50 protein-coding genes and 4 pseudogenes (1 of these 54 cut by a window edge) are annotated in these 57,202 nt (G+C 60.8%); 20 read left to right on the forward strand and 34 right to left on the reverse strand.

The window, feature by feature from the left end:
• Positions 1-323: 323 nt before the first annotated feature.
• Together AC1DOX_RS15735 and AC1DOX_RS15740 are read right to left on the reverse strand one after the other, a co-directional pair.
• Positions 324-1,459, reverse strand: a pseudogene (locus AC1DOX_RS15735) (IS3 family transposase); the annotation flags it as partial.
• A gap of 120 nt (positions 1,460-1,579) precedes the next feature.
• Positions 1,580-2,416 (reverse strand): universal stress protein, encoded by an 837-nt coding sequence (locus AC1DOX_RS15740; RefSeq protein WP_441618308.1) that lies wholly within the window; start codon positions 2,414-2,416, stop codon positions 1,580-1,582.
• 898 nt (positions 2,417-3,314) lie between these two features.
• Here AC1DOX_RS15740 and AC1DOX_RS15745 point away from each other — a divergent pair.
• On the forward strand, positions 3,315-3,662 hold the full coding sequence (locus tag AC1DOX_RS15745) for a BON domain-containing protein (RefSeq protein WP_441618310.1): 348 nt from the start codon (positions 3,315-3,317) through the stop codon (positions 3,660-3,662).
• An 82-nt stretch (positions 3,663-3,744) separates the two neighbouring features.
• Here AC1DOX_RS15745 and acs read toward each other — a convergent pair whose 3' ends face one another.
• The 8 genes and pseudogenes from acs to AC1DOX_RS15785 all read right to left on the reverse strand — a co-directional run bounded on the left by acs (position 3,745) and on the right by AC1DOX_RS15785 (position 14,270).
• Positions 3,745-5,718, reverse strand: coding sequence for an acetate--CoA ligase (gene acs / locus AC1DOX_RS15750; protein WP_441618312.1), 1,974 nt, complete (start codon positions 5,716-5,718; stop codon positions 3,745-3,747).
• Between the two features lie 153 nt (positions 5,719-5,871).
• Complete coding sequence (locus tag AC1DOX_RS15755; protein WP_441618314.1) at positions 5,872-7,023, reverse strand: DUF294 nucleotidyltransferase-like domain-containing protein; 1,152 nt, start codon at positions 7,021-7,023, stop codon at positions 5,872-5,874.
• The gene (locus AC1DOX_RS15760; protein ID WP_441618558.1) at positions 6,983-9,109 is read right to left on the reverse strand and encodes a 3'-5' exonuclease; all 2,127 of its coding nucleotides are present in this window, start codon (positions 9,107-9,109) and stop codon (positions 6,983-6,985) included. The genes AC1DOX_RS15755 and AC1DOX_RS15760 overlap by 41 nt, the downstream gene beginning before the upstream one ends.
• A 177-nt stretch (positions 9,110-9,286) precedes the next feature.
• The gene (locus AC1DOX_RS15765; protein ID WP_441618316.1) at positions 9,287-10,951 is read right to left on the reverse strand and encodes a cation acetate symporter; all 1,665 of its coding nucleotides are present in this window, start codon (positions 10,949-10,951) and stop codon (positions 9,287-9,289) included.
• Positions 10,951-11,256, reverse strand: coding sequence for a DUF485 domain-containing protein (locus tag AC1DOX_RS15770; protein ID WP_441618318.1), 306 nt, complete (start codon positions 11,254-11,256; stop codon positions 10,951-10,953). Before AC1DOX_RS15770 ends, AC1DOX_RS15765 begins: the two co-directional genes overlap by 1 nt.
• 595 nt (positions 11,257-11,851) lie before the next feature.
• Positions 11,852-11,935, reverse strand: a pseudogene (locus AC1DOX_RS15775) (hypothetical protein); the annotation flags it as partial.
• Between the two features lie 703 nt (positions 11,936-12,638).
• Positions 12,639-13,088, reverse strand: a complete 450-nt coding sequence (locus AC1DOX_RS15780) for a group I truncated hemoglobin (RefSeq protein WP_441618320.1) — start codon at positions 13,086-13,088, stop codon at positions 12,639-12,641.
• A 123-nt stretch (positions 13,089-13,211) separates the two neighbouring features.
• The gene (locus AC1DOX_RS15785; RefSeq protein WP_441618322.1) at positions 13,212-14,270 is read right to left on the reverse strand and encodes an SGNH/GDSL hydrolase family protein; all 1,059 of its coding nucleotides are present in this window, start codon (positions 14,268-14,270) and stop codon (positions 13,212-13,214) included.
• Positions 14,271-14,993: 723 nt separating this feature from the next.
• Here AC1DOX_RS15785 and AC1DOX_RS15790 point away from each other — a divergent pair.
• The 4 genes from AC1DOX_RS15790 to AC1DOX_RS15805 all read left to right on the forward strand — a co-directional run bounded on the left by AC1DOX_RS15790 (position 14,994) and on the right by AC1DOX_RS15805 (position 18,680).
• Positions 14,994-15,158 (forward strand): FmdB family zinc ribbon protein, encoded by a 165-nt coding sequence (locus AC1DOX_RS15790; RefSeq protein WP_441618324.1) that lies wholly within the window; start codon positions 14,994-14,996, stop codon positions 15,156-15,158.
• Positions 15,159-15,510: 352 nt separating this feature from the next.
• A complete protein-coding gene (locus tag AC1DOX_RS15795; RefSeq protein ID WP_441618326.1) occupies positions 15,511-18,171 on the forward strand; it encodes an intermembrane phospholipid transport YdbH family protein in 2,661 nt (886 codons plus the stop codon).
• Positions 18,168-18,347: a YnbE family lipoprotein gene (locus AC1DOX_RS15800; protein WP_441618328.1), complete on the forward strand. Its 180-nt coding sequence runs from the start codon at positions 18,168-18,170 to the stop codon at positions 18,345-18,347. The genes AC1DOX_RS15795 and AC1DOX_RS15800 overlap by 4 nt, the downstream gene beginning before the upstream one ends.
• Positions 18,348-18,356: 9 nt before the next feature.
• Complete coding sequence (locus tag AC1DOX_RS15805; protein WP_441618330.1) at positions 18,357-18,680, forward strand: YdbL family probable chaperone protein; 324 nt, start codon at positions 18,357-18,359, stop codon at positions 18,678-18,680.
• 179 nt (positions 18,681-18,859) lie between these two features.
• Here the strand turns inward: AC1DOX_RS15805 and AC1DOX_RS15810 are convergent, their stop codons facing one another.
• Together AC1DOX_RS15810 and AC1DOX_RS15815 are read right to left on the reverse strand one after the other, a co-directional pair.
• Positions 18,860-19,015, reverse strand: a complete 156-nt coding sequence (locus AC1DOX_RS15810) for a DUF2141 domain-containing protein (RefSeq protein WP_441618332.1) — start codon at positions 19,013-19,015, stop codon at positions 18,860-18,862.
• 570 nt (positions 19,016-19,585) lie between these two features.
• Positions 19,586-19,831, reverse strand: a complete 246-nt coding sequence (locus tag AC1DOX_RS15815; protein WP_441618334.1) for a hypothetical protein — start codon at positions 19,829-19,831, stop codon at positions 19,586-19,588.
• Between the two features lie 445 nt (positions 19,832-20,276).
• On the opposite strand from AC1DOX_RS15815, the gene AC1DOX_RS15820 reads away from it, so the two are divergent.
• Positions 20,277-20,516 (forward strand): hypothetical protein, encoded by a 240-nt coding sequence (locus AC1DOX_RS15820; RefSeq protein WP_441618336.1) that lies wholly within the window; start codon positions 20,277-20,279, stop codon positions 20,514-20,516.
• Positions 20,517-20,901: 385 nt separating this feature from the next.
• On the opposite strand, the gene AC1DOX_RS15825 is transcribed toward AC1DOX_RS15820, so the two are convergent.
• The 9 genes from AC1DOX_RS15825 to AC1DOX_RS15865 form a co-directional block, all read right to left on the reverse strand.
• The gene (locus AC1DOX_RS15825) at positions 20,902-21,483 is read right to left on the reverse strand and encodes a hypothetical protein (protein WP_441618338.1); all 582 of its coding nucleotides are present in this window, start codon (positions 21,481-21,483) and stop codon (positions 20,902-20,904) included.
• 469 nt (positions 21,484-21,952) lie between these two features.
• The gene (locus tag AC1DOX_RS15830) at positions 21,953-22,261 is read right to left on the reverse strand and encodes a phospholipase D-like domain-containing protein (RefSeq protein WP_441618339.1); all 309 of its coding nucleotides are present in this window, start codon (positions 22,259-22,261) and stop codon (positions 21,953-21,955) included.
• 18 nt (positions 22,262-22,279) lie between these two features.
• On the reverse strand, positions 22,280-22,498 hold the full coding sequence (locus AC1DOX_RS15835; protein WP_441618564.1) for a hypothetical protein: 219 nt from the start codon (positions 22,496-22,498) through the stop codon (positions 22,280-22,282).
• Between the two features lie 142 nt (positions 22,499-22,640).
• On the reverse strand, positions 22,641-22,967 hold the full coding sequence (locus AC1DOX_RS15840) for a phospholipase D-like domain-containing protein (RefSeq protein WP_477101455.1): 327 nt from the start codon (positions 22,965-22,967) through the stop codon (positions 22,641-22,643).
• Between the two features lie 565 nt (positions 22,968-23,532).
• Positions 23,533-23,844 (reverse strand): BON domain-containing protein, encoded by a 312-nt coding sequence (locus tag AC1DOX_RS15845; protein WP_441618343.1) that lies wholly within the window; start codon positions 23,842-23,844, stop codon positions 23,533-23,535.
• 160 nt (positions 23,845-24,004) lie between these two features.
• Positions 24,005-24,157, reverse strand: coding sequence for a DUF3309 family protein (locus tag AC1DOX_RS15850; protein ID WP_441618345.1), 153 nt, complete (start codon positions 24,155-24,157; stop codon positions 24,005-24,007).
• A gap of 21 nt (positions 24,158-24,178) precedes the next feature.
• Positions 24,179-25,357: a DesA family fatty acid desaturase gene (locus tag AC1DOX_RS15855; protein ID WP_441618347.1), complete on the reverse strand. Its 1,179-nt coding sequence runs from the start codon at positions 25,355-25,357 to the stop codon at positions 24,179-24,181.
• A gap of 210 nt (positions 25,358-25,567) precedes the next feature.
• The gene (locus AC1DOX_RS15860; RefSeq protein ID WP_477101454.1) at positions 25,568-27,328 is read right to left on the reverse strand and encodes an ABC transporter ATP-binding protein/permease; all 1,761 of its coding nucleotides are present in this window, start codon (positions 27,326-27,328) and stop codon (positions 25,568-25,570) included.
• Between the two features lie 928 nt (positions 27,329-28,256).
• The gene (locus AC1DOX_RS15865) at positions 28,257-28,976 is read right to left on the reverse strand and encodes a Crp/Fnr family transcriptional regulator (protein WP_441618351.1); all 720 of its coding nucleotides are present in this window, start codon (positions 28,974-28,976) and stop codon (positions 28,257-28,259) included.
• A gap of 443 nt (positions 28,977-29,419) precedes the next feature.
• On the opposite strand from AC1DOX_RS15865, the gene AC1DOX_RS15870 reads away from it, so the two are divergent.
• From AC1DOX_RS15870 to AC1DOX_RS15895, 6 genes are all read left to right on the forward strand, one after another.
• Positions 29,420-30,496, forward strand: coding sequence for a glycosyltransferase family 4 protein (locus tag AC1DOX_RS15870; protein WP_441618353.1), 1,077 nt, complete (start codon positions 29,420-29,422; stop codon positions 30,494-30,496).
• 17 nt (positions 30,497-30,513) lie between these two features.
• Positions 30,514-32,769 carry an amylo-alpha-1,6-glucosidase gene (locus AC1DOX_RS15875; protein WP_441618355.1) on the forward strand — a complete coding sequence of 752 codons (2,256 nt, stop codon included), beginning with the start codon at positions 30,514-30,516 and terminating at the stop codon, positions 32,767-32,769.
• 478 nt (positions 32,770-33,247) lie between these two features.
• Complete coding sequence (locus tag AC1DOX_RS15880) at positions 33,248-33,625, forward strand: DUF3309 domain-containing protein (protein ID WP_477101453.1); 378 nt, start codon at positions 33,248-33,250, stop codon at positions 33,623-33,625.
• 198 nt (positions 33,626-33,823) lie between these two features.
• Positions 33,824-33,931, forward strand: a complete 108-nt coding sequence (locus tag AC1DOX_RS15885) for a CsbD family protein (RefSeq protein ID WP_441618359.1) — start codon at positions 33,824-33,826, stop codon at positions 33,929-33,931.
• A gap of 807 nt (positions 33,932-34,738) precedes the next feature.
• A complete protein-coding gene (locus tag AC1DOX_RS15890) occupies positions 34,739-35,854 on the forward strand; it encodes a sensor histidine kinase (RefSeq protein WP_441618361.1) in 1,116 nt (371 codons plus the stop codon).
• Between the two features lie 42 nt (positions 35,855-35,896).
• On the forward strand, positions 35,897-36,250 hold the full coding sequence (locus AC1DOX_RS15895; protein ID WP_441618363.1) for a response regulator: 354 nt from the start codon (positions 35,897-35,899) through the stop codon (positions 36,248-36,250).
• 496 nt (positions 36,251-36,746) lie between these two features.
• On the opposite strand, the gene AC1DOX_RS15900 is transcribed toward AC1DOX_RS15895, so the two are convergent.
• The 3 genes and pseudogenes from AC1DOX_RS15900 to AC1DOX_RS15910 all read right to left on the reverse strand — a co-directional run bounded on the left by AC1DOX_RS15900 (position 36,747) and on the right by AC1DOX_RS15910 (position 39,321).
• Entirely contained in the window at positions 36,747-37,775 is a 1,029-nt protein-coding gene (locus AC1DOX_RS15900; RefSeq protein WP_441618560.1) for an IS110 family RNA-guided transposase, read from the reverse strand.
• Positions 37,776-38,675: 900 nt separating this feature from the next.
• Positions 38,676-38,813: pseudogene (locus tag AC1DOX_RS15905) on the reverse strand (IS30 family transposase); the annotation flags it as partial.
• A gap of 217 nt (positions 38,814-39,030) precedes the next feature.
• A complete protein-coding gene (locus tag AC1DOX_RS15910) occupies positions 39,031-39,321 on the reverse strand; it encodes a hypothetical protein (protein ID WP_441618365.1) in 291 nt (96 codons plus the stop codon).
• Here AC1DOX_RS15910 and AC1DOX_RS15915 point away from each other — a divergent pair.
• Positions 39,320-39,631, forward strand: a complete 312-nt coding sequence (locus AC1DOX_RS15915; RefSeq protein WP_441618367.1) for a hypothetical protein — start codon at positions 39,320-39,322, stop codon at positions 39,629-39,631. The two genes, AC1DOX_RS15910 and AC1DOX_RS15915, sit on opposite strands and share 2 nt — an antisense overlap.
• Before the next feature lie 4 nt (positions 39,632-39,635).
• Positions 39,636-40,019, forward strand: a pseudogene (locus AC1DOX_RS15920) (M20/M25/M40 family metallo-hydrolase); the annotation flags it as partial.
• 306 nt (positions 40,020-40,325) lie between these two features.
• Here the strand turns inward: AC1DOX_RS15920 and AC1DOX_RS15925 are convergent.
• Complete coding sequence (locus AC1DOX_RS15925; RefSeq protein ID WP_441618369.1) at positions 40,326-40,538, reverse strand: hypothetical protein; 213 nt, start codon at positions 40,536-40,538, stop codon at positions 40,326-40,328.
• A 538-nt stretch (positions 40,539-41,076) separates the two neighbouring features.
• Here AC1DOX_RS15925 and AC1DOX_RS15930 point away from each other — a divergent pair.
• Positions 41,077-41,241, forward strand: a complete 165-nt coding sequence (locus tag AC1DOX_RS15930; protein WP_092139857.1) for an FmdB family zinc ribbon protein — start codon at positions 41,077-41,079, stop codon at positions 41,239-41,241.
• Between the two features lie 150 nt (positions 41,242-41,391).
• Here the strand turns inward: AC1DOX_RS15930 and AC1DOX_RS15935 are convergent, their stop codons facing one another.
• A complete protein-coding gene (locus tag AC1DOX_RS15935; protein ID WP_441618371.1) occupies positions 41,392-42,360 on the reverse strand; it encodes a YeiH family protein in 969 nt (322 codons plus the stop codon).
• A 408-nt stretch (positions 42,361-42,768) separates the two neighbouring features.
• Between AC1DOX_RS15935 and AC1DOX_RS15940 the strand changes: the two genes are divergently transcribed.
• Positions 42,769-43,839, forward strand: a complete 1,071-nt coding sequence (locus tag AC1DOX_RS15940) for an AraC family transcriptional regulator (protein WP_441618372.1) — start codon at positions 42,769-42,771, stop codon at positions 43,837-43,839.
• Here AC1DOX_RS15940 and AC1DOX_RS15945 read toward each other — a convergent pair.
• From AC1DOX_RS15945 to AC1DOX_RS15960, 4 genes are read right to left on the reverse strand one after another with little or no spacing between them, the layout of a single operon-like run.
• Entirely contained in the window at positions 43,826-44,800 is a 975-nt protein-coding gene (locus AC1DOX_RS15945; RefSeq protein WP_441618374.1) for a quinone oxidoreductase family protein, read from the reverse strand. The two genes, AC1DOX_RS15940 and AC1DOX_RS15945, sit on opposite strands and share 14 nt — an antisense overlap.
• 42 nt (positions 44,801-44,842) lie before the next feature.
• Entirely contained in the window at positions 44,843-45,829 is a 987-nt protein-coding gene (locus AC1DOX_RS15950) for a tripartite tricarboxylate transporter substrate binding protein (RefSeq protein ID WP_441618376.1), read from the reverse strand.
• A 32-nt stretch (positions 45,830-45,861) separates the two neighbouring features.
• The gene (locus tag AC1DOX_RS15955) at positions 45,862-46,920 is read right to left on the reverse strand and encodes a beta-keto acid cleavage family enzyme (protein ID WP_441618378.1); all 1,059 of its coding nucleotides are present in this window, start codon (positions 46,918-46,920) and stop codon (positions 45,862-45,864) included.
• Positions 46,921-46,952: 32 nt separating this feature from the next.
• The gene (locus tag AC1DOX_RS15960) at positions 46,953-47,798 is read right to left on the reverse strand and encodes a TauD/TfdA dioxygenase family protein (protein WP_092139869.1); all 846 of its coding nucleotides are present in this window, start codon (positions 47,796-47,798) and stop codon (positions 46,953-46,955) included.
• Positions 47,799-48,248: 450 nt separating this feature from the next.
• On the opposite strand from AC1DOX_RS15960, the gene AC1DOX_RS15965 reads away from it, so the two are divergent.
• A complete protein-coding gene (locus AC1DOX_RS15965; protein ID WP_441618380.1) occupies positions 48,249-49,754 on the forward strand; it encodes a DASS family sodium-coupled anion symporter in 1,506 nt (501 codons plus the stop codon).
• Positions 49,755-49,925: 171 nt separating this feature from the next.
• On the opposite strand, the gene AC1DOX_RS15970 is transcribed toward AC1DOX_RS15965, so the two are convergent.
• A complete protein-coding gene (locus tag AC1DOX_RS15970) occupies positions 49,926-50,285 on the reverse strand; it encodes a hypothetical protein (RefSeq protein ID WP_441618382.1) in 360 nt (119 codons plus the stop codon).
• Positions 50,286-50,543: 258 nt separating this feature from the next.
• Between AC1DOX_RS15970 and AC1DOX_RS15975 the strand changes: the two genes are divergently transcribed.
• On the forward strand, positions 50,544-51,632 hold the full coding sequence (locus AC1DOX_RS15975) for a BamA/TamA family outer membrane protein (RefSeq protein ID WP_441618384.1): 1,089 nt from the start codon (positions 50,544-50,546) through the stop codon (positions 51,630-51,632).
• 20 nt (positions 51,633-51,652) lie between these two features.
• On the opposite strand, the gene AC1DOX_RS15980 is transcribed toward AC1DOX_RS15975, so the two are convergent.
• Genes AC1DOX_RS15980 through AC1DOX_RS15990 form a run of 3 tightly spaced genes read right to left on the reverse strand, consistent with a single transcriptional unit; the run spans position 51,653 to position 55,220 of the window.
• Positions 51,653-52,897, reverse strand: coding sequence for a complex I 51 kDa subunit family protein (locus tag AC1DOX_RS15980; RefSeq protein ID WP_441618386.1), 1,245 nt, complete (start codon positions 52,895-52,897; stop codon positions 51,653-51,655).
• Positions 52,898-52,916: 19 nt separating this feature from the next.
• Positions 52,917-54,566 (reverse strand): FAD-binding protein, encoded by a 1,650-nt coding sequence (locus AC1DOX_RS15985; RefSeq protein WP_441618388.1) that lies wholly within the window; start codon positions 54,564-54,566, stop codon positions 52,917-52,919.
• A gap of 15 nt (positions 54,567-54,581) precedes the next feature.
• Positions 54,582-55,220, reverse strand: a complete 639-nt coding sequence (locus AC1DOX_RS15990) for a 2Fe-2S iron-sulfur cluster-binding protein (RefSeq protein WP_441618562.1) — start codon at positions 55,218-55,220, stop codon at positions 54,582-54,584.
• 109 nt (positions 55,221-55,329) lie between these two features.
• Here AC1DOX_RS15990 and AC1DOX_RS15995 point away from each other — a divergent pair, with 109 nt between their 5' ends.
• Positions 55,330-56,232 carry a DUF2950 domain-containing protein gene (locus tag AC1DOX_RS15995; RefSeq protein WP_441618390.1) on the forward strand — a complete coding sequence of 301 codons (903 nt, stop codon included), beginning with the start codon at positions 55,330-55,332 and terminating at the stop codon, positions 56,230-56,232.
• Positions 56,229-57,202: the 5' portion of a DUF3300 domain-containing protein gene (locus tag AC1DOX_RS16000; RefSeq protein ID WP_441618392.1), read on the forward strand. It continues 178 nt past the right edge of the window; only the first 974 of its 1,152 coding nucleotides appear in the window; its start codon is at positions 56,229-56,231; the stop codon falls past the right edge of the window. Before AC1DOX_RS15995 ends, AC1DOX_RS16000 begins: the two co-directional genes overlap by 4 nt.

The raw sequence follows: 57,202 nt of genomic DNA on the forward strand, positions 1-57,202 counted from the left end.
GTTTCTTCGCCTTCGCTGCCGCGAGCGTTGCATCGTAGACAGTTGCATAAGGCGCCTGGTAGACCCTGTGCACGCCTTCTTCTTTCGATTCCTTGACGGACTCCGTCGAAGCGCACCCGCAGCATACGGCGATGAAGCCAAGTGAAATGAACCAGAGAATCCGCATAAACACCCCGTCTAAGGCAGCAGTCGCGCTTTGGCACCCTCTGACAGCTAGTTGGACGTCGTCGGTCGTTCCTGCCCCCAATCCCCGGCGACGGTAGCGGGCACCTCCCGGCGGCTCCCTTGGATTTGCCCCCGTGTCTCCGGGCACGGTCACACCCTTAGGTTGATAAGGCCATCGCACGCCTGAACTCGCGCGGAGAGCGGTAATTCAGGGCGCTATGGGGGTGCTGCTCGTTGTAGTGCTCGAAGGCAATGGCCAGATTGCGAACGGCCGTCTCGGCATCAGGTTTGGGCATGAAGGCGACATAGTCGCGCTTCATGGTCTTCACGAAGCTCTCGGACATCCCGTTGCTCTGCGGGCTGCAAACCGGCGTGGTCAGTGGCTTCAGGCCAATTGCCGACGCAAACGCCTTGGTCTTGTCTGCCATGTAGCTCGACCCATTATCAGTCAGCCATTCAACTTCCGTCGGCGTTTTCAGCGCGTTTCCGAAGCGCTTTTCGACCGCGGCCAACATCACGTCGCGGACCACGTCACCGCTATGCCCGCCAGTGGTCGCCGCCCAACACATCGCCTCGCGGTCGCAGCAGTCAAGGGCGAACGTCACACGCAGCGGCTCGCCGTTGTCGCAGCGGAATTCAAAGCCGTCAGAGCACCACCGCTGGTTTGTCTTTGCTACCGCGACCTTACCTTCATGTCTGCGCTGCGGGCGGGGCGGAGCCACCCAGCGTTGCAGCAGCAGGCCATACACTCGCATGACTCGATAGACCCGCTTCGCGTTGACGGGAGGCGCGCTAAGATGCTCTCGTTCCCGCCGCAATACGCCCCATACCCGGCGATAGCCGTAGCTGGGCAGATGCGCGACCGCATTGCGAATCTCCTCGACCAATCCTGCATCGTCGGTTTGCCTGGCACCGCGCCCATCCCGCCAGTCTGCAGGACGAGCCAGCTTCTCTGCCACATTAGAGCGCGCCACACCGAGAACTTCGCAGACCCGCTTCACAGGTCGTCCCCCGGCAATGAGGGTGAGCGCGCAATCCATTTTCGCGACTTCATCACCTCCACCGCCTCACGGAGAATCTCGTTCTCCATGGTCTTCTTGCCCAGGAGGCGCTGTAGCTCACGGACTTGCTTGAGCGCGTCGCTCAGCTCCGATGCCGGCACGACTTCTTCACCGGCACTGACCGCCGATAGGCTGCCGTCCTGATACAGCTTGCGCCAATGAAAGAGTTGATTCGGATTGACGCCATGCTGGCGCGCCACCATCGACACCGTCTTGCCCGGCTCGCAGCTCTCGCTCCTTTCCCTCTCAGAAACGGGCGAGGCACATCGGCTACTTGACGTCTGGACCGACTTCTCCAGTGGCCAGTAAGAGGAAAACGAGAGGCAAGTGGACTAGCACGATGCCACCATGCGTCAATGCGCCATCAGGACGGGCACCGTCATCGATGACAGCAGCGTCCGTGTGACGCCGCCAAGCACCAGCTCGCGAAACCGGCCATGACCGTAGGCACCCATGACGATCAGGTCAGCATCGAAGTCCGCCGCACAAGAGAGCATTCGCTCGCCGATCACCATGTCTGCGCCGGCCGGGCTGTGATGGATGGACACGGTTGCGCCCTGGCGCTCCAGCAATCGGGCTGCATGGCTGACCGGCGCGGCGTCCGTCCTGAGTGCCTGTGTCGCGGTGCTCGCGCAGAACAACTCCACCGCGGATCCCGCTAGCAGCGGCAGCGCATCGTGCAGCGCACGCGCGGCTTCGCGCCCGCCGTCCCAGGCCACCAGCGCGCGCTGCCCCACATGCTGGAACTCACCGGCGCTCGGCACCACGAGTACCGGACGGCCTGACTCCAGCACCAGTGATTCGACAAACTTGGCCGCGACAAAACTGTGAGGGTCGTTGGCGTCGTACTCGCCCACGACCAGAAGGCTCGCTTCACGCACCTCGCGCAACACTGCCGTAACGGGATCGCCCTCGACGTTCCGCCATTCCCATTCGATGGACTGGTTCGACATCTCGTGCTCAAAGCGCTGGCGAACAGCGTCGCGGGCGGCATCTCGTCTGGCGCGGTCCTCCTCGAAATAACGGGCTGCCTCCTTCATCAGATACAGCCACGTGGTGTCCGGAGCAAAGCCGGCGAACAGCCCAACCAGCCGGCTGCGGTGCGTGTGCGCCAGTTGCACGCCAAGCTCCAAACGGTGAAGCGCACGAGCGCTGGTGTCGAGATGCACAAAGATGGTGTGGTATGCCATGAAGGTCTCCGGGCTCTGGATGATGCGTCAAGCTTCAGTGCGACATGAACAACGGCACCGTGCATCTGTGCAGCAGCATGCGCGTGGTACCACCAACGATCAATTCGCCCATGCGAGAAGGTCCTACCCGTCTGCAACGAGCACCGCTGGTTGCGCATTGCTGACCATCGTAAGCAATGCTTCATCAGCCGCCGCGGCCTCTTCGCCGCGAATCTCGGCGTGGATACCGTGCCGCGCCAGCCAAGGCACAAGGTTGCCTACGCTCTCGCTGTCTGACCCGCCGTCGGTAGCAAATTCAAGGATCGTTACGCGCGAGGCCAGTGCGAGCAATGGTAATGCATCAGCTAGCGCATGCGATGCCTCGCGCCGGCCGTCCTAGGCGATGGCATGGCCCTCAAGGCACAATGACGTATGCGGCGGCATCAGAAGTCGGCCTTGCCCGCATGCAGCAGCGCGTACTCGGCCGCCTTGGCTATGGGTGCGGGAATTGCTTCATCCGCCGACGGCGACGAGGGAAGGATGATGGGCCCGTTGCTAGCGGCCTATTACGGCGAACTTTCCGCCCCGCTGAGCAACCTTACCACGCTTGGGCTTCGTTGCCTTCGGCATCTGTGGCTATCTGTGTCTGGATCCTTGGCGCCTTGTCAGTCATAGCCCCAGAACCAGACACAATGCTTGCTAGGATCGTGGCTCCGGCTGGGATTGGGAAAGGCGATTGACATATCTTCTCCTCCTACCAAATCATCGACACTATCCATCCGATTCACCCGGATGTCCCTACGATGGTTGTACCTGCCGAGGTGTCCGCCACCGTGCCGACACGTGCGTCGTTCATGCCAAAGTGGGATCGACCGGTTAGAAACTGATACACGAACGAATCCCTCGCGAGGTATAACGCGTGAAATCCGCTCGTTTTTTCCACACCGACAGCGCCGTTATCAGTATCGCGCTGGTGTGGAGTTTTTCCACCGCCACCAGCCTGGTTGCTACGACGTCTCCGGCCGCGTCGCTCACGAATCCCAATCCGACTCATGAAACCGCCGGCGAAGGTATCAGCGACACAGCCATCATGACTAGCGTCAAGGCAAACCTGCTGGAGCAGAAGGACTTCAGCTCAACACATGTCCATGTGCGCACTCGGGAAGGCGTTGTTCGTCTGACAACGCAGCGCGCCGTCGAAATCGCAGACCATACACAAACCATGACAGGTGACGCGCGTGGGAACAAAGCGGCGGGTCGGGGGTAACCAAGTAGCGTCTTGCCCCCTCGATCCGCCGCTCGGCCAGCCACGCATCGCCGGAAAAAATCTTGCATTGGCCAGACCCGCCTCACCTGAGCTGATCGAGAATCGCTGGATTCTCGAGCGTCGATACATCTTGCGTGATCTCCTCTCCCTTCGCTAGCGAGCGCAGTAGCCGCCGCATGATCTTGCCAGAGCGTGTCTTCGGCAAGTTGTCGCCAAATCGAATGTCCTTCGGTTTCGCAATCGGTCCGATCTCCTTGCTCACCCACGCCCGCAACTCGTTGGCGATCTTCTCCGCCCCTTCGCCCTCGGGACGCGGCCCCTTCAGCACCACGAACGCGACAACGGTTTCGCCGGTGACCTCGTCCGGCCGGCCGACCACGGCAGCCTCGGCCACAAGTGCATTCGCAGCCAACGCCGACTCGATCTCCATGGTACCGAGCCGGTGGCCGGACACATTGAGCACGTCGTCGATACGGCCCATGATCGTGAAATAGCCTGTCTCGGGATCACGGACGGCGCCATCGCCGGCAAGGTACAGCTTGCCACCAAGCTCCTCCGGGAAGTAGCTCGACTGATAGCGCTCCGGGTCACCCCATATGGTGCGCAGCATCGCGGGCCACGGACGCTTGATCACCAGAATCCCGCCCTGGCCGGCAGGCACGTCCTGCCCGGTTTCATCGACGACCGCCGCCATGATGCCCGGCAGCGGCAGCGTGCACGAGCCCGGCACAAGCGGCGTCGCTCCTGGTAGCGGCGAGATCATGTGCCCGCCCGTCTCCGTTTGCCACCAGGTATCGAGAATCGGGCAGTGCCCGCCGCCAATGTTCATGTAGTACCACATCCAACCTTCCGGATTGATTGGCTCGCCAACGGTGCCAAGGATGCGCAGCGACGACAGGTCATAGTTAGACGGATGCACTGTTTCGTCGACAGCCGCCGCCTTGATGAGCGAACGGATGGCGGTTGGCGCGGTATAGAAGATCGTGACCTTGTGCTTCGCGATCATGTGCCAGAAGCGACCCGCGTTCGGGTATGTCGGCACGCCTTCGAACATCACCTGGGTGCCCCCAACTGCAAGCGGGCCATAGGCGATATAGCTGTGGCCGGTGATCCAGCCAATGTCGGCGGTACACCAGAACACATCCGCCGGCTTCCAGTCGAAGGTCCATTTCATGGTCTGTGCAGCCCACAGCAAGAAGCCGCCGGTGCTGTGCTGGACCCCTTTGGGCCTGCCGGTCGAACCGGAGGTGTACAGGATAAACAGCGGATGCTCCGCCCCAACCCATTCCGGTTCACAGGTGCCGGCCTCGGCTTGAGCGAGTTCATGCATCCACAGGTCGCGAGCGGCATTCCACTGTATCTCGCCGCCCGTGCGCTGGTACACGATCACGCTATGCACGGCTTCGCAGCCGCCCAGTGCGAGCGCATCGTCCGCGATATTCTTCAGAGGCAGGGCCTTACCGCCGCGCATTTGTTCATCCGCGGTGACAAGCGCAACGGCTCCCACATCCACAAGGCGTTCGTGCAGCGATTTCGCGGAGAAGCCGCCGAACACAATCGAATGCGTCGCGCCAATGCGCGCGCAGGCCTGCATGGCAACCACCCCTTCCACTGACATCGGCAGGTAGATCACGACGCGGTCGCCCTTCCTCACGCCACGCTTCCTGAGTGCGTTTGCGAAACGGCACACGCGTTCCAGGAGAGACTGGTAGGTGACGGTGGCCACCGTGCCGTCGTCGGCCTCGAAGACGATGGCCACGCGGTTGCCGTTGCCCGCCTCGACATGGCGATCAAGACAGTTGTACGAAGCGTTCAGCTTGCCATCCTCGAACCACGTGTAGAAAGGCGCGTTCGACTCGTCCAGAACTTTGGAGAAAGGGGTCTTCCAAGTCAACGTATCGCGCGCAAGACGCCCCCAGAAGCCATCGTAGTCGCCTTCAGCTTCGGCGACGAGCGCCGAGTACGCGTCCATGCCGGAGATAGACGCATGGGCCGCAAGATCTTCCGGCGGCGGGAACAGGCGGCGCTCGTGTAGGACCGATTCAATGGTTTGCATGTCGCACTCCTCCGTGCATATTGGGCATGGGGCCATGGCGCCATCCGGTGCCTCACTCCCTGAGACAAGAGGCTCAAGGCAGTCATCAAACCGTGCGCGCAATCAGCCTTGAAGTCGGTACGTTGCCGTACCCGGTGCCAGGCTCCGCCGCGGTCAGATGCCCTGACGGTAGTCCAGGTAATCCAGAGCCAGGCGCTTTTGCAATGCACGGGCCCGGCGCAAGGCGTCGAGCAATGCGCGCCGGTCGCCCGCCTCCAATTCGTTCGGGTCCGCATGATTGTGCAGGGCCACGCCGCGTTCGAAGCAGCGTTGCTGTGTCTTTAGGCGCAACCTCTGGATGCAATCGAAAGCGAGGATCCACGCTTGTACATCGTGTGACTCCAGGCGTCCCACCTCGCCGGCCCGCGCGAGGCGGTCGACCGTATTGCTGGTGCGGGCGCCGCAGGCCAGGCCGTAGATGCGGGCCGCATCGATGAACAGCGTGGCGGCGTCCAGCTTGAGGTCGATGGTTCCCGCGAACTCCCCTCTCTTCGCCACCGCGAAGTCGCGCAGCACGCCTAGCGGTGCCTTGCGCCGTAGGGCATTCTGTGTCATCTGGAACAGGAAGCGCGGGTTGTCCGGCGCCATCTGCGCGAGCCAATCCGTCAACGCCTGCGCCAGATCGCCGGCGCCGTAAAGCGGCCGCAAGTCGAAGAAGATCGTGGCGTTAAGCAACGCCAGCGGATCGCCTTCGATGATCCAGCTCGCGAAGCGCTCCCGCCATTCATGCAAATCGAGGCACCAGTGCGGATTGCTTGCCATGATCTGGCCGGTGCATAGCCGGAACCCGCAAGCATCGAGTGTTTCGTTGATGCGCAGCGCCAGCGGCAACATCCGGTCACGCAAGGCCTCCGCGCCGCCGCTGCCCGCGAGGATCATCCCGTTGTCCTGGTCGCTCGACAGCGTTTGTTCCTGGCGGCCTTCGCTGCCAAGGGCAATCCAGCACCAGCGCATGCCCTCCATATCCTCCCCGGCACAAGCGAGATCAATCACGCGCCGCGTCAACGCGTCGTTGAGCGTCGAGATGTACCGGGTCATCGGCTCGGCTGCGGCCTGGCTCGCCACGCGATGCCAGAGCGACCGGATCTCTGCGGCGGCTCGCAGCAGGCCACCCTCGTCCTGCGCACCGGCGATGCGGAGCCCGGCCCCATCGATGTCGGGCGACAGCGCGCTGGCCCATGCTGCATCGGGATGGATCGGAGGCGGATCATTCATGGGCCACTCCTCAGTACCGGAGCCGCGCGAAGTGGGTCTGCTGCGCGGCATCGCGTGCCTCCTTCAGGGTGAAGATGCCTTTCTCCGCGAGCAGTGGGGTCATCTTGAGAAAGACCTCGCCGGTGACGAGTGCGTCGCCCAGAGCGGTGTGGCGGCCGATAACCGCCACACCGAGACGGCCGGCGATCGCCTCCAGCGTGTGCTCGGTCTGATTGGGGTGGATCACTTGCGATAACAGCAGCGTATCGAGGACAGGCTGCGTGAATGCCGTGCCGGTTCTCGCCTCCAGCATTTGCAGGAACTTCATGTCGAACGCGGCGTTATGCGCGACAAGCACCGTGTCGGCGGCGAAACGGTGAAACTGCGGAAGCACCGTTTCAATCGGTGGTTGGCCATTGAGCATGGCCTCGGTGATGCCGTGAATTGCAATCGACGCAACGCTCAATACGCCACGCGGCTGGATAAGTTGGTCGAAGCTTTCCCGCTGCAGAAGCCGGCCATTAACGATGCGCAAGGCGCCGATGGAAATGATCTCATCGCCCGCAGCAGGATCCAGCCCCGTGGTCTCGGTATCGAACACCGTGAAATTGAGTTGCGAGAGTTGGCATTGGTCCACCTCGGTGCTCTGTCCGGGCCGGTGGAACAAGTCGAAATCATAGAATTCCGGGCGGCCTTCCTGTGCAGGCGGGATGTCCAGCGCCGCCCCAGGCTCGGAGACCGGCAGCATCAGACGGTAGCGCGCGATACCAGGCGACTCGCCAGCAGACCAAAGGGCCTCCCCGCCTTGACGCGCGATCAGCTCGCTCATCGCGAGCGCCGCGCCGGCCGCATTGATCGGCAAAGGCGTGTTCTCCCACACCCGCAGCGTGTCGGCGGCGAGCGGTGTCCCGCGCCAGGTGAAATCGAGACAGGCCAGCCCGCCGGCACGATACAGCCCGAAGCGCAACTCCGTGACGCCAGCTTCGGCGGCGAGCCGCTGGGCAAGATAGGCCAGCGCCTGGGTCAACGCGTAGCTGTCCACCTTGAGCCACAATGTGGCGTCGACCGTATCGCTGGCGACGACGCTGAGCGAGGGACTGCCGATTCGCCGCAGCAGCAGCGCGAGCAGATCGGTGCCGCGCATCTCTTCGAGTTCCTGATAACTGTCAATCCAGGTGCCGCGCTGATCCACGGCACGTCCAATCTGGTGCAACAGGCGCTGCGATTCGTCATCGATGACACCGATGAGCGGGAATCGCTTCGCGGCGCTCATTTCCGGGTACGCCTGGAGGTCTTCCACCGCCGCACGGATATTCACCAACGCGACGCGCGAATCTTCCGTGAGCGACTGCAGCAACGCGTCGCGGCGGCCGTCGGCCTCAACGTGGCGGGTGATGTCCTCCAACGTCAGCACGAAGCCATTGAGGGCGCGCGCGCCGTCGAACACGGGCGCCATGTGCGCGCGTACGATCTGGCCCTGCACGAGCGTGGCGACAAATCCGGATACGGGTCTCGCCGCGCCGTCCCCCCTCTCCCGGAGCTGCTGCTGGATCTTCTCCAGCGCATGCAGGATAAGCCCGCGCTCGATCGCGCCGAACACGGAACGGCCCAGCCCTATTGCTGCGGTTCCGGCCGGAGGCGCACCGCTGCGACCGGTTTCGAGCAACCGCCTGGCACTGTCGTTGTAAAGCAGTATTCGCCCTTCGATATTGCAGACCAGCACGCTCAAGGCAAGCTCCGCCATGAGCGCTGCGAGCCGGTTTTTTTCTTCGACGAGCGCGCGGTTCGCCAGATCGATTTTCTGCTGCACGTCGTCGTGTAGCGCCTGATGGGAAGCCGCCAGCAGGTTGAGCTTATCGACGAGGACGCGCACGCCGCGCGCACCCCGTGCCTCGAGGCGGTGGCCAGGGTTGGCCGCAAGCAGCGAGGCGTCTTCGGCCAGGCGCGCGACCGGCGTCGGGTAAGCGTCGAACAACATTTTCAGGCCGAAGCGCAACGCCAGCAGCACCAGCATTGCGAGCGCAATCCATAGCGCGCCGCGTTGCAACACCAGCGCGCTTAACCACGCGCGCTGGGCCTCCGGCAAATCGATCGCAAGCGGCAAGAGCGCCGCACCGACGATCAGTAGCTGCACCAGGAAGAGCAGCGCCAATGTCACCCCAAAGCAGTGTCGCGCGACCCACTTCCGCGTCATTCTAGGCCCCTTACAGATCGCGAGCAATGCCCTCTCCGCTCCATCAGCGCCCTGGTGGAAAAAGGGTTGATGACCTACGCATCGGCGCCGGGAGCGAGCCCTTGCTCATTTGTGCCTCAGCGACTTCTATGGCTCCAGTGCTCAGTGGCCAGAAGCACCCGATGCGCCGATGCCGGTTTCGGAGCGGACCTTCTGCGCCGGGTACCCTTCCCGGTCGATGCGGGCGCGATCGCTGTGGTCCAGTATCGAAAACAGCCAAATGCCGACAAAACCCACCGTCATTGAAAAGAGGGCGGGCGATGTGTAAGGAAAGATGGCGTCCTTGAAACCGAATACATCGACCCAGACCGACTTGGAGACAATGGTCAGGCCGACGGCGGTAAGCAGGCCGAGAAAGCCGCCGATCGTCGCGCCGCGCGTCGTGCAGTCTTTCCACAGCACAGCCATGAACAACACAGGGAAAGTCGCCGATGCAGCTACCGCGAAGGCTAGCGACACCATGAAGGCAATATTCTGCTTCTCGAACGCAATCCCCAGGATCACCGCCACGATACCCAACGCGACCGTCGTCACACGCGATACGCGCAGTTCTTTGTCACTGGAGGCCTTGCCATGCTTGAACACGGTCGAGTAAAGATCATGCGACACCGCTGTGGCGCCGGACAACGTCAGCCCCGCAACTACGGCAAGAATCGTGGCGAAGGCCACCGCGGAAATAAAGCCGAGGAAAAAATTGCCGCCCACGGCGTTCGCCAGATGGATAGCCGCCATGTTGTTACCGCCCAGCAAGCCGCCAAGCGCGTCCTTGTACACCGGGTTGGTGCTGACCATGACAATGGCGCCAAAGCCAATGATGAACGTGAGCAGGTAGAAGTAGGCGATCCAGGTCGTCGCCCAGAACACGGACTTGCGGGCTTCCTTGGCGCTGGGTACGGTGAAGAACCGCATCAGGATGTGCGGGAGGCCTGCGGTACCAAACATCAGTGCCATGCCAAATGAAATCGCGGAAATCGGATCCTTGATGAAGGTACCTGGCCCCATGATGGCGTCTTTCTTGGCGTGAATATCAACCGCCTTGGCGAATAGCGCCTCGGGATTGAAATGGAACTGCGCCAGCACCATGAATGCCATGAAGCTCGCACCGGCAAGAAGCAGGCCGGCCTTGATGATCTGGACCCAGGTGGTCGCCGTCATGCCCCCGAACAGCACGTACACCATCATCAGGGTGCCGACGATCACCACGGCAAGCCAGTACTCCAAGCCAAACAGCAGCTTGATCAGTTGTCCGGCACCGACCATCTGGGCGATCAGGTAAAAGGCCACCACCACCAGCGTGCCTGAGGCCGCGAACACGCGGATCGGGGTCTGCTTGAAGCGATAGGCAGCCACGTCGGCAAAGGTAAAGCGACCGAGGTTGCGCAGGCGCTCCGCCATCAGGAATGTGATAACAGGCCAGCCGACCAGGAAGCCGATTGAATAGATCAGGCCATCGTAGCCGTTCAGGTAAACCGCTGCCGATATCCCGAGAAAGGATGCCGCAGACATGTAGTCACCTGCAATTGCCAATCCGTTCTGGAATCCGGTGATGCCGCCGCCGGCCGTGTAGAAATCCGCGGCGGACTTTGTCTTGGCAGCCGCCCATTTCGTAATGAACAAGGTAAATAGCACAAATACGGCGAACATGGATATCGCCGTCCAGTTGGTTGGCTGCTTTTGCATCTGACCAAGATCGCCACCGGCTCCCAAGGCCACGCCGACAAGGGAAAGCAGTATGGATGCGCATAGGACATGGTTCCGGGTGGGCATTACAACACCTCCTTGCGAATCTGAGCTGTCAGGTCATCGAACTGGCCATTGGCGCGCCGGACGTAGATGCCCGTGACAACCACGGTAAATACGATCACAAGGAGCCCGATCGGGATACCCCACGTCATCACACCATCGCCGATGCGGGTCGAAAGCAAGGTCTTGCCGAAGGCAACCAGAAGGATGTAGCCGTAGTACACGACCATCATCATTGCAGTGAGCACCCATCCATAGGTGGAGCGGGTTGAAACCAGCCGCTTGTAGCTGGAATTGGCCTGTATCCGTTGAACGAGATCTTCTTCCATGTCTTATCTCCTGTTCACCGGATAAGAGGCCCTATCCGTAGCCAATCCCTTTGCTTGAGGTCGGTGCCTCTTGGTCTTGTGTCGAGCAGCGGCACCCACACATCACGAAGTGCACGCGGCCCAGCGGCAAGTGCCTTAGCACGCAGTTCCCTCGCAATCTCGCGCCGCGCCATCTGGCAGGTGCGAGTAATCGAAGGGCAATCGTCGAAACGGTGCTCTCAATCGAGTGAGGAATCAGTACGGTTTCGTACCGGTTCATCTACACACGGCCAGCGAGCGGGTCACCCGGCGGATCGTCCCCGGAGACGGCATCCCAAGCGAGTCCGCGAGACATCCACAGAAATTCTGACTCTGGTCTCGATTTGCTCAGAGTCGGTACGGTGGCGTGGTGCTTCCGCGGGAGCATGCGACGTCACGGACTTTGCTCGCCGTCGCGCTCCTTGCGTCGTTCGCGCCGTGTACCGGCAGCGCTACATGTTCCTCAAACGCTGTCTTCAATCCTGCTTCGACGGCGGCCGCACAAGACGCGAAGTACTGGCATACCTGCCTCGGGTCGTCGACTTCGAGCCAGACGCGGGCGTCTCCAGGAATACGGTCAGGCGCTACCTGCGCGCGAGCGGAGCACGGCCTTCATGTCCTTGGGCACGGAACCCTTCCAGTCCGGGCCGACCACCATATAGAAGCCTGGCTTCTAACCGGACCTTGCATGCATCGGCTCGAACACGGCTTGTCGATATTCACCCAGTCTTCAATAAGCAGACGCGCCGTGACCGCGACCGGTTTGAGGATTCAACCGGTCGATGCAACGGATGGATGGAAGCGTTGAGCGTGTTTCGTATTTCAGAGTCAGGCGGCGGTTTAGTGCCTTCAAATACTGCTTCTTGATAGTCTTTGACATATTTCCCCATGGGGGGATGCATTCGCCAACACAAGTCGATCATGCGCTAGCCGTATCGCCAATCCTCCTACACCGCGTTTGAAGCGGCCTGCCAGAAGTACGAGGGGATCCGTGAGGACTTTGTCGTAGTAGCGGATGAGCGGAACCCTCCCGGCGGAGGGCTCGGCCATATACCTCGAGTGGTGACTGTCGAGCCAAGTCCATCTGTCGCCTCGCTTCGGCCGGCAAAGCCCGTTTATGGCCAGCTTCCAGCCAATCGAACTTCTCGGATATGGGGCATGAAGATACCCAGCACGAGGCCCGTTGCCACGGCGATGAGAGCTTGGACATAAAGTGAGCCTATGAGTCGCCCGCCTCAGCTCGACCCGCAGTCGGCCTTGGCGCGGGCGGCTGGCGCGGCCGACTGCGCCTCGCGCTTCAGGCGCAACACGTCGTCGAGCCGCACGGTGCCGGCGGCCTATCGCTCGGCCGAGATAACGCAGGATCATCGCGAAACGATATCCTTTCTCATCGGGCCTAGCATGCCTAGCAACTCCTTCTGTTCCTGAGGCGGCACCTTGAACTTGTTGAGCGATTTCACCAGGTCTTCCACCAGCGCGTCAAACTCGCTATTGGTGATACCCATGCCGGCATGAGCGGTCCTCATGTCACGACCCGTGTAAGTACATGGCCCCCCTGCGCCAGCACAAATCTGCTCAACCAGCCTCATCTTCAGACGCGGAATATTGGCATTCGCAAACTTCGCGTTGATGCGCGTGTCTGCAGCAACATTCCCTACAAAATCATCGACGACCGCTGTAATCGCTGGACTTCCGCCAAGCCGATCGTATAACGAAGGCGTGGTCGGCTTCGACATACTCGGAATAGCGCAACCGTCGAGTCCCATTAATGTCACTACCAGTAGAACGCCGGACAGAAAAGGTGAAATGCGCATGATCATCTCCGTTTTGCTCTGGATGCTACTCAACACGACGTTTGAGAGCGCCGGCGGCTATTAATATCGCCGGAACTCCTGGTCAAAATTCAACCGGCGCTGATGGTCCTAGTCGCCAACATCTCACTTGCTCGCGGCCTGTACCGCCTGTTCAACCCGGGTCGCAAACAGCGAGTGCAAATGCGTGGTCGGGTGGACGTCATCCGCGAACATATAGGTCTGGTCCGCATCGGGTACCGTATAGGTCTTTGGCGAACAAAACAGGGAACTGACCTCAATCTCCTTCGAGAGCAGTTGCAAATTGCACCCGGTGCCGGTGTTACTGACCAGGAAACCATTCGCCTTGAAATTCGCAATGATGTCATTGATGAAGGTGTACTGATCGACATTGGCTACCAGGTTTTGGATGCCCGCCGCCTGCAGCGCGCTCGTCAATGCTGAATTGAACGTTTGTGTAAGCCCGGTCAGCAGTGCTCCGCCGTCAACGCTGCTGAAGCCAAGGGGCGTCGCGCCAATATTCCCGACGTTCGACACGACCACGTGTGAAGCTCCACCTTGCAGAATCTGCCCGACGATAGCCGCCAATTGCTGGGCGGCAAGGCTCACCGCCTGTTCCGCTTGCGCTCTTGATTCGCTACCGGCTGCAGCGAGCTGCGCGTGAATCAGGATGTCGCTTCCGCCGCCCTGGACGAGCACAAGCTGGCCAGCATTGAAGCTTGTGTGTGCGGCGAGGTAGTTCTGTACCTGCTTTACAATCGGGACGGTAGTTGCGCCAAGCCCATCGGCCCGGAAACGGATGCCATTTGGATCTGTCACACGCGCGCCGCCTTGTGCATAGCCAAGACCCTCGGGATGTGCAGTGAGTGGAAATCCGTAGCCACCGGTAAAAGCGGCCGTCAGCGTGCCACCAAAGAAATTCGCGACATCCTGCGTCCACACCTGGCCGGGGTTGGTAGTGAAGCGCCCACCGCCCACTACCTGCGCTACCGGAGCGTATGTGCCCACATCAGACACGCTGTCGCCGAACGACACCACTTGGAAGCTCACGCTGGTCGCGGGTGGTGGATTGCTCGCAGGCTCGTCGCCCTCGTTCCCAAAATTGCAGGCAGCGAGCATCGCCACAACTACGCCCAGGATGCCGAACTGTAATGAGCGAACGACGCTATGAAGTCGGGTGCGCATGGAATGACGTCCAGGTGCAGATGAAATCCGGATCGAAATCGAGCCGATCTCGGAAAAGCTGCGGCACCGAATCCTGCGTCTGGTGGTGCAGGCGGGGGTCCCGGCCACGATGTCGTTTCCAACGTCGCAGGTGCCGTGGTCACGCGGGGGGAGGCGATATCGGCTGTTTCAGCCTTGATTGTTGAAAGTCAGCTTAGATTATGGCCGTGTGAGTATCAACAAAGTCTCCAGAAAAAGATCTGCACATCTCAACTGCACACCACTTAATTTCAAAACTGAAACAGTCCAGGAGCGGCCCTGCTATGTCTGGACTTGAGGCGACGTGTATATCCAGTCAGCATTCCTGCGGCAAGAGATGCTTTCAGGCCAGCACGCCGTGCTCAACGCCGTAGCGAGGCGGCTCAACGAGCGTCCCAGAAAGACACTAGACTTCGACACACCGGCCGAACGATTCCATCAATCCGTTGCATCGACCGGTTGAATCCGCAGCCAGGAAGCGACACTTGGGCCCGCAAGCTCAACGGCTGAAACTCGGTGCTGAAGCGGTCATCCGCCTCGAACCGCACCGCACTCTCCGCTGATGGCCACTTTCGCCGAAATGCCAATGCAACGGATGCTCCTTCAGGGGTGTCGCGCTACAATGTACAGGTGCGGTGCCGCGTGAATTCCCACTGTGGTGGAGGCGTGCGCACGTGTCGAATTCGTTCTTGCCGGAGAATGAGCATGCCGACCTATCAGTATCGTTGTCAGGATTGCGGTGAAACATTCGAACACGCGGAGCATGTCGCAGAACACGCGACCGTCCAGTTAAAATGCCCCAAATGCGGGAGCGAAAAGGTGCAGCATGTTCCCACGCCGTTCGTCGCCAAAACTTCAAGAAAGAGCTGAACTGTTATTTCCTGCGTACTGAGTCTCACTGACCACCTCTTGTAGGCTCCTCGACGTCGAGTGCGGCCCTTGCGGGCCGTTGGTCTTCGCGGCCAAGTCGACCGGCTGCATGGCACCGGATTGGAATGTGGTGCCCGGCCCTGCGCCGGCACGGATAGAAGGTAGTCCCGGCCAATGGCCGGGCATTGAGACACCCCCACCTCGGTTTCGCCGCCGCGTCAGTCCGCGAAGGAAAGAAACTACTGGGAAAGCGTATCGAGATGCAGTGGTTTCGGTCGTCGAGGACACGAAACAGTCATGACGCTCCCGACGACGTCACAGCGTCAGTTCAGTAACGTAGACGGGCTGCGACATGCTCCTCTCCCGGCAACATTCGCCAACTCTTGCATTCTTGCGTCGCAACGATGTCTGGCTGATCATCCTGGCGCTGCTGCCAGTGTGGATGTTGTTGGCGGTAGTGATCACGGCATTTGCGCTTGGTGTACGTGTCCAGGGGCTCGGGTGGCAGAGCGGGCTGGAACTGGCGCATTGGCAACGGCTACAAAACGGCTGCGTGCAGGCCCGCGGCGAACGATTGCGGATCACCGGCTGGCGGCCCGTGACGATTGCCGTAGCCAGCGTGAGCCTGGCCAACTGCCAAGCTGGCGGCGAGACACGGCCTCCCCCATGGACGCCGCCATTCGATCTCATCATCAATGCACTGTCCATTCCCGGCTTGCCACCGATAGCAGTCACCGTCCGCCAGCGTGATCAGCGCTGGCAGGCATGGGGAAAGTATAAGCACAGCAATGCGACCGCTACCTATGACAGCATTTCCGGGCGCTGGAGCGCGCAGGGCCAGATTCAGGCGGCTGACATCACGCCCAGGCTCTTGGGCGCGCTGACCTTCACGGGCGATGGGTTGTGGCAAGCCAGCGGACTGGACGGCAATTTGCAGGCGCAGGGGCAACAACTGGGTCATCGCGGTCAGTTTCAACGGTCCGATATGAGGCTGGAGGCCAGCTTCGCCGCCAAAAAATGGCAATTGAATGCCGAACTGGGGGCACCGTTGACGCTCGGCGGTGACTGGAGCCTGGAAGCCCGACAAGTGCTACGGGCCAGCGGCAATCTGGAGGGCGTAGAGTCCCTGAGCCTGAACCTGCGAGCGGCAGGCCCCCCAGGCACCATAGTGCTGACCTTGGATACCGAGGGCACCGGCGTAGCACGCGGCCAGGGCATGCTGACGCTGGCCGGGCCCTCGCTAGCTGGCAGAGTGCCTATTCGCTGGAATCGGCAAGGGTTGGAACTGTTGCCGGCGTCGATACAACTCCCCGAGGGGCTTCTGCTGCGCTGGCCTCGGGCCCTGACACTGCCGCTGGCATTGGCCGGTGAAAGCACAATCTCAGCCGAGCTTCATTATCGGGATATAGAAGTCAAAACTGTCGACAGCCTGTTGGCCTGGCAGCAAGCCACGTGGGGCTGGCATGGACGGCTTGATCTGGCAGGTAAAGCCGCCGGATATGACCTGCGCGGGTTTTGGCAAGGCCGCATCGAAGCCTCCGGGCTGACGGGGGAACCAGCCAGCCTCACGGTCAGGGGACCAGATCTATTGCTAGCGGTGCGCGTGCCGGTGGCCGACTTCCAGGCGCCGGGCTGGACCACGCGCGCGGAGTTCAGTGGTCATTACGGCAAATCCCCGCTCACGGGCGCGCTCAGCGCCAACTTTATGCGCGGGCGCTGGGAAGGTACGGTTGAAGGCAACTTGCGGCTCCCCTTCTATGCACGGGGCGGGGGCCTGAAGCTCGTCGCACCCTGGTTTGGCAAGGACGGGCAGTGGTACCTGGGCACCGGCAGTCGCGCAACGATAGCCGGCGGACTGGTCGGAACGACATTGATCAAGCCGATCGCCGCGGTCGCCACAACGCCTCTGCGCGTCGGGCCCCAGGGCTTATTCGGCAATATGGAGATCAAGGCGGAGGGCGTCGTTGCGACGCGCTGGGTACTGCCCGCCGTCACCGGGACAATGGCTGCCGCCGGGCGGCAAGGCAGGGCCACGCTGCGCGTGCCGGCCTGGAAATCCGAGTTGACCCTGACCGCGGAGCCGGCTGGCCGCGAAATGAATACCGGAGCTAAAGGCATGGTGGAGATCAGGACACCGCTGTCTGGATCCATGAGCCGCAGCCTCGGATTCACCTTAAAGCAAGGTATGCTCAATGGCCAAGGTCACTGGCAGTGGCAGGATGGTTGGCGGCTGAAAGGCGACATATCAGTGTCCGGGCTGGCGCTGGACTGGGGAGGGATTCTGGCCACGGGCGGCAATGGAGCGGCGCATATTGAACTGCAGCAAAACGGCGTGACGCTCACAAGCATCGGGCCAGTCATGCTCGCCCAACTGGATGTGGGCACCCTGGTGCGCAATATCCGCATGACGGTCCAATCTGACCTGGTCACCTGGCACGTCGCCGATATTTCTGCCGACGTGCTAGGAGGCAATTTGTACGCCGCTACCTTGCAATGGCCGTCCTCTCAGTTTCAGTCAGTGACCATTGGGCGTATCAACCTGGCGGAGGTGGCCGCCCTGCAAAACGATCCGAACCCGACCGTTCAACTCGCTGGCCGCGTGGGCGGCAATCTGCCGCTACAATTGACGAGGGATTCCCTGGCCTTGCAGGCGGGTCGCGTGAGCAACGAGGGCCCACTATCACTCAAGGTCTTGCCCTCTGCCGGGGTCACCGCGATGAGTCAATCCAATCGCGCGGTGGAACTGGCGCTCGATGCCCTGAGCAATCTGGCGATTGATGAATTTGAGGCGCGTCTGAATATGAAACCGGACGGCTGGCTAGACGCAGCGGTCAGCCTCAAAGGCCAAAACCCGCAGAAGACCAGCTTGCCAATCGTACTAAACTACACGCACCGGGAGAACGTGTTCGAGCTATTGCGCAGCTTGCGCATTGCGGATGATATCTCCCGGCGGGTACTGAACCGGATGCCTGCAGAAGGCTCGCGCAGCGATGACGTGGAGGACACGCCATGAAACCCGTTTTACTTGTCGCTTTTCTGCCTCTGGCTGCCTGCACGCCTCGGATCGCCCTTGAGGCCCCCAAAGACCCGATCACCATCAATCTGAATGTGAAGATTGATCATGAGATTCGCCTCAAAGTGGAAAAAGATGTCGATAAACTCATCAGCGAAGACCGCACATTGTTCTAGGAGCCAACCATGAAAATGGCGACACGATTGATGGCGGTGCTACTGCTGTCTTGCAGTACGCTGGCCATGGCATTGGGCCTGGATAGTGCCAAGTCACAGGGGCTCGTAGGGGAGCAACCAGATGGTTATCTGGGGGTTGTCAAGGCGACCCCGGACGCAGTGGAACTTGCGGCGGATATCAATGCGAAGCGCCGCGCGGCGTACGACGCCATTGCCAAGAAGAACGGCGCTACCCTGGAGCAAGTGGCGATCCTGGCGGGACAGAAGGCGATCGAAATAGCAGCGCCCGGATCCTACGTCAAAACTCCTGAAGGTCAGTGGATAAAGAAGTAGTGCTCAGCGGAAGCACGAATACGACCTCGCCCGCTAACTGGTGAATATCCGGTCAGAACCAATTCTAATTATATGGCCCAGTTGCCGTAATCAGTCCCGGCAGAGGAATTTTTGGATCTGACGAATTTGGCGTCGATTACGATGGCCGAATTTTTGAGGAGAGACTGGAAAATGCGTCTTTAGTAATGCAACCTAATCGTCAAATTCAAGTTTTTCCTGTAGGAGAAGCTGGCGGTGGAAAACGACGGTGCGCTGAGCCATCCTACTGCATTGTTTGAAAAACCATATCCTTCAGCAGGGGTTCCAAGCGCGTTTGTATCCAGCTTACCGTTCATATTCTCATCATGCGCGACGGCTATAGCATACGTTCCTGGGGGGATTCCTTCAAAGTTTCATTGCGCTTGATTACTCCTAACCCTTACTGACATGATATTCCTCGCTGAATGCAGATAGTCCTCAGAGAATCCAATTGGCGATTCAAAGAGAGTACAGGCCACCATGCCCGTGCTGCTTCGAATTCCTAGAATCCGTATATAATTAGATTGCGAAAAGGCGAGATATAGATAAACGGGCCGTCTTCGGCGTGCGGTTCATGGGGATACTGCCTGCAACGGAAGCCACGGCCTTCGGGTCAGTTGATTCAATCATTTCCTCGCCACTACCGCATCGTTGGCGATGTTGCGGTCGCAGTGGCCGCACCATCCCCTCAATGGGCAACCTAAGCTCACTTTAGTGCCTGTGGGAGCACCCCGCCATGGCGAACGCACCTTGCTGAACCGAGCGATGATGGACCGATGCCAGGCCTGCTGAGAGGTCGAAATTTGGTGTTGATGCTCTGTCGCCCCCGGGGCAAATCGAGTGCGCACCATCAAGGGCGAACGGGTTCACCCCAAATCGCCGGCGGACTACTCGTCCACCTCGCCACCGGCCCAGTTTTCAAAATCGTCACCGAACCAATACTTCATAGCTTGACAACTGAAGACCATCAGCTTGCCGAGCGGTAGCGCGTGTTGCAGGAGGACCTTGCTGACGGTGTCCAGGTAAACCTCGGCCGGCAAATCCATCGTTGCAAGATAATCCGCGCGAAAGGCACATATCGTCGCCGTTTTCGCCGCATCGCCATGCACGCGCTCCCAGTGGCAGTGGGTCACGCGTTCACGTGACGCACGAGGCTCGTGGACATGAAGCCAGCAACTTGCAGGACGCCGGGATAGACGCGCCGCATGTCTCGCTGAGTTATCGAACCACGCCAGCGGTGTCCCCATGGCACGACCATACAAGGAGCCGCCACACCACCGGCGGTGCAGGCCGCCCCCCGCCTCGATTCGACAGAGTATGCACATCGATTTTGTAGCTTTGTCTACCTAAACTTTATGCATGTTCCATGCTTGGCCCTCCCTGAGTATTCTTGACAGACCACATCGGTGGCAAATTGCAATGCGTCAGACGCGTTTCCCGCACTACGTTCGCCTTTGAGGACTTGGGCAGACATTACGAGATGCATAAGGCCAAACATAGGCGGGTCGTCTGCGCAACAAAGTAAACACACCTCATTCGGGCTTGCCGAGAATTTTCCGAGCTGCCAGGAATAAGAACATGCCATACATTCGTGCCCTCATCGCCGTATTCGTGGTTCACGGTGGGCTGAACCATTTGCTGGGATACGTCCTTGAGCCTAGCTCGCTCGTCTCCGTCGCAACGGGCACGTGGTTCGGTCTTGGATACGCGAGAGTCTTCCAAGGCTTCCCAAAGGCCGACACCTTCAAAGCTGCGCTCAAGGGAGTAATCATGGCAATGCTCTGGCCGATCGTGCCGGTCCTGCATCGACCACGATGACCACGAACGCCAAAGCCGCCTGCGGGCGGCTATTTTTCAGCCCACCTAACAGGCCGAAAATGCGGAGGGTTTTTTGGAGGGATCGCGGGCTCGTCGGCAGGTTGTGTCGCAATTGGAATGCGAAACAGCTACGAGTCCCCTGGACTCCTAATGACCTTAGCGACGAAGGCCGCGCGCCATCGGTGTATGGATCGAACGTACCCGCCTTGCCACCATCGGTATAGCGCGGCCCCGTGATGCTGCTGGCATCCGTGAACACATCCCTTGTTGCGCACGCATATTCCTTGGCGTGTTCTACCCAAAGGGGCCAACATCAGAACCATGATGTCGGCCCCGGCTGCTCGCGGAGCGACGGCGCTCGCTTGCTGGCGCCAGCCCTGCCCGATCACTTGCCGTACTTGGCCTTCACGTCAGCCGTGCACTTGTCCTTGGCATCGCCGGACAAGGCATCGCATTTCTCCTTGTCGGCCTGATACTTGGCGTCCATGGTGTCCTTTTTGGCGTCGCGACGAGCCTCTGCGACATCTTTGCTGGTGCCGGTGTCGGTGGCCTTCTCGACCTTGACCGCTCCAAGCGCTTTCTCGTGGGCGACCTTGGCTTCCTTCACACAAACGTCCTTGGCGTTGCCCTTCCTGTCGTCGCACATTTCCTTAGCCACGTCGTAGTCTCGATCGGCCTTGACCTTGTGCGCCTTTGCCTGGGCCTGGTCGGTGCCGTCGCGCATGGCTTCGGCGTTCGCCTTCGCGACATCTCGATCGCGCTTGGCCTCCACCTTGCAAACGTCCTTGGCGTTGGCCTTCATGCCGCCGCATTTGGCGCTGGCGGCTTTGTAGTCAGCGTCGGCCTGTTTCACTGTGGCGTCGTAGTCTGCCTTCGATCCCGCGGCAGGCGCGGTTAGTGCCAGTACAGCCCCTCCCGGCACGACAACCATCCCAAACAAGACCGCGAATAGCCATTTAGTCATCATGTCGCACTCCCCATCCGTAGCAGGACTTCTCAGCGTTGCATACTGGCATTTCCAGCGGCGATTTTGTGAAGGCCCTGCAAAGAGACTACATTACTTGCACGCCTGGCGTCAGAATCCAAATTCCGAAACGCGCGTCGGACAACTCCCACAGACCAAGCACAGCCTGCACATATGACGACGCGAAGGCCGGTGTCACATCAGTGCCGAACAGGCGCTTCCACCCCTATCTTCCGGGCATACCAGGCACGCAATGGGATCGCCGTCGAGCCGGCTTCCGGGTTCAGTCAACATGACAGATAGCGGCGATTGAGTGTCCGTCCCGATCTACAATTGCCGCGGACCAGGCCAACGTTGCATTCAGGAATCTACAACCAGTAAGCCCACACGCGCGCGGTCATCTCCTTCATGCGCATACCGATCGAACGGTCGTTCCATTGTTCAAGCGTGATGGGATTGGATACGGCGAGATCTACCTCGAACATGGCTTGCATCTGTGCGCCGAAACCTGTCCCAGGACGACGGCGTTGACTTCCTCGTTGTGCAAGAAGCTGCGCCAGTCGAGGTTGATTGAGCCAATGGTGGACCAGACACCGTCGATAACCGCTGTCTTCGAATGCAGCAGCACATCACGCCGCTCGTAGAGCTTTACGCCGGAGCGCAACAGTTCGTCGCAAAAGGAGCGTCCGGCGAAGAACACCAGCCACGAATCGGTCTTGCTCGGGACGATGAGTTTGACATCAACACCACGAGATGCGGCATCCTTGAGCGCGGCTAGCAACTGCGGGGCGGGAACGAACTATGCGTTGGTCAGATATACGCTGGTCACCGCGCTGCCGATGGCCGAGAGCAGTGTCGCATAGATGAGGCTGTAGGGCTCATCAGACGAACTGCCGATGGCGCGTACGACCTCCGTTCCAGTACTGCTGAGTTGTGGAAAATGATTCTTCGGCGCAAGCGGTTCCCCTTTTTGCTTAGCCCACGTTGCCAGGAATAGCTTCTGGAACTCACGGACCACCGGCCCTTCCACTTACAGGTGGGTATCGCGCCAAAGGAGGACTTCCATTCGAGCCGACGCTTGGATTGCGGTAGGAAGGATCCGCTGGAGTAGACGCTGCTAATGTTGATCCCGCCAAGGAAAGTGATCTCACCATCGACAATCAACAGTTTGCGATGATCGCGTTGATTGACCTCCCAGCTCTTCTCTGCGGGGACAGTGGGTTGACCGGATTGAACTCCAGCACCTTGATGCCGCTATCGGAAAGGCGCTTGAAATACTCCTTCGGTGAGTTGATCGCCCCCACGCTATCGTAGACGAGATTCACCTGTACACCCTGGGCCTGCTTCTCAATGAGCACATCGGCAAAGCGATTCCCTACAGCATCGTCTTCGATAATGTAGGTTTCCATGTTGATATGGTCTTTCGCACTGCGGATGGCGGCAAACATGGCCTGAAACGTGGCTGGACCGTCCTGCAGCAGATGCACCTTGTTACCCAGCACCAACGGGCTGCCGACGATGGCGGCTTCGACCGCCAGATGCCGATCAAAGATATTGGCTTCATCGCTGTGGCTCTTGAGGCGACTGAGAATTTCCTTGCTTTGCTGGGGCGAAAGCGGGCCGTGCGTGCCCCCGAGTTGGGAGGGGCTGGGCGGGGCGGCTCCTCATATCCGGGACATGGTCGGCAACGCGCTGCATCCGCCAGCGACGGCGAGCGAGATAGCCAGCCATCCCGCAGTCCTGCCCAGCCTATCGCATCGGTGAGTCCACTCAAGAAACAAGGCTGCCTCTTTCAATTGCAAATATCTAGGAGTCCGACCAGCCAACTGCGTCATGGTTTGGGACCACTCACCCACTTCCAACCAAGCGCACCATGTAGCGAGACCTACGCGACGACCCCGTTCGGTCGCGGCGAAGCGGTTCAACGTTGCCTGCGATCAGGCGATTTGTTTGAGGCGAATCCATCGCGTGATCACTTACACGTGGCAACGGCACCCGCGCCCACCGGTGGACGTGAGCCGCAGACCGGCAATCGCTCGCGGCCGGCGACTGTCATTTGAGCCGCATGTCATTCTTGACCGATTTCACCCCCTTGACGCCACGTGCAACCTCGACTGCCTTGTTGGCGTCGGCCTCGGACCTGACAAAGCCGCTCAGTTGGACCACACCTTTGAAGGTTTCGACGTTGATTTCGGCGGACTTCAAGGTCGGCTCATTGAGAACTGCCGCCTTTACTTTCGTGGTAAGGACCGTGTCGTCGACGTACTCTCCAGTCCCTTCTTGCTTGGGCGTCGATGCGCACCCCAGGGAAAACGCCATCAGGACGGTTAGGAAAAAGGCGGAAAGACGGTTTGGGTATGTCATGGCTAGGCCCTCCAGATGAACGACAATGCGAAAATCCCTCTCGAAGTTCGATCCGAGTCGAGTGTCCCCCCGAATGCAAGCTCTATTGCTTGAAAAAAAGAAAACGTGGATCTCACTGTCTCATGAACGAGCGTCAGTAGCGCGACCTCGGTGCAACGCGCTATATCCTGCCCATCAGCCACAATACGAGCAGGATTACCACCACCAGCCCAAGACCTCCGCTGGGACCGTAGCCCCACCCGCGGCTGTGCGGCCAGGCTGGAATCACGCCGATCAGCAGTAAGACGAGCACGATCAATAATATCGTTCCCATTTCATGCCTCCCTCCCAACAGTCAGGCGTAGCAGCGGAGCTTCCAGGAAAATTCCTGCAGCGCACGGATTCCGCTTTGGTCGGCGCGCCGGCACCAATCTTCCAGCCTTTGGATCAGTTGCTCCTCCGAGATGGCGGAGCGGCTCCACAACGCGGTAAGGTCTTGGCGCATCGCGTAGACGGTGCGCAGCAACGCGCTGGCATGGAGGGCCCGCTGCAGGTTTGCGCGCTCACGCGCCTGTAGCACCCCCGCCTCCCTTTGCAGCCAGTGCTTGAGCGCTTCCTTTGCATTGGCCTCATTCAGACCCGGGAGCGCACCCGCCAGCAGGGTACGGGTTTCCTCCAGCACGATTTGCTGCAGGGTGTTGGCGAAATTAGCCAGTACGTGGTAGCGGCGAATAGTGATGGCCTGCAGGGTCTGCGCGTCGCAGCCTGCCCTGGCCGGCTTGAAGCGGATCTTTGGCGCAACCCTGCGTACCTTGGCAAGACGGAGCATCACCAGCAATCGGATGTACCCCCAACCAAGGTCAAGTTCCCACCACTTGCTGGACAGCTTAGCTGAGGTGACGTAGGCATGGTGGTTGTTATGCAGTTCCTCGCCGCCGATCAGAATGCCCCACGGCACGATATTCGTGGACGAGTCATTTGGCGCGTACGTGCGGTAACCCCAGTAGTGGCCAATGCCATTGATCACACCCGCGGCGAAGAACGGGACCCACAGCATTTGCACGGCCCAGATGCTCAGTCCGATCGGGCTGAACAGCATCAGGTCGATCACCAGCATGATGCCTATCCCCAGCCCGACGTGCTTCGCATAAAGATTGCGCTCAATCCAGTCGTCCGGGGTGCCGTGCCCATACTTCTCCAGCGTTGCCGCGTTCCGGGCCTCGCTGCGATAGAGCTCTGCACCTTCCAACAGCACTCGCCTGATGCCATAGAACTGCGGGCTGTGCGGGTCTTCCCGGGTTTCGCACTTGGCGTGGTGCTTGCGATGGATCGCCACCCACTCCCTAGTCACCATCCCGGTGGTCAGCCACAGCCAAAAGCGCAGGAAGTGGCTGGCGATGGGATGCAGATCAAGGGCGCGGTGGGCCTGGTGACGGTGCAGGAAGATCGTGACCGACGCGATGGTAACGTGGGTCAAGCCCAGCGTCACAAGCGCGTAACCCCACCAGGGGAGACTAAGCAGGCCAAAGTGCATCGCCGGCTCCTTCGCACGATCAGAATGCGTAAGAGACAGATACCCCGAATAGCAAGGCGTTTCGGTACGCTGGCGAACACGCCCGATTTCGCCGCAAGGCCGGCAAAATATCAAACGGTAACTGTGGCAAGCCGGTGCTAGATATCTATCACGGTCAGCTGATGGCGACAGCGCCATTCGGCGCAAATCCACAGTTTTTCAGGCGAGGATCTACCAGCCAAAGCGGTAGTCTCTGGCCGGATGCAGTTGCCATCTCCCGTCCCCGGGCAGCTCCAGAACCTGGTGATGATATTTAAGGAGTGTGGGTCGATGACTGACGCTGACAAGCGTCGTCGGCATGCCGGCTAATCGCAAGTATAGATCTTCCTCGTTGCCAATATCCAGGGCGCTAGTAGCCTCGTCCAGCATGGCATATCGCGGCTTTGCGAGCAGTACACGCCCGATCGTGAGGCGCTGTTGCTCTCCAATGGACAACACTTTGCCCCAATCCAGCTCCGCGTCCAACCCGCCAAATCTGCCGACAATATCCGGCAGGTTGACCATCTCCAACAGCAGCAGGAGTTCCTCGTCGGATACTTCCCTGTCATTGTTATTCGGATAAAGCAGTTGGTTGCGCAGGCTCCCGACCACCATGTAAGGGTGTTGCGGCAAGAACAACATTTCGTCCGGCTTGGGCCGCATGATGCATCCCGTGCCGCAGTTCCACAAGCCGGCGATTGCGCGCATCAGAGAACTCTTCCCACCTCCGCTGGCACCGACAATGAGCAGCCCCTCTCCCGGGTTAATCGACACAGTCAGGTCTTTGACCAGCGTCCTCTCATGATTCGGCGTCTGCAAGGTAACATGTGCTAGCGCCAGGCGGGAGTCCTGCATGGCTTTGATCGTGCCCCCTGCATTCGAGGAGGCTGCCGCCTTCCTGGTCAGGGAGATGGAGAATGTGTCCAGCCGGTCGAGCCCCGCCACAAATCGGCTCAGGTTTTCAAAGTTGTCAACGATCACGGCCAATGCGCTCAGTATGGCCGCAAACGCGCCGGCAGCCTGGATGGCACGACCGACTTCGAGCTCGCCCGAAAGAACGCGCGAAGCGACAATGGCGCTGGGCAGCATGATGGTCAGGAAGCCATAGCCATACTGAAACAAATTTAGATTCAGCTGCCAGTTGATGAGTTTGTTGAAGTTGCGGAAGGCCTGTTCAAAACGCCCCCGCACATGAAAAGACTCCTGAGCTTCACCCCGATAGAACGCAATAGACTCAGCGTTCTCACGAACCCGGATCAGGCTGAATCGAAAATCCGCCTCCCGCTTTAACTGATAAAAATTCAGACCAATCAGAACTCGCCCGAAGAAATATATCGATATCGAGGTGCCAGCGACGGCGTAGAGAACAAGAAAGAGGACAAGCGACCTGGAGATCGACCACAGGACGTTGCTAAACGCAATGAGTTGCAGCAGTGCACCCATACTGACCAAAAGAAAATATAGAGACTGCTGCGTAAATGTATTTATATCCTCCGTCATCCGCTGATCCGGATTGTCTATCGCAGCGTCTGAATTGAGTTTATAGAAAACCCTGTCCTTAAAATAGCCGTCCAAATAGTGATTGGTCAACCAGCGCCTCCAGCGAATGGCTAACTTATTTCTAATATAATAGTAAAACGCATAGATCGGCACTGCCACGATCAGAATAAAGATGCACTTTACTATGGAGGCCCAGAAGCGATCAGTATCCTTGGCCGCCAATGCCGATGTAAATTCCCCGGATTGCTCGTTGAACAGTACATTTGTTTCGGTTTGCCCCAACAGCAACAGTATCAACAAAACAAGCAAGCCAACTGCCGTCCATTTATCCCGGGAGAACCAGTAAGGCTTCGCAATGGCCCAGAATCGAGTCCACAGGTGACGGTTGGAAGCGCCAACGCTGTTCTCAGACGCCGGACTGCCGTGCGGCCTCGGATCGTTAACGACGCTCATTTCACGACTCTCGCAGAACAGACTGGGTTACATACTCATCACATTGATCCCGGCGCGGGCAACACCGCAGGATGGCAGAAGATCACTATTGAAATATAGGTCAGCAAGAAGGTGAGACGAAGGGAAGGCGTGGTGGGCAAGGAGGAGAGCCGCATGCACTGAGCGCCGGACCGGATCTGGCCACAATTAAATAAATATGACGGACTGTGCGCTGGCGGACGGCGCCCGGCTCAAGTGTGAACTATATATAAATGCGATGCGGTACTTGCTGCTGATTGGGCGCGCGGGAAATCCGCGTGCCGTTCTCGTCGGCAACGTTCCGTTATTTTTCTTCCGGATTAAGATGACCGGATTATTTGAGTGACTGCCTAGCCTCTTTGACTTGACCTTTATGCCGATATGAAGTGATTTTCTCCGGGGTTTCCGGGTATCGTGCCGGCGTCCTTGAAAAGGTGATGGAAATGCCAACAGATTATCCCTCTGCCGTTATCGTCATTTATCACGGCAGCCCCGACAATTGGTATTTTGCGGAGGTCGATCCGACGGCTTGCATCTGCCGACTTGGCCCGTTTGCCAGCGAAAATGCAATTCATGAAATCCTTTCTGTCATCTACCCTGCTAATCTACCCACGCAACCATCGACGTCCCCGGCAGCTACGACGATGTCACGATCCTGCACACAGCGAAAGGGGCCATTGATGTCCCAGTCGTCAGCACTTGCCCGACTGGAGAGGTAGGAGCGGACACATCCACTTCCTGGTGGAGACTTCTCTTCGGCCGGCACGCTCCCGCGCGTGACTCTCTTCGTGTACTACGATCGAATAACTAGAACCCATCAGGAAAGGGGACGGTCATGCAGCGACTAGCGGCCATCCCGCTGACCGGCTCGCAGGCAGATCAGTGTGCGAGGTGTCCCAGCCATTGCCCCTCAAGGCGCCGACAGGTCGGGCAACAAGCGATCGAACTCTCGCTTCACGACCGCGTAGCATTCGCATACTCGTTGTTCCAGGCCAATCCGGTTGAGTACAGCAATATGCCCATGACTGTACCGAATGAGCCCCGCAGCCTGGAGCTTCAAGGCGGCCTCGGTCACGCCGGAGCGCCGCACGCCGAGCATGTTGGCAATGAGTTCCTGCGTCATTGTCAGGTCGTTGGAGGGCAGCCGATCGATGCTCAGCAGCAGCCATCGGCACAATTGCTGGTCGATGGAGTGATGGCGGTTACATACCGCGGTTTGCGCCATCTGGGTAATGAGCGCCTGCGTATAGCGGAGCAACAGGCGCTGTAGAGCTCCCCCCCGCACGAACTCCTGCTTCAGGATCGCTGCGCTCAGGCGGTATGCATGCCCGGCGCTTTGCACGATGGCGCGGCTCGGGGTCGTTTCGCCCCCCATGAAAATTGCAATCCCAACCATCCCCTCATTGCCCACGATTGCAATCTCGGCCGAGGCCCCGTCTTCCATTACGTACAGCAGAGAAATGATCGAATCGGTCGGGAAATAGACGTAGCCCTGTCGATCGCCTGACTCGTACACGACATGGGCCAGCGGCAACTCAACCAGCGTCAGCTGTGGTGCGAGGTGCTCCCAGTCGACGGCCGGCAGCGCGGCGAGAAGGTGATTGGACTTCGGATCGTGCGTGACGCTCATGGCTGCATCTCACAGCTCGGAACAGGTTGATATCAGTGACTCCGGCCTTGCCCAAGGCTTGGCGCCCAGACCACGGGACGGTAGAGGATCACTTGGCTTTTTAAATATAGGTCGGCTGGTCGACTAGGCAAATCTGAGGAAAGAGTGAGGAGCGGCCCGGGCTGCCGGGGACTTCGATCGACGGAATGGTGCTGCACGCGCAGCAGCGGCAAGGTGCCTCGAACGTGACGGCGCGCAACATCCTCATGAGGATGCGGCTGTTTCCGATATCGACTGGACGACGGCACCTGCCTCGGCTCCATAGACCATGAGAAATGCCGTATCGACGCCATTGCGCAGCCCTGGGCCGTGCTGTCGGGCTGCGGATTTCGTTAATTGCAGGCGAATTTCATGCCGCCTTGATCTACTGTTCCTGCAGTACTGCTACAAGACCCGGGGTGCCGATGAAGATCGCGCAGATTGCACCACTTGCGGAGCGCTGCCCGCCCAGCCTGTATGGCGGGACGGAGCGGGTCGTTTCCTACCTGACCGAAGAACTGGTGCGGCAGGGCCACGACGTCACGCTGTTTGCAAGCGGGGACTCGGCCACGCGGGCCGAACTGGTACCGTGCTGCGACATGGCGCTGCGCCTGGATGCGCGCGTGCGCGATCCGTTGCCGTATTACGTGATGATGCTGGACCGCGTCATGGCGCGTGCCAGCAATTTTGACGTGCTGCATTTCCATATTGACATGGTGCATTTCCCATTGCTTCGACGCATGCCGGTGCGGACCGTGACCACCTTGCATGGCCGCCTGGATTTGCCTGATCTGCAGCCGTTCTACGCGCGCTTCCCGCATTTCCCACTGGTGTCGGTCTCTACCGCGCAGCGAGCGCCGATGCCGCCGGTGAACTGGGCCGGCACCGTGCACCACGGCCTGCCAGCGAACGTGCTGGCCGGTTGCGCCAATCCACGCGGCGACTACTTGGCGTTTCTTGGCCGGATTTCGCCGGAGAAGCGTCCCGATCATGCCATCGAGATTGCAGCGCGTGCCGGGCTGCCGCTAAAGATTGCCGCCAAGGTCGACAAGGTCGACCACGACTACTGGGAGGACACCATCCGCCCGCTGGTGGAGGTGCACTCGGATGTCGAATACATCGGCGAGATCGCCGAGCATGAAAAAGCCGCCTTCCTTGGTAATGCGCGCGCGCTGCTGTTTCCCATCGACTGGCCGGAACCGTTCGGGCTGGTGATGATAGAGGCAATGGCGTGCAGCACGCCGGTGATCGCGTTCGCATGTGGCTCGGTGCCGGAAGTGATCGAGCATGGGGTCAGCGGCTATATCGTGCACGGCATCGATGAAGCGGTGGCGGCAGTGCATCGCGCGGCCACACTGCCGCGCGCCGCCGTGCGCGCAGCCTTCGAAGTACGCTTTACCGTCGAGCGGATGGCGCGCGAGTACGTGCGCATCTACCAGAGCCTGGTCGATCCCGGCGACGTAGACGCGTCGGAAAGCGAGTCCGGCGTGACGCTCGCATGAGCGGAGGAATTTTATCCATGCCTACTGACCCCAATGCACTACCCGCCAGCCCGGGGCTGGTCGCCGGTGCCAACCATGTCGCGCAGTTCTATATCCCGGCGGCGGCGTCGCTGCAGGAGCGGCGCCCGCGCACGCTCAAGCACGGCGACACCTTCGCGCTGTTCGACCACAACGGCGATGCCATCGGCGCACCTGGCAGCCCCGAAGGGCTATTTCATTTCGATACCCGGCATCTGTCCTACCTGCGGTTGACCATCGATGGCGCGCGTCCGATGCTGCTGTCGTCCACGCTGCGCGACGACAACGCCGCGCTTACCTGCGACTTGACCAACCCAGACCTGTTCGATGATGACGGCAAGCTGCGGCTAGAGCATGACCTGGTCCACCTGCGCAGGTCACGCTTCCTGTGGAACGGCGCCTGCTATGAGCGGCTGCGCGTGCGCAACTATGACGACTTGCCGCGGCGCGTGCGCGTGGACATTGCTTTTGATGCCGACTTTGCCGACCTGTTCGAAGTGCGCGGCACACAGCGGCTGCGGCGCGGCACTATGCATGCGCCGGATGTCACGCACGCCGCGGTCACGCTCAGCTATACCGGGCTGGACCAAGTGCGGCGCGAAACCCGGCTGAGCTTCGACCCGCCGCCCGAGCAACTGGGCGGCAACGTGGCGAGTTTCACCCTAGTGCTCGAACCGTCGTGCTCGCAGGTGCTTCGTATGGAAATCCGCTGCAAATCTGTGCAACGCGAGACCGAGGAGACGCAATCTTTCCTTCGCGCACTGCTCCAGTCGCGGCGTGAGCTGCGGCAGGCGACCCGCCGCGCGGCGTCCATCACAACCTCCAACGAACTCTTCAATGAAATGGCGCGGCGCAGCGTATCTGACCTGTACATGCTGCTGACCAACACCGTGCACGGGCCCTACCCGTACGCCGGCATTCCGTGGTTCAGCACGGTGTTCGGGCGCGATGCGCTGATTACAGCGTTGCAGACGCTTTGGCTGGACCCGGAGATCGCCCGCGGCGTGCTGCAATACCTTGCCGCGATGCAGGCGGAAGCGGTCGATTCGAAGGCCGATGCCGAGCCGGGCAAGATCCTGCACGAAATGCGCCATGGCGAAATGGCACGGTTGGGTGAAGTGCCGTTCGGCCTCTATTACGGCAGCGTGGATGCCACGCCGCTGTTCGTGCTGCTGGCCGGCGCCTACCTGCGGCGCACCGGCGATGTCGAGACCATCCGCACGCTGTGGCCGAACATCCAGGCCGCGTTAGGCTGGATCAGCAACTATGGCGACCGCGATGGCGACCTGTTTGTAGAGTATGGCCGGCAGTCGCCGGAAGGCCTGATCAACCAGGGCTGGAAAGACAGCCGCGATTCGGTCTTCCACGAGGACGGGCGGCTCGCCCCCGGCCCGATTGCGCTGGCCGAGGTGCAGGCCTACACCTATGGCGCCTGGCAGGCCGCTGCGTCGATCCGCGCTGCGCTGGACGACAGCGAGGGCGCGGCGGCGTACGCGGCCAAGGCTGAGGTGCTGCGCGACGCGTTCGACGCACGCTTCTATGATGCAGCGCTGGGCACCTACGTGCTAGCGCTGGACGGCGACAAGCGACCCTGCCGCATACGCGCGTCCAATGCGGGCCACGCGCTCTTTGCCGGCATCGCGCTGCCAGAGCGCGCGCCCTCGGTGGTGGCCGCGCTGATGGAAAGTACCTCATTCTGCGGCTGGGGCATCCGTACCGTGTCCGCCGATGCGGCACGCTTCAACCCGATGAGTTACCACAACGGCTCGGTATGGCCGCACGACAACGCACTGATCGCCGCCGGCATGGCGCGGTACGGCTACCATCCGGAAGCCAGCCGCATCTTCGAGGGCCTGTTCGCGGCCACCAGCTATATCGACCTGCGCCGCCTGCCCGAGCTGTTCTGCGGGTTCTCGCGCCAGCGCAGCCAAGGCCCGACGTTCTATCCGGTGGCCTGCTCGCCGCAAGCCTGGGCAGCGGCCGCTCCGCTTCTGCTGTTGCAGGCTTGCCTGGGGCTGGACTTCGACACCCGCGAGCCCGCGATCACTTTCGAGAACCCATCGCTGCCGCCCTTCCTCGACGAGGTGCTGTTCCGTAACCTTGCGGTCGGTGGCGGCAGCGCCGACGTGGCGGTGCGCCGTTCCGGCGAGCGTGTGGTGGTCGACGTGCTGGACCGCCAGGGACCAGTCCAGATAGTCACTCGGAACTGGGGTCCCCTTAATCCCCGTCCAATTTACCGGGGTAGCTGCCCCTAGCATCCATGCGGGTCTGCGGGTGGGTGCCGAGAAAACATCGCAATAAATCAATAGGTTGCTGTTTGCCGTTTTCGATCGCGCCGACGGCTATAAACAGCACGTTTTCGGCACGTTGCTTCCCAGTCTCATTACCTCTACGCCGGGCAGCCGTAATTTGCCGACTAAACCAGCGTCGAAGCGACGCCGTATTCTGCCCGACTGATCAGCCTGGAAACGCCGTTGCACCGTACCGGTGGTATCTCGCAGGCGCTCCCCGACGGCATCCGCTTCCCCTGTACCAACGGCCAGGCTAGCGTCTCTCTGGATGGCGCCGAGCACACGCTGGTAGTCCTGCTCTAGTGCCCTGCCCACCCGTGTCCGAGTCGGCAGTTCCCGGCACCGGACAGGCGCGCGCCGGGAATGCGTGCATAAGAAGAACAGATACAGAAGTACAGAAGTAAGCCTTGCTGTCGCCAATGACGGCCCCTGGCAAGTCCTCATGAGGATTCGCACGGCGCCAACCATCGGAACAGCCACCGCGATCAGCACAATATTTACTGCCCCAGCGGCGGCAACGAGCAACGAGTACTTCAGCGAATCCCTCGAATCGGTGTTCAGGATTCCATGGCATGGCCATCGACAACGCGATCCGCTAGAACAGGCTGCCCTCCGCCCGGCTGAATCAGCGGAAGGCATGTTTTCTCAGAACCAGGAGCGCATCATGTCAATTGGACTCTTACTGTTGATTGTCTTGGCTATCTTCCTCGTTGGGGCAATTCCCACCTGGTCGTACAGCAGCGGATGGGGCTACGCGCCATCAGGCACACTCGTGCTTTTGGTTGTGGTCCTTGTCTTGTTGCTGCTAGGCAGACTCTGAGGGGGGCGTCGGGAACATCCCGGACGACTGCCGCCACTGCAAGGCAGGCTCATGGCCGGCTTCCTGAATCGCTGAAGTCCAATCAGAGGAGCACGCGCAACCGGGCACGCGCTCGGTGACAACCTGGTTGCCACCTGTTATCCCGCAGCCGGGTTGCCTCAGTTTCCGGCCCGCAACACCAATGAAGAGGGATACCTTATGAACAAGGACCAAGTGCAGGGCCGGGTCACAGAGGCCGCCGGGAAAGTCAAGGAAGCCTTCGGCAAGATGACTGGAAACAAGGAAACGCAGTTGCGGGAACCCTGAAGAAGGACCTTGGCAAGCAGCGTACGGCGACGTCAAGGCGGATATCAAGAAGGCGGGGTAACAGAATATGGAGAGAGCGAGTACCCGAGCCAATGCACCGCCGGCGGGATGGCAAAGGCGGCCAGCCAACTGGCGGCCTTTGCCCCTTCGGCCCTTGCTCGTTATGTGCCGGCATCAGGAGACACCCATGTTGGAGACGATGCTTAATCAGTTCCCTCCCTTGGAGCAGGAGGCTTTCCGCGAGACATGTCTGCGTAACGGGGTCGCACCCGACGGATTTACCGTGACAGCCGTTAAAGACGCTACAGGCACTGTGCCCGCACGCGGGCGCAGCATCTCGGTACGCCTCGGCAGGGAAGTCCGCCAGTACGACGGAAACCAGACTGCGCGCAATGGACCGGCGATTTCGAGGACGACCTGAGATCGCGCGTGTTCGGCTGAAGCTTTACTTCCCTGCCGCCGGTCAGCACGGCACCCGCCATGCCTCCAACGCCAGCACCCACTACGGTGTTGGTGTCTCGCCGGCTCATGCCGCCACATGCGACTATGTCAAGTGCGGCGATAAGGCTTCGGGCGCACCGGCCAGTCTCCGGAAGGACGTCGCCCCCCGCTCTTAAAGCGCGGCGATGACGCTTTAAAGCAACCCTTCAATCACAACCACCCATTGCCCGCTTCTCGACATCTGTCTAGACTCAGGCTAGGAGCCCGTGAGGTCCTTAGCTGCACGATGATCCCCCTCCACGCGATAGCGCCCGCACTTCGTACCCGTTCTCCACGATTGAGGTAACCATGCGCCTACATGAGTTCATGCGAGCCAATATCGAAGCGATACTGACGATCTGGGAACACGAGTTCAACCATGGCGCCTCAACTGGCAGCACAATGGACTTCGGGCCGCGTCGGGCGCTCACTCGCAAGATCCTTCTTGAAATTGCCTCGGAGCTCGAGACAGGCAGCGCAGCGACATTCGGCACCCTGCTTCAGCCCCCGCACGACGAAGCTAGGTCCGCATCCAACCACGGGGACCAGCGACTTGCGATTGGCTACACCTTGCAGCAACTGCAATCCGAGTATCGAATCCTTCGACATGTAGTAGTAAGCGAGTGGATAAAGGTGCGACGGTCTTGGTTGATCCAGGAGATCATGGATATGGCAACCTTCAATGCTGCGCTGGATCGAGCATTGGGTGCGTCCACAAGCGCATATGTCGCTGGTCTCGATCGCTCTCGAGACCTGTTCGTCGGCGTGCTCGGCCACGATTTGCGCGGCCCCATCAACGCAGCTCTCATGAGCATATTCCTCCTCGGCAGAGATCCAAATCTCAACGAGCAATCCAGGGCCGCACTTTCGCGATCAGAAAGGTCCGTCATGCAGATGAATGACTTGGTTTCGGAGTTGCTGGATTTCGTGAGCGCCCATTTCGGGTTGCACCGTCAGATTTCATTCGCCGAAGTATCCATGACGAAGATTTGCGAAGAGGCGATCGGCGACGCCCAAACAATCTACCCGACCAGGAAGTTCGTCGCGACATTTGCCGAAGATACAGCCGGCCGATGGGATGCCCATCGCGTGAGGCAGGCCGTGTACAACCTCCTCCGAAATGCCAACGAGCACGGCGATGCGGCCGCACCCGTAACCATTACAACACATAGCGACAAGGATTCGGTGACAGTAGAGGTCCATAATCAAGGAAACCCGATTCCCCCACTCTCGCTTGCTCGCGTGTTTGACCCCTTCATACAAGCCTCATCGGGCGAAATCAACATGCAGCCGCAGGGCAGCATTGGCTTAGGGCTGTTTATCGTTCGTGATGTTGCAACGATGCACGATGGACGCGTGTCAGTGGATTCAACAGTCAAAAATGGGACTGTCTTTAGCATTAAGTTGCCGCGAAACCCTAAGGGTCCCGTCCCCGTGGCATAGAAGTTGCGCTTGTCCACTACACGAAGATGTCCGGGGACGAAAATGCGAGTACTGATTGCCGAGGACAATCAAGAGGAACGTGAATCGCTGACAGCCCTAGCCGTCTCATTTGGCCACGAGGTTGTGGCGTTCCGCGATGGACTCGAAGCGCTCGAGGCGCTGGAACTATTCGACGCGGATTTATTGATCGTGGATCTCGAAATGCCACGAATGGGAGGCATGGAACTCGCACTCCATCTGCAGGCTCGCCACCCCCATTCCAAATGGACGTTGGTGGCCTATAGCGGCCGCTCGACCTTGTGGCACGCTGCAGTACTGACGTCTGGCTTCACGCATTGTTTTCAAAAGCCCTACGATCTCCCCGCAATTATTGCAATGCTGGGTAAATCCGTTTGAAAGCAGGCGCGAGAAATCATAAGTTCGTGTATTCGACATCCAAACAAACTGCATCCTTTCCGACTCGCAATGATCTTACCCGTCGGACTCTATTTACTACTAGTCGGGGAAGAACTGGATTTGCCCCCGTGTCTCCGGACACGGTCACACCCTTAGGTTGATAAGGCCATCGCACCCCTGAACTCGCGCGGAGAGCGGTAATTCAGGGCGCTATGGGGGTGCTGCTCGTTGTAGTGTATATGAACGCCTCCCGGCTTGAGCAAGCTTCCGCGTGATCTGACAAGCAAGGTCGGCTGCAGCTGTATATCCGGCCTCATGCAGCTAAGGCTACCGCTGCGGGCCACTATGAAATCCGCTGACTCGTGCCTCATTGCTCAAACGAGCTCGAAGCTCACATTACAACCCAGGTTTCACGAGTTCCGGTCCTACCTGTCTTGTCATTCCACTCGAAACGCCTGCGCAACCTTCCAACATTGAACTCTTCCAAAACAAGTCGCTACGCCGGCCCACCGGAGCATACTGATGCCGTGCCGGCATCCCTCCGGCTGTATGGCTGCTGATGTGCCAATATCGCCCAGATAGTCCGCGCCATCTTGTTCGCCAGCGCGACTACGACTACATTCAACGGTCGTCTCTTCTTGAGTTGCTCAGCCCATGAACCGATGTCTCTGGCATTCGCCAGAACGCATCGCGCTCCATGGGTCAGTAGCGTACGCAAGTAGGTGTCGCCTCTCTTACTGATTCCGAACAAGCTAACCTTTCCACCTGAGCCGCGTTGCCGCGGTACCAATCCCAGAAAGGCTGCAAACTCGCGGCCGGATCGAAATGCCTTCGCATCACCCATTGTCGCAACAGCAGCCGTAGCGGTCAGCAATCCAACACCAGGTATTTCTGCAATTGCTGTACATGCTTCATCTTGTTTCATCCATACCTTGAGTCGCTGCTCGATCCGCGCGATTTGCTCGTCCATCTTTCTGAGTTCGCCCCAACGATCACGCAAAGTGTCAACCAGCATGGCCGGCAACCGTTCAGTGAGCCTCTGCAGCACTCCTGGCATCGCTTTGTCCAGTGATGTACGGCTTCTACTCATTACCTCGCCGTACTCGGCCAGCAGGCCACGCAGTCCATTAATCTGCATCGTGCGCATTTTTACGAGTTGCTGTCGCATGCGGTGCATGGCCAACACCGCCTGTTGAGCCTCCGTCTTGACGGCCACAGGTTTGCAAGGCTGCTGCACCGCTAGCCAGATTGCTCGTGCGTCCGCCGCATCACTCTTGTTGCCGATGTTGAAGGCTTTGACGAATTTAGCGGGCATTAGTCTGACCTCATGTCCAAGCTTTGTCAGTTCTCGAGCCCAGTGCTGGGCACCCCCACACGCCTCCATACCGATGAGGCATGGCGCGTGGTTCGTGAAATACTCGAGAAACGCGCCACGTTTGAGGGCCCTATTCACGATCTCGCCCGTCTCTGCGTCGACGAGATGGACCCGGGATGAAATTCGCCAATTGCTCCGGCTTGACGTCAACGCCCGTTGATACGCAGGCAACCATCAGGCCGCACACCGCAATCATTACGTGAACCCGGTTCATGTCGTCACCGCCCTGCTTCCTGGGCCGTGACTGAAAGCGTGCCAATCGCCGTGGCGCGAGTCTGGCTGGGCAATGGGCACAACAGCACACCCCGTACATGAAGGATAGAACTTTGCCGCGCGGCCAGCATTGGAGACCTGTTGGCACGCCGATCACTCTCCTTGCCCCCAAGCCCTTGCGGCCACCTCTAGAAGTGCCCGTTGAAGCGCCCAAAAGCGCCGCGACTTTCATCGACCACCGTTTGCTGTAACCGAGCCTTCTCGGCCGGCGGGCGTGTCAGTCCATCCTCGATCAAGGCTGCTTGGAGTTTCGCCGCCAACTGGACTACAAGCTGCCATGGAACAGTGGCTGGCTCATCGCCGTGCCAGCCGCAATCCGCCGTACGATTTTTGGCGTTGTACGCGTTACGCGAACATGCACAAATTTTCCAGTGGTCGGTGCACCCGAATTAAAGTGCTGCAAGCCATTTCAACTACGTACTGCGCGTACATGGCAAGCGTGCGGCTGGGGCAAATCCGCCAGCCTCAGTGGCCGCCCCGCGGTACCGGAATGACACCCAATTTACATGCCTATTGCGATAAGTCTTCCTATTAGTCTGGCTGTTCCCAAGGCGCGGCTGACGACCACCAGAATCCATGAGTACTCAACGCTGCTGATCGAGGCGGCAAATGAACTGGCTCAGCTAAACAATATGGCCGGCTTCCCTTCTCGGCCACCGCTCTGCAAGGGATGAGGCAAGGCGAGACGAGCGTCTCCAGCCCAGCCAACAACGTCCGCATCGGCCGAGCACTTGCAAGCCGACAGGAAGGCTAGGACGACCGCTGTAGCCTGGGGATTCAACCGGTCAACTCAACGGATTGATGGAATCGTTCAGCCGGTGTATCGAAATCTAGTGTCTTTCGGGGGCGCTCATTGAGCTGCCTCGCTGCGGCATTGAGCTTGGCTCGCGAATAGGCAAGGCGATCGGTCCCCTTGCGGGCCCATTCGCGGGCCAAGGCGCGATCGATCCACACGCATGGCGTATGGCTTCAGGGATGACCGCTACAATCCCCCCAAAAACCTGGCCACCTGCCCTCGAGATCGGCGATGAACTCGATAAAAGCTAGTCGCCAAGGCGGCGTGGGGCAGTGCCAGGACGTACTGAACTCAGGTTTCCGCTTCCAAAGTACGCGGCTCCTCGACGCCCTACTGTCAACGCAACTGCAACTCGCGACTTAACCTGTCCCGCAGGCGCGGCAGATTTGCCACCCAGCCCCTTCTGATCACCTCGACGGAAGCTAGTTGTTCGGCCGGATGCGTGGCGAAGTACCGCTCGCTAGCTACCATCAGGCGCGTGGCTTCATGCGGAAACCGAGACTGGACCACCATAGCGGCCAGCCGGAACACGTTCGCCTCGCGCTGGTCCGTCGCGACGAGATTCGCCTCTCGAGCCACGGCAGCACAGCGTTTTAGCAGCGCATCTTCAACCTCGCGGGCGCCCATGGATGCCCCCGACGCGAAGTTCTTCCTCTGCAGCAGTTTCTCTGTTGGCTTGGCCAATGCGATTGAGCAAGTATTTCGTCTGCTGTCGCTGGCAAGCTGTAATCTCGCTCGCCACGAGGAGGCTGCCATTGATCTGCCGCAGTTCCATCGTCGGCTTCCCTCTAACCTGCAAGCAAGGGCGCTTGTGCACGAACATCCTAATCCTATGTTCTATCAGACTAGGATGTCGCCGCTGAGCGTGGAGATAGCGCATTCGCCCAATCCGATGACTTGGCAGCCTCCGGAGTTCGGGTACACGATGGACTCGTGATGTCTTGCGCGTGGCGGTGCCCGAGGAATTCGACCGCGTGGAGCGTGACCTGGCGCGCGTGTCGGCCAACAAGCTGATCCCCGATACGGAAGTGAAAACCTCGCTGGTACGCGGCTTCCCCCCGATGCCGCGCAACGCAGCTTCGGACCAGCTAGCGGCCAAGGCGCAAGCCATCTACAGCGAAATCGGACGCAAGCTCACCCTTGAGGGTAGCGGAGGCGCCGCCGATTCGAGCCTGTCCGCTGGCGTCGGCACACCGACGCTCGATGGTTTCGGCGTCGTCGGTGGCGGCATTCATACGCCCGAGGAATACGCTGAGGTCGACAGCGTGGTGCCTCGGCTCTATCTGCTGTCGCGGATGATCATGGAGCTGGGCGGAACCAAGTAGATGCTTCGCGGGGTGCTGCACATGGAGCAGCGGCTTCGGCAAAACAGATTCGATCCAGGGAAGGCAAATGGCCGAGAGAGAGGCCGCGTTGCGCCGGTCGGCGCCCTCACCTTGCATTGCTGAAGCCGGCCAGAAGCAGCCAGTCAATGCTACCTTTCAACCAGAGAATATCCTTGACACGCCCATACGTTGGGCGTGTAACTATTGACCCGGCAATCAAAGAGATAATGAGTTGCCATTGACACTTCACCCCCCCGGGCTGAATGCGAGCGACAGCGCGGGGGCGGTTCTCTCGGCGTTATCCGCCTACAATGCCCCACGCGCAAATTGGTCAAAATTCCATTTGTCTATATCGAAGGTGACAAGGTTGTTTTCGTCTCCATTCAACATCCCCACCGCGGAGCGCCCGCCCGATATCCGGCGCAACTCCTCGCTCGAGAGTGAACGAATCGTCGTGGTTGGCTTGCCTTGCTGCTCGATGTCGAGCGGCTGCAAGTCCTTGATCGTCATTGTGCTCATGGCTTCTCCTAGCTGTGAATTAACGAGTGTGGTTTCAATCGAGCATGTTGCAGTGCTCGATTGAACAGATGCATGGAGCGTGCCGGTTGCGGAGAATGGCCAGAGGCCTGCCGAGGTGGCCGCGCAAATGCCGGGTTTCCGGGCGGGAAGGTCGGTATGACCGCGGCGTGGCGAAACGCAATGCGGCGTGGAGTGTTGGAAGGCATCCGGCAGTGCCCACGAACCTGTGTAGTGCTACCCAACACCTACAAGCGGCGCAACTAATGCAGGACCCGGCGCACCGTGACGCGGCTGACTAGGCGGAGGCCCTGCTTCTCTCCACGGGCCGCATGAGCGCGCGCCCGGGCCTATTGGAGCGCCATCCGCCTCGAACCGCACCACGCTCCCAGCGGATGGCCACTTTCCGCGAAATGCCGATCCAGCGGGTGCTCCTTTCAGGGGTGTCGCACTAGAATGTACAGGCGCGGTGCCCGCGTGAATGCACTCTGTGGTGGAGGCGCGGCGCACGTATCGAGTTCATTCGTACTGGAGAATGAGAATGCCGACCTATCAATATCGTTGCCAGGATTGCGGTGAAAAATTCGAACACGCGGAGCATGTCGCAGAACACGCGACCGTCCAGTTAAAATGCCCCAAATGTGGGAGCGATAAGGTGCAGCATGCGCCTACGCCGTTCGTCGCCAAAACTTCAAGAAAGAGCTGAACGGTCATTCCCTGCTCACATGGGCGAAAGGATCATTGCCGCCCGCATCGGCCCGCCCCTCGGCAATACCGATCTGTACAGCGGTGGGGCCCGCTTGGGGGGGCCGCGGCAATGCGGCGGTGGGCGACGCCAGGCTCTGTGGTTGCCAAACTAGAATCGCATCACCACCAACATGCCGTAGAACAGCACGGCCAGGAACACCGTCTCGAGGACCATCAGTGCTACCGGCTTCCAGCCTACGGACAGAATGTCCTTGAGGTGGGTTTTCATGCCGATTGACACCATGGCCATGACCAGACACCACTGCGAAGCAAACTGCCCGGCCTTTACCACCCCCGGAGGCAGCCAGCCTGTGCTATTGATCGCCACCAGCACCGCGAAGGCCACGGCAAACCACGGCAGCAGCGGCGGGCGCGGACCCTTGCCGGCTTCCCCTTGTGCCCGCTGATGCCGCTGCGACAACCACGCAGCCAGCGCGATCACCGGCAGCAGCATGGCCACACGCATCAGCTTGATCAGCGTGGCCGCATCGCCGGCTTCATGCGAGATGCTGTAGCCGGCCCCTACTACCTGGGCCACATCATGGATGGTTCCGCCAATAAAGGCTCCGGCCTGTAAAGAAGGCAAGGCCAGCAGTTGCGCGAGCATCGGGTATAACACCATCGCGACCGTCGATAGGGTACTGACGGAGATGACCGTGAACAGCGTCGCGCGCTCCTTTAACGGATGCTGTGGCATGGCTGCCGACAGGGCCAGCGCCGCGGAAGCACCGCAGATCGCCACGGCACCCCCGGTGAGCAAGCCGAAGAACGTTTGGAACCCCATCAGTCGAGCCAGCACGATGCCGCACAGTATGGTCAGCGCCACCGCCAGTACGACCATGGCAACGGAGTGCCAACCCAGTGCCGCCACCTGCGAAGCCGTAATGCGCAATCCCAGCAAGGCCACTCCCAGCCGAAGCACCTGCTTGGCACTGAAGTCAATGCCGGAAGCGGTGGAGGATTCTCGGGACAGGAAGTTCAGCGCCATACCCAATAGCAAGGCGAACAGCATCACCGGTGCCTGGTAATGCGTGGCGAGCGACATGGCTGCGACGGTTACCACCGCGCTGATGACCATGCCGGGCAGATAGCCCCGGAACGTATTTAACAAACTCGGATTCAGGAATCTTACGGACATGATGTCTCTCCGATGGGTCGATGAAGTTCGCCGCCCATTTCGGAATCGGCCCCACTCACTTCGCAAACCGGGAAACGCTGGCGGACACACTCTGCAATTTCCCAGTTAGCAAGCATGCGCCATGGAACTCGGTGCCCGCCGTGCAACGGATGCCAACGACTTTGCATTACATGCCACGTCGATAGTGAGTCGCTCCTGAAACGTTGCACCGGATGGACCCTCGAGGCGGGCAACACCGTGCGGTGCCGCAGCCGGCATACCCGCGTGGGCCCGCGTCGGGCATCTATCATTGGTTGATGATCATCTTGAGGCATACTCCCTTCGGTTCGAATATGTGAAAGCAGCGCCATGCCAAACGTCGGGCGACTCGTTCGCAGTGCCACGCTGAACGGCTACATCGAGCTGGTGGAATCGCTTGGCCGCGACCCGGGAGCCCTGTTGCGTGCTGTGGGGCTGTCGGCGCGGTTGCTCAAGGACCCCGAGACACGCATTCCGAGCAGCGCCTTGCGCGAGTTGCTGGAAGCTACCGCCAGCACGACCGGTGTCGAGGATTTCGCCTTGCGGATGGCGGCGCGTCGTACGTTTTCCAACCTCGGGCCGATCAGCCTGGTGCTAAAGGAGGAGCCCTCGCCACGACAGGCGCTCGATACCTTGTGTCGCTACCTGAAGCTGCTCAGCGCATCGCTGGTCACGCGCGTCGAGGACGCAGGTCAGACCGTGATCATTCGTGAGGACCTGCTGCCCAGCCCTGGCTCGGGCACCCGTCAGGCCATGGAACTCACCGTCGGCATGATGTTTCGCATCCTGCGCGAGTTGATCGGACCAGAATGGCGCCCATTGCAGGTCTGCTTTACGCATCGCGCGCCAGCCGACATATCGGCGCACCGCGCCTTTTTCGGCCGCAATCCGATGTTCAATCAGCCGTTCAACGGCCTGGTTTGTGCCGCAGCCGACCTGGAGAAGCCACGCGCGCCAGACCAGTCTGGCGCGGCCCAACTGGCGCGCGACTACCTGGAGGCCGCCCTACGACGCCGTGGCGAGGGTACGCGTGAAACCTGTCGCGAACTCATCATGGCGCTGCTCCCCGGCGGGCGCTGTACGGCCCAGCAGGTAGCGCTGCATCTGCGCGTCGATCGTCGCACGCTGCATCGTCATCTGAGCGCCGATGGACTCACGTTTTCGGCACTCCTCGACGAGGTGCGCTCGGAGCTCGTGACGCGCCATCTGGAGGAGAGCGACCAGCCGATCGGCGAAATCGCGGGTCTGCTCGGCTTCTCCAACCAGAGCAGCTTCAGCCATTGGTTTCGCGCCGAGTTCGGCTGCAGCGTCACGCAATGGCGCAGGCAGACGGCAGCGCGATCGGCAGCGGCGATCGGCCGGGGCCGTCGCCATCCGGCTCCCTCAGTCAGTCGGCAATAAGCACAATCTTGCCCATGTGCTGGCTGCGCGCGATATACGCGTAGGCGTCCGCGATCGAATCCATCGGGAATGTGCGGTCAATCGGCAGACGCAGCCTGCCTTCGCGAAAGTGTGGCAGCAGATCGCGCGCGCATGCCTGGATACACGCGAGACGTTCGGCCTCGGTGCGTGTGCGGAACGTCGCGCCCATCAGCTTCAGGCGATTCAGCCAGAGCAGGTTGATATCGATCCGTCCAAACTGGCCGCCGCCCAGCCGCGCAAGATTGACCAGTCGTCCCTTTACTGCAAGGCACCTGACATTTTCCTCGAAGACCGTACCACCGATGGTGTCGACGATCAGATCGACGCCACGCCCGTCAGTGGCAGCCATGATGGCCTCGACCTGCGCTTCACGCGATGTGTCGATGCCGACGTCGGCGCCATAAGCGGCGAGCCGCTCCAGCTTCTCCGCCGACCGCGACGACACCATTGCCAGCCTGGCGCCAAGCGCTTTCGCAGTCATGAGCGCGGCCATGCCGACACCGCCCGAGGCACCGTTGATGTACACCGAGTCGCCGGCCTTCAGCTCGCCGTTGCTGACCAGCGCATCATGGGCGGTGATGAACACGTTGGGAAACGCCGCGGCATCGACCCACGACACATCGTCGGGAATCGGCATCAACGCCAGCGGAGCCGCCACGACATACTGCGCGTGGCAGCCACGGCCATGGCCCATCACACGGTCGCCTTCGCGCCAGCCACGGACCTGATCGCCGACGCCGACCACCTCGCCAGCGAACTCGACACCCGCGGTCATCGGGTTTCCCGTCCGATGCTCGCGCATGTACTTGATCTCGCCAAAATTGACGCCCGATGCTCGCACCCCGACCAACACTTCATTGGGGCCCGGTTTCGGGGCGGGAATATCCTGAACCTCAAGCCGACCGCCGTCGGCACCAGGCAATACACGTGCTGCTTTCATTCTTGGTCCTCGATACTCGAGTGTGGACGGACGGGGCCGTCGTCACTCCGGAGTGAAATGGATCGAACGCAGCAGCTTGCCCTGGCGCTCGTACGATTCGCGGATGTCCCTGGCAAGTTCATCCGTGGTGGCGGGCGACCCGACCTCCATGCCGAGATCCTGGATCTTTCGACCTAGTTCGGGGGATTGCAGCGCCTTGAGCGTGGCATCACGCATCCTGGCGATAACCGCCGGCGGCACGCCCGGCGCTGACCACAGTCCCATCCAGCCCACTTCGTTGAGGTCTGGGTATCCCAGTTCGGTAAAGGTCGGAACGTTGGGCAGCGCCGAAATTCGCTGCGGAAACGCCACCGCATAGGCCCTGAGCTTTCCCGCCTTGATAAACGGCAGCGACGTCGCGGGGCCGTCGAACATCAGCGGTACCTGTCCGCCCATGACGTCCTGCAGCGCAGGTGGGGACCCCTTGTAGCTCACGGCACCGGTGTCCAGTCCGGCCAGCCGGTTGAACTGCACGCCGATCGTCTGGCCGCGCAGGCCGATACCAAAGTTCGCGTAGTCGATCTTGCCGGGATTGGCCTTGATATACCTGACCAGCTCCGAGAGATTCTTCGCAGGCAGCGTGGGGTTGCCGACGAGTATCAGTCCCTGCCGGGTGAGCTGTGCGATCGGAACGATATCCTTGAACGGATCGTAGGACACCTTGATGGCCAACGGCACTTCCGAGGCGATGCCCTTCTGGATCAGCAGGAAGGTATAGCCATCGCGGGGTGCGGAAAGCATGCCATGGACCGCGATGGTTCCCGCTGCTCCTGATTTGTAATCGACGATCACGGATTGCCCGAGCGGGCGCTGCAACTCGTAGGCAAGCAGGCGCGCAACGATATCGGCTGTGCCGCCGGGCGGCGCGCCGACAAGAATGCGCACCGGCTTGGTTGGCCAGTCGGCAGCGTGGGTCGTGCTCGTGGCCAGCAGTAAGGCGCCAAGCGCAAGCGCAAGGCACCTGCACGCATTGAGGGTATGGCGTTTCATGACAGTCTCCTGGTCATCGGCTGCTGCATCTGTCACTGCGTCTTGCGCAGATAGCCCTGGTTTCCCCCATTGCGGTTTGGCGCGAAGCCGTTGGCCTGCAGCGATTCCTCGACGGTTTCATAGAACACGCCGATCTTGCAGATCTCGCGGGCCTGCCTTGCAGTGGCGATGTCGCGACCAAGCTCGCGCGAAACGCGCACCAGTTGCTCGATCTGTCTGACCGTGCTTTGTTTGGCCGTACGCTGCTGGTTCCACAGGACGTCTTCGGTGCCGCAGCGCACGTGCAATCCCATCGCGATACCCATCACGTTGACGGGCAGCACATTGCGTACGTTGCTTTCCACCGTCACCACCGCGCCGTCAGGCACGGCACGCATGAAGTTGGCCAGACTGTAGAGGCTTGGCGTATCCATCCCGCCGCCAATGGCTACCCAGTTCAGGATCAGCGGACCCTTGTAGAAGCCGCGGCGCATCAGCCGCTCGACTGACTCGAAGCTGTTGATGTTGTAGCACTGGAATTCGCTCTGGATCCCGGCGGCCGTCAGGCGACGCACGTGCTCCTCCACCCAACCGGGGTTGGCAGGGACGGTCATGTTCTTGTAGGCGTTAAACAGTGTCATGTCCTCGCGCGAGGTGCCCCTGAAGTCGGCATCGTCGGCGTGGTCCGTGACGTTCATCTGCGAAGTATTGACGGTCACCGTGACTTGGTCCGGCCTGGGGTCCAGATCCGCGAGCATGTGGCGGGTATCGTCGGATAGCCACTTGGCGGCCTGGCCGTCGTCTTCGGGTGCGAACGAGATCGAGCCACCTACCTGGATGATCATTTCCGGCACCGCCTCGCGCACGCCGGCAATCAGTTCATTGAACTTGGACAGACGCTTGCTGCCCTTGCCGTCCAGCTCGCGCACGTGCAGATGCAGCACCGTGGCGCCAGCGTTATAGCAATCCACGGCCTTCTGGATTTGCGCCTCCATCGTGACCGGAATGTCCTCGGGAAAATCGGATGGCTGCCAACCCGGCGCGTATGGCGCTGCGGTGATGATCAGCGGCTGCTGGTTCTCGGGAAAAAGGTGACCGTCTAGGAAATTCATGTTGATGCTCCGGGTAGTCGTCAGCAGTCGATTCAGTAAGGGATGTCGCCCACGATGCCGGCGCGTTCCATCTTGCGCGGCGCCGGCCAGTAGTCATTGAGGGCGTAGTGCTGCGTGCAGCGGTTGTCCCAGACCGCGATGTCGCCTTCCTGCCATGACCAGCGCACCTGGTATTCGGGAATGGTGGCGCGGCTGATCAGGTAGTTGAGTAGCAGCGAAGCACCGGGTGCCTTGTCGATGCCGTGACGTACGTTGGCCGGCGTGCTGTAGTTAGTGAAGTGCGTGGTGAAGCCCGCACCGACGAACAGGATCTTCTCGCCCGTTTCGGGATGGGTGCGCACCACCGGATGCTCTGCTGGCGGATGGTCCTGCACCAGCTTCGCACGCGCTTCCGCGTCCATGACCGCGCCAAAGCTGTGTTCGATGCTGGCCCTTGCGCGCAGGCCGATGATCTTCTGCCTGATGTCGTCGGGCAATTCCTCGTAGGCCCTCACCATATTGACCCAGATGGTGTCGCCGCCGGTTTCAGGGCACTCGATGCAGCGCAGCACCGCACCCATGGCCGGATTGGGGCGCCACAGGCCATCGCAGTGATAGTTGTTCTCGTAGCTGTGCGGGTTATCGCTACGGTAGATGCGCACCAGACCCGGATGATCCGGATCGCTACCGGCGACAGGATGGTCTTCCAGCTTGCCGAAGCATCTGGCGAAGGCCACGTGCTCGGCACGCGTAATCTCCTGCCTGCGAAAGAAGAGCACCTTGTGCTCGAGCAGTGCGGTCTTGATCGCTGCGAACAGCGCCGGATCGCGCGACGCTTCACCCAGATGGATGCCGGAAATTTCGGCCCCGATGGCCGGGGTGATCTGCCTGATTTTCATTTTCATGTCTCCTGCAGTCTTGGATGAATCCGCGAGTCGGTTCACCGTCTTCTGCGCATCGAGTATCTGGCGCTTGCGGCCTGTCTCACTTGCTTATCTGGGACATGAATTTGCTAATTTGGGACATCGCCGCGACGCCGCCAGTGACTCGGCGCGGGAACTACTCTTCGCATTCCATCGTCTGGCGGCGCCTGCGCCACACTGGCGCTTCTACCAAAAAGAACATATAAACCATAAGAAACGGAAAGGTCATTCGGCTGCCCGCGCGGCTTCTGCTCCACATTGGAGTTGACTCGCGCGCGGACTGGCGCCTGGTATGGGTTTTCGTATATCCAGGCAGGACGGAGGCAGGCCATGCGGCAACCAGGGCCTTCCGAAGCGTTCCAATGGCCCGATCCTTGGGCTGTGTTCCAGCGGCCGGGGCCAACTCTTCTTTGAAGGATGCGCGGGATGCTCACACAACTGAAAGCGGCGTTCCGCTACTTCAACAGCGTGGTCCCGTTTCGACTCGGTCCCGCGCTGATCACGACGGTCGTGCTGATCACCATGCTGCTTCTGCCTGTGCCAGCGGGGCTCACGCCCAAGGCCTGGGGCCTGGTTGCCATCTTTCTGACAACAATCGTGGCAATCATCCTGAAGGTCATGCCGATCGGGGTGATGGCGATGATGGCCATCGTGGTCCTCTCGCTGTCGCAGGTGACCTCGGACTCGTCCAAGGGGGCGATCGCCGATGCGCTGACCGCCTTCGACAGTCCGCTGATCTGGTTGATCGTGGTGGCCATCCTGATCTCACGCGGCGTGAAGAAGACCGGCCTGGGCACCCGTGTCGGCCTGATGTTCATCTCCCTGATGGGGAAACGAACGATAGGCATCGGCTATGGTCTGGCCACCTGCGAACTGGTGCTGGCGCCGTTCACACCGAGCAATACCGCGCGTGGTGGCGGCATCGTGCATCCGATCATGAAATCGATCGCCATCGCATTCGACTCGGACCCGGCCAAAGGCACCGAGGGCAAGGTCGGCACCTACCTGGCGTTGGTCAACTACCACGCCAACCCGATCTCTTCGGCGATGTTCGTGACCGCCACCGCCCCGAACCCGCTGGTGGTGGACTACATCGCCAAGGCAACCAATCAGAATCTGCATCTGAGCTGGACGAGCTGGGCGCTTTGCATGTTGTTGCCCGGCCTGCTATGCATGCTGGTGATGCCGCTGGTGATCTATGTGTTGTCGCCACCGCAGCTCAAGGCCACACCCAACGCAGTGGAATATGCGCACGCCGAAATGGCGAAGATGGGTCCAGTGTCGCCAAAGGAAAAGGTGATGATATTCACCTTCGCGCTGCTGCTGCTGCTGTGGGCCAACGTTCCAGCGATGGTGTTCGGTCCGTCGCTCACGCTGGACCCAACGGTGGTCGCCCTGGTCGGCCTGTTCGTGCTGATCATTACTGGCACCATCGACTGGGACGACGTGCTGTCCGAGAAGAGCGCCTGGGACACGCTGATATGGTTTGGTGCGCTGATCATGCTGGCCGAGCAGTTGAACAAGCAAGGCGTGATTGGCTGGTTCTCGAAGGGCATGAGCGACGCGATCGTGACCAGCGGCATTGGCTGGGGCGGCACGGCCGCGATTCTGGTTGCGATCTTCGTCTTCTCGCACTACCTGTTCGCCAGCACGACGGCGCACATCAGTGCGATGATGCTCGCCTTCCTGACAGTCGGCGTCCATCTGATACCGCCAGCGTATGTGGTGCCATTCATGCTGCTGATGGCGGCCGGCTCGGCGATTATGATGACGCTCACCCACTATGCGACGGGCACCTCGCCGATCATCTTCGGCAGCGGTTTTGTCACGATGGGAACCTGGTGGCGCGTCGGCTTTGTGATGTGTGTGGTGGAGCTGCTGATCTTCGCCGTGGTCGGGAGCGTCTGGTGGAAGGTGCTTGGCTTCTGGTGAACACGCGGCCGAACGACGCCCGATGCACCGCCATGATCACGCGAGATCGACGTGACGCGCGACTTCGCAGACGGCGATCCCGATACCGCAGCTGTCAATCCGACTGAGCAATCGCATCAACTGGAAGGTGCCGCCCTTGCAAGAGGGCTGGACTTCATAGGTAAACAGACGCTAATGCGTGCACTTGGCCCTGAACGTATCGATCAGGTTATCCCGCGCGCGGTCTCGTTGCAGGCCTGGCACGACCCGCCCCTGGCTCGTTGTAACAGGCCGCCCGGTCGAAGGCTGGTACTCGCGGTTGGGTGTCGCGGTGAATTGCTCCAGCAACTCCTGGCACTCCGGAGAATTGATATTGCCGGAGGCTGTCGGCTCGCGTGACGGGCGATACGGGCTATGCCCTTCCTGCACCGCCTCGCTGACGGCATCTGCAGCAGCCGCCGCGCCGTCCTGCCGCTGCGCATAGGCAACGCTATTCGCGCCAAGCGTAGCGCATACGACCACCGCCGATACGATCGTTCGGATATTGGGCACGTTGGTTCCCGGTGTCTTGGCTTCTGGAGCAATCCCCCGCACGCAGGGGATGTGCAGAAGCTAGTATGGTTAGCGTCTTGCAGAAGTCAAAGGCGAAACAAATCGAGGTACTCGACAGGATCGCATTGCCTTCCCCTCGAACGCCCAGAGCGCCATGAATATCCGGGCGGCAAGAGCGGCGATCGTACGAACACCCGGCATGGAGGTGCGCCGATGCGTCGGCCGTTTCTGCATCGTCTGATATGCAGCCTGTCGTTAATGACGTCCATCAGCGCCATGGCCGACGATCGCCCACTCCGCCTTGTCGACCCGGAAGACGGGCAGTTTGACCTCAGTAGCTACCTTCTCGAGCACAAGGGCGCGTTGCCCGTTCCGTTTGTGATCACCGAGCCGGCAGTTGGCTATGGCCTGGGCGTTGGCCTGCTCTTCTTCTCGGAATCCATCGCCGAAAGCGAGGTGCGAGCCAAGTCGCTCGGCCAGGAGCGCATACCACCCAACATCACCTTTGTCGGCGGCGCTTACACGCAGAACGGCACGTGGGCCGGGGCGCTCGGCCACTTCCATACCTGGGACGGCGATCGGTACCGCTACCTTGGCGGCATCGCCAAGGTAGCCGCCAATCTGGACTATTTCGGCAATGCGAACCAGGCCAGGGCGTATTCGCTGCAGGGCACAGGCCTTCTCCAGCAGCTTCTGGTCCGTATCGGGAATACCCACTGGTTTGCCGGCCCCCGCTATATCTACTTCGATTCGAACGCCGTTTTCAAGTTTGGCCAGACGCCCGGAGACCTGGTGGGACAAGGCCGGAACCAGCGCATCAGCGCTGCCAGCCTGGTGGTCGACTACGATTCACGCGACAACATCTTCTACCCCAGCCGCGGCGTCTATGCGGAACTGGAAGCCCAGCTCGCACGGGAAGGAATCGGCAGCACCCAGAACTACGACATGTACGCGGCGCGCGGGTACACGTGGCTGCCGATCGCCAAGACACTGATTCTCGGCCTCAGAGCCGACACGCGCTTTTCCAGTGGCGATGTGCCGTTTTATGTCCAGCCATACGTCGACCTGCGTGGGGTCAAGAAGGCCCGTTACCAGGACCGCAATGCGATCTCGACGGAGGTGGAACTGCGCTGGGACTTCCGGCCCCGCTGGTCCTTGCTCGGATTTACCGGCGTCGGCAAGGCCTACGGCCGGCAAAGCTTCGATGATGCCCCCAACATTGTCAGCGCCGGGGTGGGCTTTCGCTACCTGATCGCGAGAAAGCTGGGGCTCGCCATCGGCATGGATTTCGCCCACAGCAAGGACCAGAACGCTGTCTATGTACAAGTGGGGAGCGCGTGGCGCTAGATCTGCAACGGTGCCTGGGCCTATGCCAGCAAAAGCGCCTCGTATTCTTCCCGGAACTGATGGAGGGAGCTGTCCACCACCGTCACGGCGCCATCGATCAGGCCGCAGCGCCCGCTGCCTGGAAGGATGCGGCAAAGGTTCTCCAACGCGTCCAGGTCCGCGCGCACGCCGCGGCCCGTATCGATCCGGTTGAGTAGTCGCATCAACTGGAACGTCCCGCCCTTGCACGGCGGGCACTGGCCGCACGAACCCTGGGCAAAGAAGCTGACGTACTCGGCTACCTTGCGAACGATGCTGGTGCCTTCCGACACCACGATCATGGCGCCGGTCCCCAACCGGGAGCGCCTTTGTCGCACGGAGTCGAAGTCCAGCGCCACATCGAGATCGCGCTTGGTCAGCAGGGTATTGGAGGGCCCCCCCGTGAAGACTGCCTTGAACGCCTTGCCCTGGAGCATCCCGCCGCCATGCACGAACACCAGCGCCTCCAGGCTCGTGCCCATCGGCAGCTCATACAGGCCAGGCCGCAAGACATCGCCCGAGAGTGAATACAGCTTGGTTCCGGCTGCGTTGCCGATGCCGAGCTCGCGATACCACTGTGCACCGTTGCGCAGGATGCCCGGCACGTGGGCCAGCGTCTCGGTGTTGTTCACGACGGTCGGCGCGCCGTGCACGCCATGCTCGGCCGGAAAAGGCGGCTTGCGGCGTGGAAACGGGAATCCTCCCTCGACGCTCGCGATAACCGCGGTTTCCTCGCCGCCGATATACAAGCCCGAGCTTGGTACCACGATGAGCGATACCGGTCCGCCGACCAGCCGGGCAAGCTCGGCGAACTGCGGGTGCGCCTGCCACTGCTGCACCGCCATGCGCGTACTTGCGAGCGACAGCGGCTGATGGGGATTGACGTACAGCACGACATGGTTGGCGCGGGTGGCGGCTGCGGCGATCAGCGCGCCCTCGATCACCTGATGCGGCGTGTGCTCCAGCAGAAAGCGGTCCTTGAACGTCCCCGGCTCGTCTTCGTTGCCATTGCAGATGATGTACTTGTCGCCATCCGCCGCGGCGGCGACTGGCGCCCATTTGCGATATGTCGCGAAGCCGGCGCCACCCATCCCGCGCAGGTCCGCCTGCTCGATCTCGGCGATGACTGCGGCCGGCTCTCGCAGCGCCTTGGCCAGCCCTTCTCCGCCGCCGTGTGCCAGCCAGGCATCCAGGTCTGCGCCAACCCGGACATCCTCGTGGAGGAGAACCTGATTCAGGTGTTCCATCGCGCGCTCCGTGGATCGCTCACCGGGTGCCGCCGACCGCCCGGCCCCGCGCGCCGGCGTGCAACCCCGCATCGACGCGCAGATCGAAATGCGCGTAGCCCGGGAAGAGCTGCGGTGCCTGGACATGCAGCGGCAGCCCGGCCAGTGTCAATTCCCGCTGCCAGGCGTGCACATGGCCGATTCCGGCGCGTGCGGCCATGACGCTGCGGCCCGCCTCCGCTGCGCTGGCCCCGGCACGCCGGCCCATGCTCAGGATATCGAGCAGCGCGTTACCCATCAGCCGGTTGCGTCCGTGAATGCCGCCCGTGACCTCGCCAACGCAGTACAGCCCTGGCACGCTGGTCGCACCCTCCTTGTCGATGGCAACACCGCCGTTCTGGTAGTGCAAGGTCGGGTAGACGAGGAACGGCTCCCGGGACGCATCCTGACCGCACTTGTGGGCGAGATGGCGCAGCGTCACGAGCCGCTTTTCCAGAATGCCGGGGTTTTCCATTTCCAGCGTCGGCGTGTCGAGGAAGACGCCGACCTGGCCGCCCCGCTCGATGCCGCGCCCCTGCGCGCATTCACGCAGGATCGCCGAGGCCACGATATCCCGCGGCTTAAGTTCATCGACGAAACGCTCGCCCTCGCCGTTGATCAGCCTGGCGCCGGCCGAACGAGCAGCTTCCGAGATCAGGCCGCCGGCCAGGTGCGGCGGGTAGGCGATGCCGGTGGGATGGTACTGGAACGAGTCCAGCTCGCGCAGGCGCGCCCCAATCCGATAGGCGAGCACCAGGCCGTCTGCTGTGGCGCCGTAGTGGTTGGACGTCGGGAACGCATTCAGGTGCAGGCGCCCCGCCCCTCCGGTGGCGAGAATCACGGCGCGCGCGCGCACCAGCACAAAGGTGCGCCATTCGAGGTTGTAGATCACGGCCCCGGCGCAGCGCCCGCGCTCGTCGGACAGGAGCTCGACCACGGGGCAACGGTTCCACACCGCGACGCCGGGTTCCAGATCCACCGCCTCGCGCAGCACGCGCATCATTTCCAGTCCGGTGTAGTCCCGGTAGGAGAGAATGCGCGCGGCCGATGCCCCGCCTGGCTTCTTGCGCAGAAGGTTGCCGCCAAAGGGCCGGTCCTCCTCCTGATCGAACATCATGCCCAGCTGGATCAGCCAGCGAATCACGTCGGGTCCATCCATCACCATCTGCGCGACGAGCTCCGGATCGCCACAGAAATGCCCGGCGCGCAAGGTGTCCTCAAAGTGCAATTGGGGGCTGTCATCCTCGCCGATGGCCGCCTGGATGCCGCCTTCGGCCATGACCGTGTTGCTGTCGCCAAGGCGCAGTTTGGTGGCGAGGATCACCTGCGCGCCGCGCGTGGCTGCGGTGAGCGCCGCCGCGCAGCCACCACCGCCCCCGCCGATGATCAGCACATCGGTGGAGACGAGCTGTGCGCCGGCAATGTCCACGTCGTCGATCAGCGCGTTTGCCTGCAGATAGCGGGCGAGATCCGGCTGACAGGGTTCGCCGCGATTCACGCCGACGGCCAGCGCAACGCGCGCATTGGGGCCGTGGTCCGGGTGATAGCCCTTGAGAAGCGCTTCTACGGAGATGTCGTCGCTGCGCACCGCCGGCGCCACACCGGGACGGTAGCGCCTGAGCGCGACTTCATATGGGATACCAGCCGGCATGATCGTCGGTCTCCGTCAGCGCGGCGGCTGCGCGCCCGGTGCGTCGAAGTCAATGCGCATCGCGCCACTCTCGATCTGCTGCAGCCGCAACATGAGATTGGCCGGACGCAAGGACTGCGCCGCGATCATCCGCCGCACGAACAGGCCGAGATGGTTGGGCCGGATATGCTCGGGGCAGGCCAGCGTGCAGAGGTTGCACATGACGCATTCGTCGAAGACATGGCTCGAAGCCGTCAGCTTGCCCTCCACCGCGAGCTTCACGCCCTCCTGGACATCAAGCCCCTTTGGGCAGGCGCGATCGCATCCGCTGCAATGACGGCAATGGGCCGCCTCCGGGAAAATGTCCGAGATCGTCTGCAACGCGTCCCAGCTGTCGCCGATCTCCTCGATGCGATAGACGTGCCGCTCCGACGCCGTGAAGTAATCCAGAAAGGCGACCTGCATGCCGTCTTCCACCAGCGTTTCGCATGCGAGCGCGGTCTTCACATCCTGTTCGCCGCTGCGCCGCACCATGACGCGGCACGACCCGCATACGCCCTGGCCCATGCAGCCGACGCCTTCGACAAGCGTTTCCCCCGCGTGCAGGAACGCCTGCAGGATGGAACAGTTTTCCGGTGCTTCGAGCTGCCGTCCTTCGATGCTCAAACGTACCATTTCACACCCTGTCGTGTCGGCGGCGCCAACAGCACACTGCACTGGCGCACTGTCCCAAAAGGTCATATAAACCATAGCACAGGGAAGGTCATTGCTCAGGGGCGGGAACATGACAGGACTGCAGAGATTCTTGCGAGGGGCGGCCGCCGCCGCACTAGGCTGCCTCTGCCTGCTTGGTCTCGGCGCGACGCATGCCTTCGCGCGCCAGGTGTTCGACTCGCCGGATGCCGCGATGGGGGCCTTTGGCCAGGCGGTTCTCAATGACGACGAGACGGCCATGCGAGCCATGCTTGGCCCCAACTTCCGCGACATCATCCCCCCGGTCGGCGCCGACGTGCGGAACAGGTTCAACCAGGCCTGGGCGCAATCGCGTCGCGTGGAGCAATCGGGCACGCAAGCGCTCATCGTCGTCGGCGACGACGGATGGACCCTGCCCGTGCCGCTGCTCAAATCGGCCAATGGCTGGCAGTTCGACACCCTGGCTGCCGCCCGGGAAATGCGCGTGCGCCGTATCGGGCGGAACGAACTCGCGGTGATCCAGACCATGCAGGCCGTCTGCGATGCACAGACCGAATACGCCCAGACGACCCACGATGCCGAGAAACGGCTCGTCTATGCCAGCAGGCTGTCCAGCTCCCCGGGCAAGCGCGACGGGCTCTACTGGCCGACAGGACCCAATGAGCCACCCAGCCCGCTCGGGCCAGCTTTCCAGGATGCCGGCACGCGCAATGCAAGCAAGGAGGGCTACTACGGCTACCACTACAAGCTGCTCACTTCGCAAGGGACGCATGCAGATGGCGGCACGTTGAGCTATGTCATCGATGGCAAGCTGTTCGGCGGCTTCGCGGTCATGGCCTGGCCGGTACGCTACGGTGACACCGGCGTGATGAGCTTCATCGTCAGCCACAAGGGCCAGGTCTATGAGCGCGACCTCGGGACCAACAGCACCGCCAGGGCAGCGGCAACGACATCGTATGATCCGGCTCCCGGCTGGCGCAAGGTGTCGCCATGAACCCGCGCGCCCTGACCACCGCTTGCTGTGCCCTGCTTGTGCTGGGCGGCTGCGAAAGCGCCGGTCCGCCGGCAGTGGGTACGGCCGCGCCGGCGATGTCCGGGGAGGGTGCGGTGCAGGCCCAGAAGGAACCCGCGCCGTACAAGGCGGAAGAAATCGAGGCGCTGGTCGCGCCGATCGCGCTCTATCCCGATCCGCTGCTCTCACAGGTCTTGATGGCTTCCACCTACCCGCTGGAAGTCGCGCTCGCCGCGCGCTGGAGCAAGGCGCATCCGAACCTCAAGGGCAACGACGCAGTCAAGGCGGTGCAGAACGAGTCGTGGGACGTCAGCGTGAAATCGATGGTGGCGTTTCCGCAGATCCTTGAGCCAATGGGCGACAAGCTGGACTGGACCCAGAAACTGGGGGATGCATTCCTGGCGCAGCAGAAGGAGGTGTTCAATGCCGTGCAACGCCTGCGTGTGCGCGCCCAGCAAGCCGGCCACCTCAAGTCGGGCGCGCAGCAGACCGTGACCGTCGAAAGCGCAACCTCCGGCGAAGCCGCGCAGCAGACCATCGTGCGCATCGAGCCGGCGAATCCCGAGGTGATCTATGTACCGGTGTATGACCCGGCGATCGTCTACGGCGGTTGGGGCTATGCAGGCTACCCGTACTACTACTGGCCGCCCTACGGGCCCTACTACCCCGGCGATGCCTTCCTGGGAGGCATCGCATGGGGCATCGGCCTGGCTGGGGCCATCGCCATATTCGGCAACTGCGACTGGAACAATGGCGGGGTACATGTGGAGCACCACAAGGCCCGGAACATCGACCGCAACTTCGATGCCAGCAAGTTCGAGGGAGGCCGCTGGCAGCACGATGCCCGGCACCGCCAGGGCGTTGCCTATCGCGACAATGCCACGCGCGAGAAATTCGGCAGGAGCACGGCCGATGCCGCAGGGCGCAACAACTTCCGCGGGCGCGACGCGAC

This window comes from Cupriavidus sp. 01L415, assembly GCF_056400065.1.

Bases quoted from the DNA above. Each gene is read 5' to 3' on its own strand.
- AC1DOX_RS15740 (WP_441618308.1), bottom strand. From the start codon at position 2,416: ATGGCATACCACACCATCTTTGTGCATCTCGACACCAGCGCTCGTGCG.
- acs (WP_441618312.1), bottom strand. From the start codon at position 5,718: ATGCAAACCATTGAATCGGTCCTACACGAGCGCCGCCTGTTCCCGCCG.
- AC1DOX_RS15755 (WP_441618314.1), bottom strand. From the start codon at position 7,023: ATGCCGCGCAGCAGACCCACTTCGCGCGGCTCCGGTACTGAGGAGTGG.
- AC1DOX_RS15765 (WP_441618316.1), bottom strand. From the start codon at position 10,951: ATGCCCACCCGGAACCATGTCCTATGCGCATCCATACTGCTTTCCCTT.
- AC1DOX_RS15770 (WP_441618318.1), bottom strand. From the start codon at position 11,256: ATGGAAGAAGATCTCGTTCAACGGATACAGGCCAATTCCAGCTACAAG.
- AC1DOX_RS15780 (WP_441618320.1), bottom strand. From the start codon at position 13,088: ATGCGCATTTCACCTTTTCTGTCCGGCGTTCTACTGGTAGTGACATTA.
- AC1DOX_RS15785 (WP_441618322.1), bottom strand. From the start codon at position 14,270: ATGCGCACCCGACTTCATAGCGTCGTTCGCTCATTACAGTTCGGCATC.
- AC1DOX_RS15790 (WP_441618324.1), top strand. From the start codon at position 14,994: ATGCCGACCTATCAGTATCGTTGTCAGGATTGCGGTGAAACATTCGAA.
- AC1DOX_RS15795 (WP_441618326.1), top strand. From the start codon at position 15,511: ATGCTCCTCTCCCGGCAACATTCGCCAACTCTTGCATTCTTGCGTCGC.
- AC1DOX_RS15800 (WP_441618328.1), top strand. From the start codon at position 18,168: ATGAAACCCGTTTTACTTGTCGCTTTTCTGCCTCTGGCTGCCTGCACG.
- AC1DOX_RS15805 (WP_441618330.1), top strand. From the start codon at position 18,357: ATGAAAATGGCGACACGATTGATGGCGGTGCTACTGCTGTCTTGCAGT.
- AC1DOX_RS15810 (WP_441618332.1), bottom strand. From the start codon at position 19,015: ATGAACGGTAAGCTGGATACAAACGCGCTTGGAACCCCTGCTGAAGGA.
- AC1DOX_RS15820 (WP_441618336.1), top strand. From the start codon at position 20,277: ATGCCATACATTCGTGCCCTCATCGCCGTATTCGTGGTTCACGGTGGG.
- AC1DOX_RS15825 (WP_441618338.1), bottom strand. From the start codon at position 21,483: ATGATGACTAAATGGCTATTCGCGGTCTTGTTTGGGATGGTTGTCGTG.
- AC1DOX_RS15845 (WP_441618343.1), bottom strand. From the start codon at position 23,844: ATGACATACCCAAACCGTCTTTCCGCCTTTTTCCTAACCGTCCTGATG.
- AC1DOX_RS15850 (WP_441618345.1), bottom strand. From the start codon at position 24,157: ATGGGAACGATATTATTGATCGTGCTCGTCTTACTGCTGATCGGCGTG.
- AC1DOX_RS15855 (WP_441618347.1), bottom strand. From the start codon at position 25,357: ATGCACTTTGGCCTGCTTAGTCTCCCCTGGTGGGGTTACGCGCTTGTG.
- AC1DOX_RS15860 (WP_477101454.1), bottom strand. From the start codon at position 27,328: ATGAGCGTCGTTAACGATCCGAGGCCGCACGGCAGTCCGGCGTCTGAG.
- AC1DOX_RS15865 (WP_441618351.1), bottom strand. From the start codon at position 28,976: ATGAGCGTCACGCACGATCCGAAGTCCAATCACCTTCTCGCCGCGCTG.
- AC1DOX_RS15870 (WP_441618353.1), top strand. From the start codon at position 29,420: ATGAAGATCGCGCAGATTGCACCACTTGCGGAGCGCTGCCCGCCCAGC.
- AC1DOX_RS15875 (WP_441618355.1), top strand. From the start codon at position 30,514: ATGCCTACTGACCCCAATGCACTACCCGCCAGCCCGGGGCTGGTCGCC.
- AC1DOX_RS15880 (WP_477101453.1), top strand. From the start codon at position 33,248: ATGAGGATTCGCACGGCGCCAACCATCGGAACAGCCACCGCGATCAGC.
- AC1DOX_RS15885 (WP_441618359.1), top strand. From the start codon at position 33,824: ATGAACAAGGACCAAGTGCAGGGCCGGGTCACAGAGGCCGCCGGGAAA.
- AC1DOX_RS15890 (WP_441618361.1), top strand. From the start codon at position 34,739: ATGCGAGCCAATATCGAAGCGATACTGACGATCTGGGAACACGAGTTC.
- AC1DOX_RS15895 (WP_441618363.1), top strand. From the start codon at position 35,897: ATGCGAGTACTGATTGCCGAGGACAATCAAGAGGAACGTGAATCGCTG.
- AC1DOX_RS15915 (WP_441618367.1), top strand. From the start codon at position 39,320: ATGGATGCCCCCGACGCGAAGTTCTTCCTCTGCAGCAGTTTCTCTGTT.
- AC1DOX_RS15910 (WP_441618365.1), bottom strand. From the start codon at position 39,321: ATGGGCGCCCGCGAGGTTGAAGATGCGCTGCTAAAACGCTGTGCTGCC.
- AC1DOX_RS15925 (WP_441618369.1), bottom strand. From the start codon at position 40,538: ATGAGCACAATGACGATCAAGGACTTGCAGCCGCTCGACATCGAGCAG.
- AC1DOX_RS15930 (WP_092139857.1), top strand. From the start codon at position 41,077: ATGCCGACCTATCAATATCGTTGCCAGGATTGCGGTGAAAAATTCGAA.
- AC1DOX_RS15935 (WP_441618371.1), bottom strand. From the start codon at position 42,360: ATGGTCATCAGCGCGGTGGTAACCGTCGCAGCCATGTCGCTCGCCACG.
- AC1DOX_RS15940 (WP_441618372.1), top strand. From the start codon at position 42,769: ATGCCAAACGTCGGGCGACTCGTTCGCAGTGCCACGCTGAACGGCTAC.
- AC1DOX_RS15945 (WP_441618374.1), bottom strand. From the start codon at position 44,800: ATGAAAGCAGCACGTGTATTGCCTGGTGCCGACGGCGGTCGGCTTGAG.
- AC1DOX_RS15950 (WP_441618376.1), bottom strand. From the start codon at position 45,829: ATGAAACGCCATACCCTCAATGCGTGCAGGTGCCTTGCGCTTGCGCTT.
- AC1DOX_RS15955 (WP_441618378.1), bottom strand. From the start codon at position 46,920: ATGAATTTCCTAGACGGTCACCTTTTTCCCGAGAACCAGCAGCCGCTG.
- AC1DOX_RS15960 (WP_092139869.1), bottom strand. From the start codon at position 47,798: ATGAAAATCAGGCAGATCACCCCGGCCATCGGGGCCGAAATTTCCGGC.
- AC1DOX_RS15965 (WP_441618380.1), top strand. From the start codon at position 48,249: ATGCTCACACAACTGAAAGCGGCGTTCCGCTACTTCAACAGCGTGGTC.
- AC1DOX_RS15975 (WP_441618384.1), top strand. From the start codon at position 50,544: ATGACGTCCATCAGCGCCATGGCCGACGATCGCCCACTCCGCCTTGTC.
- AC1DOX_RS15980 (WP_441618386.1), bottom strand. From the start codon at position 52,897: ATGGAACACCTGAATCAGGTTCTCCTCCACGAGGATGTCCGGGTTGGC.
- AC1DOX_RS15985 (WP_441618388.1), bottom strand. From the start codon at position 54,566: ATGCCGGCTGGTATCCCATATGAAGTCGCGCTCAGGCGCTACCGTCCC.
- AC1DOX_RS15990 (WP_441618562.1), bottom strand. From the start codon at position 55,220: ATGGTACGTTTGAGCATCGAAGGACGGCAGCTCGAAGCACCGGAAAAC.
- AC1DOX_RS15995 (WP_441618390.1), top strand. From the start codon at position 55,330: ATGACAGGACTGCAGAGATTCTTGCGAGGGGCGGCCGCCGCCGCACTA.